The organism is Ruminococcus sp. AF17-12, assembly GCF_003479245.1.
GTDB lineage: Bacteria > Bacillota > Clostridia > Lachnospirales > Lachnospiraceae > Blautia_A > Blautia_A fusiformis.
This window is the reverse complement of the sequence record NZ_QUGY01000010.1, coordinates 57,672-115,342: the sequence shown is the minus strand read 5'-3', so window position 1 is coordinate 115,342 and position 57,671 is coordinate 57,672. Positions and strand designations below refer to the sequence as shown.

The window sequence follows — 57,671 nt, the reverse complement described above, 5'->3', positions numbered from 1 at the left end:
AGGAAAGCTGGATCTCACACTTGTCAGCAAGACCGGCTGCAACAATGTTCTTTGCAACATAACGTGCAGCATAAGCAGCAGAACGGTCAACCTTTGTGCAGTCCTTACCGGAGAAAGCACCGCCGCCGTGACGTCCTGTTCCGCCGTAGGTATCAACGATGATCTTACGACCTGTCAGACCACTGTCACCGTGAGGTCCGCCGATAACAAAACGACCTGTCGGATTGATGAAATACTTCGTATCCGCATCAACCATATCAGCCGGAATGATCGCATCAAAAACATACTTCTTAATATCCTCATGGATCTGCTCCTGAGTAACATCCGGATCATGCTGTGTAGAGCATACAACAGCATCGATTCTCTTCGGCTTGCCGGCCTCATCATACTCAACAGTAACCTGAGTCTTTCCATCTGGTCTTAAATATTTCAGAGTGCCGTCCTTACGAACCTTTGTCAGCTGCTGAGCAAGCTTGTGAGCCATGTTGATGGCATATGGCATATACTCCTCAGTCTCATTGGAAGCATAACCAAACTGAAGACCCTGGTCACCGGCACCGATGGAATCCAGCTCGTCCTCATTCATATCGTCCTCTTTCTGCTCAAGAGCCTTGTCAACACCCATAGCGATATCTGTGGACTGCTTGTCAAGTGATGTGATAACCGCACAGGTATCTGCATCAAAGCCATAATCCGCATTGTCATATCCGATCTCACGGATAGTATCGCGAACGATCTTCTGGATATCAACATTAGCCTTGGTTGTGATCTCGCCCATAACAAGTACAAGACCTGTTGTAGTAGCAGTCTCGCAGGCAACACGGCTCATCGGATCCTGTGCCATCATAGCATCAAGGATCGCATCGGAAATAGAGTCGCAGACCTTGTCAGGATGACCCTCAGTTACAGATTCAGATGTAAATAAAATTTTCTCCATGATCTTCTCCTTTTGTAATAAAACAATGGTTATATACATAAAAAACAGCCCGTACAATCCGGACTGTTTAAATTCTGTAAACAATCCTCTTATTGTTCGATTGCTCGCTCAGGTTGGCACCTTCCTGGGTTATCCGGGGTTGCCGTGGCTTCATAGATCCTTTGTATCTCCACCACTCTGAATAAAAGGCTATCTTTTATGAAATTTGCTGCAACACATACAATATACTTATCATACCAAAATGTCAAGAGCAATTTTCGAGAAAAAATATCACCCGCTGCTTTTTCATCCCCAATACGTAAATATTTCAAAAAAGAACCGGGCGTCCACATCGCCCGGTTCTTCCATCGATCATCCTTCAGAATGATCCGTTATTTATTTTTTCTTCTTTCTCTTAACTCCATAAGCTGCACCACCGCCAACAATGATCGCTGCTGCAAGGATTCCAACCCATACGCCGATCGGTGTATCATCGCCGGTCTTTACAGAACGTCTTGCTGTACCACTGGTATCGTTCGGAGCAGTTCCGCCCGCTGTACCATTATTCGGGATCGGAGTGATCCGATCATTTCCACCATGATTTGTTCCAGGTGTAACAGTCGGAATCGGTGTCGGCTCGGAAGAAAGACTGTTGGTGATCTCTTTTGTTACAGTATATCGGTTATCATTATTCAGTGTAACCTCACCCTGACCGGTAACTGTATACTTAAAGGTATCATCATCAACCGGATTTCCATCCTTATCCGTCTCCAGAACAGTATACGTAACACTGTTGATCTCCTGATCCTTTGGAAGATCCAACATTACCTGAACACTATCATTCTGTTTCAGAGTCACTACCTTCTCAAGCGTCAGCTCACCGTTACTCTCAGTGGAGAACACACCTGCATAGAACGTATCATCCACAGTAGAAGCAACACCATCGATCATCACATTCTTCTTAATGTTGATAAATCCGTTACGGCTGAATATATCGGAAATCTTTGTATAATAGTTATTTACATAAGCCGCTGCCTCAGTAGCACCACTATCTCCACCGATCACAACCTGATTGGACTTCTCTTCACTCTCACCATTCGGCTTCGTTACATTGTAGTAGTAAAGATTCTCCTCATCCACCTCGATCTTCGTATTCTGCTGAAGAAGATTTCCATCCTCATCCAGCTCAAATACATAATAGGTGCCATCCGGAACATCCGTCCATGTAGCTGTACCACTGGAAGCATTCTGGATATGGATATCCTGTAAATAATCATCACGGAACGGGATCGTACCTTCCGGATCCGAAAAAACGCCAACCTTATAAGTTACATCCTCTTTCGTTTCCAGAGGAATCACATTGTCGTTCTCATCAACATTATAGATCCTCTTCGTAACCTGGATCTGTGTATGCTTCTGCGGATTACTTACAGACTTCGGATAAGCCTGTACATCGTACATCCAGCCCTGCTCCTGATCTGCAAAAGGAACGGAGATCAGCATCGGTGAAACCATAACACTGCTATTTCCATCTGTCTGCACCACCAGGTACATACCCTCAGCCAAATCAGCGAAAGTCATATTTCCCTCTGCATCAGAGGACTTGGACATACCCCACACATCCACGCTTCCGCTGACGATCATAGCCGCCAGCTTCTCTGCCGCTTCATACCAGCCATCAGCCGTCGTGATGGAATCAAAATCGATTGCTGCGGCAGCCAGTGCCGCATCCAACACGAAATGCACATTGCCATCAAAATTCACACTGCCAACTTTGTAGATCGTCAGCCCTACATCCTTCAGCGGAGTCTGGGTTCCCTCCTCATCCGCCTGCTGAACCGTCAACGTCAGATTACCCTTTGTTCCAGCTACATAATCCCCGGCGAAAACCGGCTGCAAAACACTCGTGACCAGCATAGCCGTCAGCATCAGAACAGCCAGAAGGCTCCGGAATATTTTCCCTTGCTTTCTTCTATTTTTCATCGCTCTCTGCCTCCTCTTTCCTTTCTGAAAGCTGCTTCTTTTTCCGTTTTTTGTCCCTATGACGGACGATCAGATAAATCAGCAGGATCAGAACAACAAGCACTGCAGCGCCGCCGGCCAGAACCCTCTTCGGATCCACAACAGCAAGCTTCTGCGGTATCGTTTCGTCATTCTTTGTATCTTCCACCACATATTTCGTCCGCACTCCCCGGACAAGAAGCCTGTGGGTGTTAACTCCATAAGGGGTACACGTGATCAGAGTCACATGATCTTCACCCTCGATAATATCCAGGTCACTGGTCTCATCCGGAAGCACTGTCTTGATCTGATCCACCTTGTAGGCCAGATGCTTGCCAAGAATGTGCAGGATAAAAATATCTCCCTTTTCCATCTGATCCAGATCTGTAAAAAGCTTTGCGTTAGGAAGACCTCGATGCGCCGCCAGAACCGCATGGGTGCTCTTGCCTCCGATCGGAAGGCTGGTACCCTCCACATGACCGACACCCTTTTCCAGGACCGTTTTGCTCAGTCCATGATAGATCGCCAGTCTGGCTTTGATCTTCGGGATCTCGATACTCCCCATCAGACCATCACCGTTCGGATCCAGAACCCTGTCATAAGGATGACTCAGCTCATAAGTATCCTCTTCCTCAAAAGCATCTACAATGGCATTCACCGGATGCTCGGCATTATACTCCTTCGCCTCTTTCCACAGCCTGTCATAGTCGTTGTCCGAAAGCTCCGTTACCGCTTCCTCGTACTTACTGACCAGCTGGGCATTTCGATACTGGTTCCACATATCACTGATCGTGGGATAAAGGAACACACCCGCCCCCGCCAGAAACACTAGGGCAATAATGATGTTTAGGACAACATTACTCTTTTTCTTTTTTTTCTTTTTAGCCATAAACTATTTCCTGCGTCGTTTTTTGTTCTGAACAGAATTGATACCGGCAACCAGGATCACCGCGATCACAATTCCGATCACAACACAGAGAGCAAGCATCGGAAGCGTCGGATTGGTGATTCCGGTAACCTTCTTCTCTGTTTTCTGAACCGCCTTCGCAGCCTTCATCGGAACTCTGTGTCCCCTCACCAGAAGTCTGTGCGTATTCACCGCATAAGGCGTACAAGTAACCAGCGTTACATAATCATCCCCATCCGTGATACCCAGAGACTCTGTCTGCTCTGGAAGAACGGTAAGAATCTGATCCACCTCGTAGGCAAGAGTCTTACCCAGCACATGCAGGTAAAAAACATCTCCCTCTTCCACAAGATTCAGATCTGTAAAAAGTTTCGCACTTGGAAGTCCTCTGTGTGCCGACAAAATACAATGGGTACTCTTGCCGCCAACCGGAAGACTGCTGCCGAACAAATGACCGGCGCCCTTCTCCAGAGACTCATCTGTCGTGTAATGATAGATTGGAATGCTCACATCGATCACAGGAATCTCCACATACCCCATCATTCCATCACCATTCAGGTTCAGAAGAGACTCATATGTACTGTCCGTCTGGCCATCCCTCACGGAAAAAGCATCCGGCACACTTTCCTGCTTGATCTGTTCGTTATACTCCTGAGCTGCCTTCCACATACTGTCAATCTTCTCCGAATTATCATCCGAAGAAACACTGCTGCTATAATTACTGATCAGCAGGCTGTCCCTGTACCGGTTCCAGGCATCACTGACCATTGGATACAGCAGTATGGACAACCCTATCAGAAACAGCAAACCAAGTCCAATATAATTTTTCTTCTTATTCTTTCTCATAGGTTTCTCCATACTGTTGTATTTACCACTCCCGGCCCCCGAAAGGGCCGGGCGGTAAAAGATTTACTACTTTATTTTAATACTTGCTTTGTCGTTGCTTATAAATAATTTTTGAATTGAATCGATCCGGCAATCAAACGATTACTCCTCAGATCCTTTTCTGCGGCTGATGAAGAAAGCACCAGCAGCGCCAGCCATAACTACAACACCGATGATAGTGAAGAGGTATGTTCCCATGCCACCTGTGGATGGAAGGGAGGAAAGTTTGGTATTGACAAAGTTACCTGCATCAACAGTTACTTCATCCGTCTCATCTGCTGTAATTGTAAATGCTTTATTCTCAGAATTTACTTTATAACCTGTCGGTGCTTTTGTCTCTTTGAATTCATAGCTGCCTTCATCAAGACCTGTAACTTTTAATGTACCGTTTGTTGCTACTAATGTAGTTGTAGCATTCTGTTCTTCATCCAGAGCAACCTTGTACTCACCATTTGTTACTTTCACAACACTAATTGGTGTTTTTGTTGCCTCAGCACCTTCTTTTTCAGCAGGAGTTACCTTTAATAACTGGAACTCTGCGCCATTCAGTGTAGTTCCTTTTGTATCAACTTTCTTTAAAGTAACATTTCCCATAAAACCATTTACTCTACTCGGAGTATACTCAACAGTCTCTGCACTTGCTGTAGCACGGTTGTTATATGTGTGATCATTTTCTACTATAGCACTATATTTTACTTCAATTGTTGCACCAGCTTCTGTAGTTGAAATAAAATCACTTAAATCTACAGTATATGTTACAGTTCCATCTTCATTAGAAACAGCAGTTGCTTTTGATTTATCTACAGTTACAGGGTTTCCAGCAATTTTAACACTATCAAGAACAAAGGTGTCTGCCTTCAGACCTGTTGAAGTATCTATTACTTTGAAAGTTGTTAAATTCTCATTAGCAGCATTTGTTTTTGGTGCCATCTGTGTAGTTACTGTAAAGTTTACACGCTGTCCTCTGTGAACAAACTTATCCCCTGTCTCTTTTGTAACCTTATATTCTGACATTTTAGCAACTACATCAGCTGATTCACTAGCCATATAAGTATCATTATCTTTGTAAGTATTTGCTACCATAAGACTATAAGTACCTTTGGTATCAAATGCACGAATAACATATGCACCGATTGGAAGTCCAGAAAATACATGACTTGTTCCATGTTCTGTTACTGTAAAATCTACAATTTGCTGTGCATCTGCTGCATTTCTTAATCCATCAGAATCAGTAATCTGGAATGCACCGGTGGCAGCATCTTCTGAGACATAAGGATCAGCCCAATCAACGACCTTCCATGTCTGATTTCCACCCGTCACATCAAGATAAATAATATTATACACTTTCAATGTAGTATCTACATCAGCTGCTAAATTTTTAACGGTAATAGCATTTGTGTATTCATTTTCTACCTTGGCTGCAAATACCGCTGTGCACATAGACAGTACCATAACCGCTGCCACTAATAATGCACCAATCTTTTTAAATAAATTTTTCATAAGGTTTGCTCCTTTCTTTCTCTGCATTTTTCTTTTTCGCCCTTCATCGGCCATTTACAATTAATGTGTTACGATCTCTTTGCTTCTTCCTCCCTTCGTTTATTATTTATAAACAACAGGAGTGCAGTTGCAAGAATCGCTACACCACTGATTGTAAATCCATAGGTTCCCGGACCACCGGATTCTGGTAAGGAATAAAGTTTAGCATTGGTAAGCTGGTAAATCTTTTCATTACCATTTGGACTAACAGTATCCTCACCATGTGTTACCGTTATATTTCTGTCGCTTCCTACTATGATTTTCCATGGTTTTGCAGATAACTGATATCCAGCTGGTGCTTTTCTTTCAACCAATACATAATTTCCAATTGGAAGGTTCTCTATAGAAACCTTTCCATTTCTGCCAGATTCATACTGCTTAATCGGATCACCTGTTTGTTCTCCATCCGTATTAGCTTTATATAAATCAAATTCAGCACCTGACAACTTCTTTGTATTGGTCTCAGCATCAACTTTCTCAAAATCAATATTCACAACTGTTTTTTTATTAGTGAATTCGGCAATTCCAACTCGTCCGTCTGTTGTATTTCCATTCTGTGGAACCTTATTTTGCTTTTTGTCTGTTCCCATAGTGAATGTAATACCATTTGACAAATCTTCAGCAATTGCACTGTCACAATTGGTTCCTTCACCTGTTACAATACTCTGTAATTCATAACTAGTGTTGTCTGAAGACTCTTTAACTACATAATCACCTCGGGACAGTTCACTTAATTTCTTATTATCAAGTTCAAGTTTTGCGTTGGCTTCACCTACAAGCTCAAATACTGCAGTTGCTTCTTTTCCGCCTTTTGCAATCTTTGCAGTTGCAGTTGCAACATCTCCATTTTTGTCTGTAATTGTGAATCTAAATGTTTCTTCCTTCTCAGCTTGTGCATCCAGTTTTTTAACGATCTGCAATTCACCAGCAATCACCTTCACAGTATAAGTGCCTGTTGATGCTACACTTGAATCAACACTAATTCCACCCTTTGGTTGTTCAACTAAATCAGGTTTTGGAGCATTTTCAGCTGTATATACTTCTTCATCCGGCTCCTTAATCTTAGCTAGTTTTTGTTTTCTTACTTCTTTTGAATATGGATGATAAGTAACCGTTAACTGATACTCCTCCACCTTTTCTCCAACTGAATTAGCAAGGTGCTCATCAGCATTTCCCCTAACTATTTTATAAGTATAAGTGAAATATCCTACTGCATCCTTAGAACCAGGATATATATACTGATATCGTCCTTCACTGCCAATGGTTAACTCTTTATCCGTATTTAATTTCTTAATATCAGCATCTTCCAAATCAGGTAATTTAACACTATTCTTACCAGCATCCATAGGCTCCACAGCCGTTAAAGTTTCCTTTTTATTGAGCTGTACAACTTTTATCGTTTCAGCAAGTTCATTTCCAAAATTCTTTGCCGTTATTGGATCACCTTTGAATACTGTTATTTTTTTACTGCCGATATTTAAATTAAGAAGCTTAACATTAACAGATGGTTGCTCAAACTCTTTAATACCACCGCCATTCAGATAAATACCTGAATCTGCACCATTAGTAGGAATCATGTTTCCACCAATGAAGTCGTCTTTCGCCTGAATCCGGAAACTTGCATTCCAACCTTTGTCATTCTCGTTCTCTGTGGCTGCATTTCCAATTCTGGCCGCCTGTTCTTTCCAGGTAATTTTAGTTGTACCGTCACCCCGTTCAACAATCGTAACTTTTCCCACTACCGAACCTGTAGTACTATCTGTCCAGATAATTTCCTTCGATCCGTCGTTATTGGTTTTAATTTTTCCTGTTCCCAGCCTACTGTTAGTTGCCAAATCATTTAACCCATCATCCGTAAGCTTAAATCTTGCATCAATCACATCTACGATTTCTTTAGGCTGCACTGTAAACAAATCACCAATACTACCAGCAATAACATTAAATGTGTTTACTAAGTCGTTTAGACCACTAGTATCATACGCATACTTCTTAGTACCATCGCTAGATTTAGTTGCTATATATTGGCTCAGAAATTCGCTTCCGGTTATTGATTTATGACGGTAGTATTCGTATTTGTATCCGTGTCCGCTGTTACTTGATGTAGAAGAATGTCCTAATTTCCAGTTAAAACTACCCGCATCATTAAGCCCAACACCAACCGTATACAAAGTTGCCTGTTCTTTTATAGAATTCGCATTATTAACTGCATTATTGGCAACCATACAATTCCAGTTATCATTATTATTATGTCCTGGCAAACCATCTGTCATAAACACTACATACTTATTTTTTTCGTGCTTTGCACTTGATAACTGATTTCTAGCAGTCGCCAATGCAACTCCCATTGGTGTTCCACCGGAAGCATCCTTGTTATCAATTGTACGCTTTAAACTTGACACATCTTCATTGTTGTTTAATTGCTTAAATTTCGAATTCGTTATTGAAGTATTACCTCCCTCACTTCCACTATACCAGATTATTGCTATTTCACTCTCCGGTGATTTAGACTTTAAGGTATCTATAAAAGTGTTCGCTGCATTTTGTAATGCTACAAGCTTGCTAGTATTAGTATTAGCTATGCTATCATTCATAGAATCACTAGCATCCAATACCATTACTACACTCGCACCTTGTGCCTCCACATCTCCTTCGCGTCCAGTTGTTTCTGCATTCAGATTAATCTTATAAATTCTATTCTCATAATCAACAACTTTGGCTGTTTTGCTACTGGTAAGATTATTTTCGGCTTCTTCCTTCTCAGTGTAGTTAATGATCTGTTTGTTCTCAATTTCATTCGTACCATCTGCTTTATAAAGCTTAGCAGTTGCCTTATTATTTTCAACTGATACTTTTACTTTATAACTCTCTGTAGATTTAACATAGCCAGACGGTGCCTCTGTTTCTGTCAATGTATAAGTTCCGACTGAAAGATTTTCAAACTTCAAAAGACCATTTTCATCAGATGTTACATTATACGTTTTCGCTGAATCACCATCCAATGTAAGAGTAAATTTTGCTCCAGGTAATGACTGATTGCTTGTATTTACCTTTGTAATTTCGAGACTGGCTACATTGTTGCGTGTATTAGTAACCGTTACCTTCGCATCACTACCTAACTCAATTTTTCCTGATGCTTTATCAGTTGTATTAACATCCTCTGCCGCCTCAATACTGTACTCAGGATTTCCATAATCCGTTGGATTAAGATTGATCTCGTTAACCTCAAAGCTTGTTCCAGCTAAAATTTGTTCAAGAACTACTGTGTATCCTGCAGGAACTGAAGAAACAACACCATTAACTGCACTTCCACACACAGTCTTATTTTTTGCCTTCTTTAATGGTCCATTTTCACTTGTATAATAATTTCCTTCAGAATCTTGCAGATAATAATTTCCTGTATACTTCTGACCATTCAACTTTATCTCAAAATCAAATTTATCATTTACAGGAATATCCCCTTTAATCTTTTTGGTAATACACAGCTTACGACTATTTTTCTCACTACACTTGTTAGTAAAAATTACCCATGGTCTACTGCCAACTGTAGCTTCGTTAGAAATAACATTTCCATCCTGACTTGTTGTCACTTCATCATTGATGAAAACCTTATCATATTCGTTCTTTGATACACCAAGTTCTTTAATCCTATATTTCGTATTTGCCTTAAGTCCAGAAAAAGTTGCGTACTGACCAGGTTTCAATGTAAATACCTTATCCTCACTGAATTCAACTTTTCTACCATCGTCTAAAATACCATTAGGAGTTGATGGAACATAATTTTCTTTTTCATCCTTAACAAGTAACTGAAATTTAAACTTTACATCTGCATACTTCTCTTTATCTGTATTACTCAACTGTTTCTGAACCTTAACAGACCCATCCGGAACTGTTGGAAGATTGAACTTAAGCTTACAGTTGGAATCACCCTTACCTCTTTCGAGATAATAGAAATTAATTGTATGCACTGTGTAATCTTTGAAAATATCCTTTCTGCTAACAAAATCTCCTTCTTTTTCTGCTCCTGCCTCTTTAAATAAATTTTTTAAAGTATAATTGTTACTACCAACTTTAACTGTACCCTCAGCAAAATCAATAGAACCAGACACTGAATTATGAATACCACCAATATCCAACACCAAAACGCCATCGATGTAAACCCATACATCATCATCTCCAGAAAACTCAAATACCATATTATTACCATTAATTTTTCCGTCTTTTGGCTGAATGAATTTAGCTGACATTGTCATACCAAAATGGAAATCTGGAGATTTTTCTGAAATTTGAGGAATACCCCAGTATTTATGATCACCTAATGTATTGAATGGAAAGAAACTTCCATGTTTCGAACCTTGTTGTAGGTCTATTGGATCTTTACTACTTCCTGGTACCTTATATACAGTAAACTCTTTTGTATTTTTATTAAACTGTGCAAAATTTTTAGTACTATCATATTCATAGTAACCATCTGCATCTTGTTTAAATAAGTAATTTGCATCAGAATAAAACTCCTTGCCCGTACCTTCCTTCGTTGAGAATAAATACGAACTACTCTCTTTTTTACCCTTATCTACTATCGGATATGAATCTTCTCCCAATCTCTTTTGCATAATGCCAAGAGAGAGATCAGATGGCCCTCTATACTTATTATAATCCTCGTTTCCTCCATCACTTCCATTACTAAACTTCAAAGAATGACCTTCATTTATTCCAGCAGTATCGTAATTAAACATATTGATAGTAATACCTCTTTTAGCACTATCAACAGTTTCCTCCACACCATAACTACTAGTTGTCTGTACAGAAGTGAAATCATCTGCCAACCATACAACTGAGAAAGTAGAAAAACTCTCTGTTTCAAAGTTTGCACTTTCAATCTCTCCATTGTCGGTTGTACTTACTTCAGCCTGTCCATCGTTGCTCATATTAACAACTTCTGTGACATTACCATTTGCATCCTCCACAAAATGTACCAGAGATACATTCATGTTTTCCTGTGCTGTATCTGTTTCAGCTACATCTTCTGGGATTTCTGCTTCTTTGTAGGCTATAGATACCCTGACACTTCCGTTCTGCGCTTCGATCTTAGTTCCATCGTCATTCAGAAAACTAATATCGTATGCAAGAAAACCTGCTACTGTATAACTCTCATTTTCTGCACCCTCGTGAAGCTGTTTCTCGATATCTGCATACTGGTCAGAACCTTTCTCGATCGGAGTCACAACAAACTGTGCACCTTCCGGAATAACGCCCTTCGCTGCTGTTGCAGTTACAACTACATTACCAACTTCCTGGGAATAAGAAACTTCTTCGCTTTCCAGAACATCCTCAGGCTCTTCTGCCTCATCACTGCTGTCAACAACCTGTGCCATATCACTTCTTATGTAAGCCTCGGTTCCTTCCCAGGAAACCTTGTACCAGGTTGCTCCGTCCTCTGCTGTTACGGTATCCAGAAGTGTGAACTGTGTTCCTGCGTTTACAGTTGCCAGAACCTCTGCCTCGATAGATGGGCTGACGCGAAGATTCGTATCGTCTCCCAGAACCTCGATCAGGCTTGTCTCACCATTCTCATCTGCTGCCGGAACCTCCTCCGGGCTCGCAATATCCTCTGCCGGTTCTTCCACCACATCCGGATCCTCTGCCGGCGCTTCGGTAGGTTCAGCATCCGGATTCTCTGCTGCCGGTGTCTCAGCTGCATCCTGCTCAGGCTCGTCCGAAATATCCATTCCGTCCGTAAGCTCCTCTGATGCGATAGACGCCTCGTCCTCATTACCGGAAACAGCTTCCGCCTCGACATCTGCTGTCTCAGGAGAATCCCACATAACGGCAAAAACAGCTGCGTTGCCAGTCTCAACCTGAAGTGTCTGGATCTGTTTGCCCTCGTTGACATTCAGAACCTTCAGATCCTCGTTGGCCTGTAAGGTGTTAACATCAGTATCACCGGTACTGCTGTTATAATGAAGCTTCTCAACGGTTACACTCGTGCTGGCTGCATCGGTAAGCTCCGGTGCTGCCGGTGTCTTGTACTCAAAAGTTACTCTGACTCTGCCGTTCGGCTCGACTCTGTTTCCGTCGCCATCAGCAAAATACACATCATACGCAAAAAAACCTCTCAGGCTGCTGCCCTTGTCTGTAGCTGCTGCTGAAAGCTTCTGAGAAACTGTATCATAAGATACGGATGAATTCTCGTTTACGCCGTCAGCCTTCAATGCTGTATTCTGCGGAAGAGCTCCGTCCTCCAGTGCCTCTGCTGTTACTTTAACAGAATCATTTTCATATGTAAGCGTCGATTGCTGCGCCTGTTCCGTTTCCTCCTGGTCAGCGCTGCTTACATCCGGTGTCGATTCTTCGGCCGCTGGTTCAGATGTAATTTCGCCATCTGTAAATATATCCTCCGTTCCATCTCCGAACGCCTCACTCGCGGAGATTGTATATGCACTTGGCATACAGGATACCATCAACGCCAAAGCCACCATAAATGCCAGGAGTTTTCTGATCTTATTATTCCTTAATTTTTTCATACCTTTCCCGCTTTCCTATGTGTGCATTAACGTGTACTGTATTTCTTATTACTTTACTTCTGTTTATATTCCTTTCTCTTAAAAAAGCTTCATGTTTTTAGCCGGTGAGTAAACAGGTTACACCTTTTCAATATTTTACCCTTATGTGATTGTAATATCAATATACCAGGCATTTTTGGTAAGGATATTGACATTATCAGATGCTATCGAAAATCAGTCTTCAACTCCTCCTTCTTAACTTACTCGTTTACTGGTTCTTTTCGCCTGATTTCTCCGATAAAATCTGACTATTCGTGATATTTATTATACAACACTACCAGTTGTTTTGTAAGGCCCGTTTTTTCAAAAAAAAGTGCCTCTGTCACTATTTTAACATGAATTTTTTCAGCTCATCCCGCTTCTTGACATTCAGCTTGCAAAAGATATCCGTAAGGTAATGCTTGACAGTATTAATGGAAATCCCCAGATGCTCTCCGATCTCCTTATTGGTCCATCCCCCACTTGCCAGCATGGCAATAGAAAACTCCATCGTCGACAGCTCCCCCGTAACCTTTCTCCGGTTTTCCGGATTATGAAGCGCCATCCAGCCCCTGCTGAAAGAAATCACACCCTCCGTGATCCGCTGATACGCCTCCGGATCCCGGTTCCGGATACAAGCCTCGATCAGCCCCCGCAAAAGCCCATGATGCTCAATAAAAGGCTCCAGAAACCCATCCATCTTCGCCAGCTCCCAGCTCCGGAGCATCTCCTCCTGCGCCTCCTGCTTATGCTTTCGGTTGATCGCACACACCGCCATCATACAATGGATATACGTCATACTGATCGGATACGGCCTCTCCGCCATAAACAAAGCAGCCTTACCCATCCCATAAGCACTCCATATCTCCCCGTTAAGATAAGTATGGTGAGCCATCACATACGTGGCAAAAAGCCTCAGCCCCTCAGGAAGCATCCTGCTGTACTCCCCAAAAGCAGGCATCCCATCCGTAGGCAGATGAAGCAAAACCGCCCCCACATACCCCGCCAGAAGACAGGACGCATAAACATCCTTAGGAACCTTCTTCTTCATAGCAATCTTCACACAGGACTGGATCCCCTCCATCCCCCGCTTAGCCGCCGCCACATTCCCCAGCGTCAGATTAGAATACCCATACAAAATACACGCCGAAAGCTTCAGCTCAATAACCCTGCTGGACAGATACCCCCTCGTGATCTCACAACACTCCTCCGCCTGCCCCGTAAAATAAAAAAGCTCAGCCCGCGCAATATTCCTCAAATCCACATCCACAAACCCCTCAACAACCTCCCGAGCCCTCCCAGGCTCAAAAGACGAATTCAAAAGCGGCAAAACCACATAATCACACATACAACCCACTCTCCTCCAAAATCCAGGCAGCCCCCAAAAGACCACCCTCAAAACCAAACCAACAAACCTCCGAAGCCCTCACACAAGCCACATCAACACACATCCGAAGCCCATCTCTCAAGCCACATCAGCACACATCCGAAGCTCATCTCTCAACCCTCATCAGCACACATCCGAAGCTCTTCTCTCAAGCCACATCAGCATACATCCGAAGCTCATCACACAACCCTCATCATCACACATCCGAAGCTCTTCTCTCAAGTCCCACAAAACAGTCACCAAAACTCCGGATATCAATCAACCAGTCAATCAGTCAACCAATCAGGCCAACCATATTTTTCCATAATTATAATCCAAAATACTCCAAAAATAAATTTAAATATTACACAAAAACACCACACCCTATCCAAAACAGCCTCTATCCCCCAATCCCCTCACGACAAATCGCCAAAAACTCACCCCACCCACATCCAACGCAGCGCCGATGCCCTACCACCTCCCGGCACATCACAAGGAAACTCAGCCCCTGCAGCCATCCAGCGCAGCGCTGATGGCCCACCACCTCCCGGCAAACCACCACACCTCACACCCCCAAAAACCAGAACGGACAGACTGCCAGCGGGACGGCTGCATGGTCGGGACCCGGTGCGTCGGAGTAAGCCGCTGGTCATACTTGGCGCCTGAGGCACCTGGCGGGAAGGTACTCTGCGGCCACAAGCCGCAGAGTAAGCCCCATCTGTCTGAGCCAGGTACGCATCAGCGTACATGGCGAGTTATGGGGCGCCCTGCACGACAGGCGCCTCAGACGCCTAGAATGACCCGGCGAAACGACCGCACCAGGCACGCCCCTGCAGCCGCCCCGCTGGCAGACTGTCCGTTCGTCCCTCCCTCCATTCATCCCACAAAAAAAGAGCCCCCAGGCCCAAACACCCGGGAACTCTCCCAAAACCAAACAACATCATCTCCCACTCCGCAACTTCCTCAGCTCCCTCTCCAACCGATCCGCACGCGCCTTCTCCCTCAACGTATTCACCCTCTCTTCACTCCGCCCCTGTTCAATCCCTTGAGCGATTCCCTGGCTAATTCCCTGGCTGATTCCTTGGCTAATTCCCTGTTCAATCCCTTGGGCGATTCCTTGACTGATCCCCTGTTCAATCCCCTTATTAATCCACATCTGCTCAATTTCAAAACTCTTCATATATGCCACCGTAACCTTTCCATCATCTTTAACAACCCTGACCATCTCCAGCAACTCCCTCAAAACATCATTTACCGCATTCACCTCCCTGGTATCTTCCATAAACCGAAGCAGCGCCACCAGCTCCTCCGGCACACCCGCACCATCCCCCTTCGTATTCAGAAAAACCGTCCTCATCCCATCATCATACTCCATCTCCGGAATCTCCTCACACATATTCCGGATCGTATACACCATCCTACCCCGATCAAACGGATCATACGAACAGACAAAGATCACAAAAACCCTCTTAAGCTTCCCGAAACCCTCACCCTTCTTCAAACACCGGCTGTCAATGATCGCATGGTAAAACCTCACCCGCTTCGGCAGATCCTTCAGACTCACAACATCACCATTATTATCCGGCTCAATATCAAAAACAGAAGGATCCGCCAAAACATCCATCAGCTCCTCCTCAGCCAGAACATCAAGCCGCGCCCCGCGAAAACCCTCATCTCGGCCACCAAAAGCCCTCTGCGCAACAACCCGCAGCCTCCCGATCTCACGCCCCAGCACCACCTGCAACAGCAACCTGCAAAACCTCTCACCAATACCAGGAAACGTCATCACCGCGTTAAACAAAAAATCATCCAGAAGATTCATATCCTCAAGCCGCTTCCTCTGCATAAGCTTCCTCCTTTCACTATGATGGCAAAAGAAAAAACCTCACACAACCAACCGGCTCCTCCCCGCCATATTTATACAACCAACCATATGGGGATCAGATAGCCGAACGGCCCAGAATGTTCCCAGATATGTATCTTCAGTATAACCACCCCACCAGCAAAAGTCAACAAAAACCCTTCGACAAAAACCGCCAAAACCTCATTCCACTGCATCCACCACAGCGCCGATGCCACACTCCCCCCACAACGCATCCACCACAGCGCCGATGCCCATCCCCTCCCGGCACACCACAAGGAAACTCAGCCCCTGCAACCATCCAACGCAGCGCTGATAGCCCACACCCTCCCAGCACACCACAAGGAAACTCAGCCCCTGCAGCCATCCAGCGCAGCGCTGATGGCCCACCACCTCCCGGCAAACCACCACACCTCACACCCCCAAAAACCAGAACGGACAGACTGCCAGCGGGACGGCTGCATGGTCGGGACCCGGTGCGTCGGAGTAAGCCGCTGGTCATACTTGGCGCCTGAGGCACCTGGCGGGAAGGTACTCTGCGGCCACAAGCCGCAGAGTAAGCCCCATCTGTCTGAGCCAGGTACGCATCAGCGTACATGGCGAGTTATGGGGTGCCCTGCACGACAGGCGCCTCAGACGCCTAGTATGACCCGGCGAAACGACCGCACCAGGCACGACCATGCAGCCGTCCCGCTGGCAGTCTGTCCGTTCGTCCCTCCCTCCATTCATCCCTCCCACCCACACAAAAAAAGAGCCCCCAGGCCAAAACACCCGGGAACTCTCCCCAAAACGCAAAACTCAAATATCCAATTATCATCAATCGTTACCAGTTGTCACCAACCATCACCCAACACGCAGCCGAAACTTCTGAATCTCCTTCTCACTGGAAACCCTCTCAATCTCAGCCCCAAGACTCCTGAGCTTCTCCTCAAAATTCTCATACCCACGCTGGATATAAACAATATCATCAACAACCGTAACACCCTCAGCAGCCAGCCCCGCAATAACAAGCGCAGCCCCCGCACGAAGATCCGGCGCACTCACACGCGCCCCCGTAAGCTTCCTCACACCATCAATAATAGCAGAGTTCCCCTCCACCTTAATATTGGCACCCATCCGGGAAAGCTCATCCGCATACTTAAACCGGTTCTCAAAAATACTCTCAGTAACAATACTCGTACCCTCAGCCAAAGCCAAAGTAACCGCGATCTGCGGCTGCATATCCGTAGGATAACCAGGATAAGGCAACGTCTTCACATGCGTACGATGAAGCACATGCGGCGCACGGACACGAACCGCATCATCAAACTCCTCAACCTCACACCCGATCTCCTCAAGCTTAGCAGTAGTAGCCTCAAGATGCTTAGGAATAACATTACGAACAGTAACATCACCACGAGTAGCCGCAGCAGCAAACATAAACGTACCAGCCTCGATCTGGTCCGGAATAATCGAATACTCCGTACGATGAAGCGTCTCAACACCACGGATACGGATCACATCCGTACCGGCACCCTTGATATTCGCCCCCATACTGTTCAGGAAATTCGCCACATCAACAACATGCGGCTCCCTCGCAGCATTCTCAATGATCGTACGGCCAGTCGCCATAGAAGCAGCCATCATAATATTAATAGTAGCACCAACAGAAACCACATCTAGGAAAATATGGCTGCCATGCAGATTCTCCGCCTTGGCAACAATAGCACCATGACAGATATCAACATCCGCACCAAGAGCACGGAAACCCTTCAAATGCTGGTCGATCGGCCTGCTGCCGATATTACATCCACCCGGAAGCGGAACCTCCGCATGCTTATACTTACCAAGCAAAGCACCCAGAAGATAATAAGAAGCACGGATCTTCTTGATAAACTCATAATCCACGCTGAGATTGCCGATAGTAGAACCGTTGATCTTTACAGTAGACTTATCAATACGCTCAACCTGAGCCCCGATCTCGGAGATCGCCTCAAGCAGAACATTGATGTCCCTAACATCTGGCAGATTCTCGATCAATATAGTTTCATCAGTCATAATGGCTGCTGACAATATCGCAAGCGCCGCATTCTTCGCACCCGCAATATCCACTTCTCCAACCAGAGGATTGCCGCCTTTAATCACATACTGTTCCATAACACACCTCTATTATTTTACTCCTCTATGAGCAGAAACTTTCTCTGAATTTACTGCAGGAACAAATGTTCCGCAATACCGTTTTTTAGGTCAGTTGTATATTATAACACATATTTCAGATTTGTAAACAATTTATGACGAAAACCTGTCACAACCCATGACCCGAAACACTCCAGCAAACCGTTTCCACAAGCCAACAGTTACGCCTTATCTCCCCTGTTCTTCAATGCCTCAAGCACAACCTGGAGACTCCCCTCCAGATCCTTATCCTCTTCATCCACCACAATGTCCGCATATTTCTCATACAAAGGAACACGCTCATCATAAAGACTCGCCAGCGTCTGCCCCTCCTTGAGCACAACACCACGCCCCTTAAGATTACCAAGACGCCTGGAAAGAAGCTCCAGCGAGATCTTAAGATACACCACAACACCCTCAGACTTCAGATGCTGCATAGCCTCATCGCAGTAAACCACACTTCCACCGGTAGCGATCACCGTATTCTCCACCTGGATCGAAGCATTCACACGATTCTCGATCGCCTTGAAGCCCTCTGTACCCTCATCCGCAATGATCTCACTCAGAGTCCTTTTCTCCGCCTTCTGGATCAGCAGATCAGAGTCAATAAACTGGTACCCAAGTACCTTCGCAAGAACGACACCGATGCTACTCTTCCCCGCACCAGGCATTCCTATCAGTGTAATATTATTCATACTGTATCCTTTCATTTTAGCATAACAGCTGCCAAACCTCAACAAACGTTACGGCTCCGCAGAACCTACCGTTTCTCTCTCCCTGCCTTTCCCGACGTCTTTAATTTCCTTGACATCCCTGGCTTCCCCGATGTCTTCAACTTCCCTGACATCCCTGGCTTTCCTGACATCTTCAACTTCCCTGACATCCCTGGCTTTCCTGCCATCTCTGATTCCCTGTCTGATTTCTTATCCAACTTCTTCTGCATCTGCTTCTTCTGCTGCTTCTTCTTTACGCTGTAGCCGAAGGTTCCCACCTTCCGGCCACCCGCCAGATACTCCCCATGGGAATAAACCAGAAGCCCCGCATCATTAAGACGAAACCTGTTGTTTTTATCCATATAAGCTTCATCCGCATGGACCGCAAGCACATCCGCAAGAAACATGTCATGAGACCCCAGCTCCTTCACCTCACGCACCCTGCACTCGATCGAAACCGGAGCCTCCCCGATCATCGGTGCAGAAACAAACTGCGCTTTCTCTTTCGTAAGGTTCAGCTTCCGGAACTTGTCCACATCACGTCCCGAACGGACCCCGCAGAAATCCGTTGCATACGCCAGCTTCTCCGTTGTCAGATTGATCACAAATTCACCCGTTTTCCGGATCATATCATAGGAATAACGGGAAGGTCGGACAGAAATATAAGCCATCGCCGGATTGGTACACACCGTACCCGTCCATGCAACCGTTATGATATTATCGTTTCCCTCACCATCGGTAACACTCACCATTACAGCCGGCAGCGGATAGATCATGTTCCCCGGCTTCCATAACTGTTTCGCCATTTTCCGTCACCTCTTACGCATAATCGCTGTTCATCAGCTGAGCAGCCTCCATCATAGCCGGGATCAGCTGCTTCTTTCTGGAAACCACACCCGGCAGACTGAAGGTATCTCCATCCGGTTTCCGCTCAAAAGCGATCTCCGCCATCTGCTGGCTGCCCTCCCCGTAAAACAGAAGCTCTGTAGACTCCTCCAGGATATTCGTCAGCATAAAATAAACTCTCGTGATATCATGACGGCCACACTCACTCACCATAAACGGCATCAGCTTCTCCTTGATCTCCTTAAGCTCCTCGCTGTCCATGGAACTGATCTGACCCACACCAAAGGAAACATTACCCTCACCGATAAACTTCTTGTAATCCTGATAAAAAATCTCCTCCGGAGACTTATCCTTCAGATTACTTCCCGCAGAAAACATCTCTCGGGCAAACTCCTCGATCTTGATCCCCGCGATCAGCGCAAGAGCACTGGCAGCGATCTTATCCGTCTGCGTACAGGTCGGTGAACGGAACATCAATGTATCCGAAATAATAGCCGCACAGAGAAGCCCCGCGATCTTTTCCGGTATCTCCAGTCTCTGCTCTCCGTAGATCTCATAAAGGATCGTACCCGTACATCCCACCGGCTCATTACGAAAAGCAACCGGCGTCATGGTCTGCAAGGTACCCAGCTTATGATGATCGATGATCTCAAGGATCTCCGCCTTCTCGATATTATCAACAGCCTGATCCACCTCATTATGATCCACAAGAACCACTTTCTTTTTATGCATATCCAGAAAATTACGTCTGGAGATCGTACCGATACACTTACCATGAGGATTGATCACCGGAAACGCCCTGTGACGGTTTTTGATCATAACATCCTGGATATCATCCGTAAAATCCTCGGTATTAAACGTAACCATGTTATCCCGCTTCATAACAAAACTGACCGGAATACTCTGATTGATCAGACGCGCAATATTAAACGTATCATACGGAGACCGGATGATCACGATATTCTTCTCATGAGCAAGCTTTATAACCTTCTCGGAAACCACGATATTCAGCCCCACGATGATACAGCTGACATTCTGGCTGATCGCCTGAAGATGATCCTCCTCACGGTCACCCATGATGATCATATCATCCTCCTCAACGTAGCCCTCCAGCATCTTCGGGTTGGCAGTACCGACAAGCACACGCCCCTTCACAAAATATCCGTGTCCGTTACCTTCCACCACTTCACCGCCAACAGTCTCGGCAATTCTCTGATACTGTGTCCTCGCATTGGAAAGAAGATAACTGTCTGTAGTATCCATATAGGTCTTTGCGATATCACCAATCGTCACAAGCCCCTCCAGACACCCATCTTTATCCCGGATTGGAAGAGAAACGATCCCGTTCTCCTGCATCAAATCCCAGGTATTCTTCAGCGACATATTCTTATCCGCCTGCGGACTGGTCCGGATATCCATATCCTTGACCTGCGTACCGATATTTCCCAGATAAGCCGGCGGCTGTACGCCAAAACGGTTCAGCACATACCTGGTCTCCTCATTGATCTGCCCCGCTCTCTTCGGGATATATTTTTTATTCTGCGTAGTTCTGTTCTTAATATCCGCATAAGCAATAGCCGAACAGATGGAATCCGTATCCGGATTCTTATGTCCGATTACAAATATTCTCTCCGGTTTTTTCATACACATCCATCCTTTTTCATCCAAAATAATCATAATTTAATATTTGCAAACAAAGCACCCAGGGAAGTAGTAGCCTCCTCCCCCGACTCCGGAAGCTCAAAAGACTCCTCCTCAACCTCCTTAGCCATCAGATCCGATGCCTCTTTAATACTCAGGCTCAGCTTACCATCCTTGATTGCGATAACCTTCACCTTAACCTTATCCCCAACACTCAAAACCTCAGAAGGCTTCCGAATCCTCTTCTCACATATCTGAGAAATATGCACCAGCCCGGAAACCCCGTTCCCAAGCTCCACAAAAGCACCATACGGCTGCAAACTCTCAACCGTACCCTCCGTCACAAAACCAACCTGGATATTGGAAATCTTATTCCGTCTCTCCACCTCAGCCCTCTCACGAAGAATCTCCCTCGCCGAAAGCACCAGCCTCTTCTTCGCCTTATCAACCTCGATCACCCGCACCTGGATCGGCTTATTCAGAAACACCTCCGTATCCTCAACAAACTCCAAAGCAAGCCTGGATGCCGGAATAAAACCACGGACACCCTCAACATAAGCAATGGCACCCCCGTTAACGATCCCCTTCACAACAACATCCAGCACCTCACCCGAATCCTGAAGCTCCTTCAGCCTGTCCCAGGCAAGCACATCCGCAGCATCCGCTCTGGAAAGAAGAATATTCCCCTGACCATCATCCCTGCGAAGAACCATCGCTTGAACCTCATCCCCCGGCTGAACAGCCTCTTTAATATTAAACCCCGGCACCCGGGAAAACTCCTCCACCGGAATAAAACCCTCAGCATAAAACTTAAGGTCAAGAACACCCCCCGACTCATCCACACTCACAACAGTCCCTGAGATAATATCACCCTCATCGATCCTCTTAAAAGAAGCCTCCAGCTCCCTCTCAAAATCCTTCATAGACTCCGCCATATCCAGACCTCCCATTCAAACAAAAACCCAACCACCGCCGCCCCAAACCAGACGACAGCACTATAATCCTAATCATTATAGCATGCACACCCCACCCGCGCTATATTTTTTGCACTGGAAATTTCTTAACCCCTTTATTTCTCTCCAACGCACAGGACAGACTCAAATCAGCCCATTTATCACACCCTTGATGCTTTCTTTATTTCTCTCTAACACACAGGACGGACTTAGTACGATTCCAGAATTTCTTTGTAGTGGATCCTTTTTATTTCTCTCCAACGCACAGGACGGACTTAGTACGATTCCAGAATTTCTTTGTAGTGCATCCTTTTTGTTTCTCTCCAACGCACAGGACGGACTGCCGGAGGGGCGGCTGCATGGTCGGGACCCGGTGCGTCGGAGTAAGCCGCTGGTCATACTTAGCGCCTGAGGCTTCTGACGGGAAGGTACTCTGCGGCCACAAGCCGCAGAGTAAGCCCCATCTGTCTGAGCCAGGTACGCATCAGCGTACATGGCGAGTTATGGGGCGCCCTGCATGGCAGAAGACTCAGACGCTTAGTATGACCCGGCGAAACGACCGCACCAGGCACGACCATGCAGCCGCCCCTCCGGCAGTCCGTCCGTCCCTCCCTCCATCCCACCCACAAAAAAAAGAGCCCCAAAAAAGGCCCAAAAACGAGGAGTGCCCCGGTAGTGGCTTACCGGGGCGATTATTATGAAAAAAATTGTATGTGTAATGATACAGATACACACCATTACAGCGTCTTTCGTAACGTTCTTTCGAACTATCCCTATACTACCAGACAAATATGAACAAACAATGAACATCTCGTAAACAATTAGCGCATTTGCACAATTTTTTCCAAAATACCCTCCCCCAATTTATAAAAACGCCACATTCACAAACAAAACCAAAGCCCTAAACATTGTACATATTGTACATCTCAACCAAACAAACCAACAACAACCCCAACAAAAGAGCCACAACCCTCACCCTCTAACTCAAACTCCATCTAAAACATCATCAAAAACACCAGCCATCACAAACCATCACCGCCGTGAAAGCATCCCCTTAATAAACTCAATCGCCTTCTCAAAAATATTCTTCACATCAGACTTCGTAACACCCATATCCTTCAAAGTACTATAAGCATCACTCACATACCCCTTGATCTGATCATCACTCATCTCGATCCCACGGAACTTACTGATAATATTAACCAGCGAACTCTTATCATCCTCATTAAGACTCACCCCAAAATGATCCGCAGCCTCATCGATCCCCTGAGAAATCTCATCATCCGTGATCTGGTTAGAATCAAAAAGCCCCTTCACATAAACAATGATATCCCCAACCTTATCCGGATCAGAAGCAAGAGACCCAACCTCATTATCCTTCAGGATCTCCTCCGCCTGACTCATAACAGAACCGGAATCAGACGCCATAACCATCATCGGAGATGTACATGAAATAACACCCGCAATAACCAAAGCTGTAACCTTGTTCAATCTTCTCATAATATTCAACCTCCATACGGGCACCAGCCCTTATTAAAAATTGCCTTTTACTATTTTTAACTATCTTTTACTGCCTTTTTATTACCTCATCATTACCTTTTCGACGCCCCTCAGTATACCACACACCCCCACCCCTCTGTAAACCTCAATTTTCCCCATTCCCACCCACACCATTCAGACTTTATGTATATCATCAAAAATATATTCACAATATTTTCATATTTTAAACAAACTTTCCTAACATCTCATCAGTAAAATAAAAAATGTAAATTTTCATTACTTACTTATGTCTGACACCTCAGACATAACCTCCTTTCTATGACAAATATATAGGTCCGGACAGGAAACCTCTCCAACATTCCCGTCCGGAAACGCAAAAAGAACCCGGAACAGCTGCCCGGGCTCTTTTTGCGTTTATCATATATTAATTTTTCTCATCATAAATACAGTTGGCAAGCATCGCAAACTGCTCCAGTGTCAGCGCCTCACCCCTGATATTCAGCGGAAGATCACACCTGTTGAACACATCCTCGATCTCCTCCTTACTCAGGGAAAAATCTCCGGAATTTCTGATCCCGTTCACAAGCGTCTTTCTCCTCTGGTTAAAAGATGCACGGATCAGACGGAACATAAGCCCCTCATCCTTCACATCCACCGGCGGCTTCTCATAACGCGTCAGCTTGATCACCGCACTTCCAACCTTCGGCCGCGGCATAAAACAGTTCGGCGGTACATTCGCAACGATCTCCGGCTTCGCATAATACTGCACAGCCAGGGAAAGCGCACCGTAATCCTTGGTACCGGGACCAACCTGCATACGGTCTGCAACCTCCTTCTGCACCATGACAGTGATCGAATCCACAGGAACATTCTTCTCAAAAAGCCCCATGATGATCGGAGTCGTAATATAATACGGCAGATTCGCAACCACCTTCACAGGCTTGCCGCCGTTTTTCTCATCTGCGATCTTTTTTATATCCGTTTTCAGGATATCGTTATTGATCACGGAAACATTATCCCAGTCCTTCAACGTATCCTTAAGGATCGGGATCAGCGAACTGTCGATCTCCACAGCAGCCACCTCTCTGGCAGCCTCCGCAAGATACTGGGTCATAGTTCCGATACCCGGACCGATCTCCAGTATAAAATCATCCTTTGTGATACCCGAAGACTCAATGATCTTTTCCAGAACATGCTCGTCGATCAGAAAATTCTGACCAAACCTTTTCTGGAAAACAAAATGATACTTTTGAAGGACTTCAATGGTATATTTCGGGTTACCAAGATAAGGTCTGGCCATATTTTTTACCTCTGCTTTTTCTTATTTTCAGCTGAAATCCTTTTCAAAAAGTACCGTGTAGCCATCACGGTCCACACGCTTCTTGGAACGCTTGAACAATCCGCTCTGAGCTCTCTCCATAGCCTTATCCAGCATGGTCTTCACAGTACCGATACACATCGGCTGATCCTCCTTCTGGTTGATCCCGATCAGATTATACAGAGCAAGCATGCCCATCTGGTCGATACGGAATCCATTCTCCATGGTATAGACCTTGGCGAAATTAACAAGTTCATCGTTTGTAAATACAGGAATGTTGATCATGGATGTAAACTTCTTCGCAAGCTTCGGATATCTTGCGATCAGCTTACGCATACCGATCTTTTCATCCTCCAGGATCACGATCATTCCCTTTGTGTTTCCGGTCATAGCTTCCTCAAGCTCATCTGCTGTTTCCTGGGAAAGCTGGTTTGCATCCTCGATAACAAGGAAACCGCCGGCAAGCTTGGATACGATCTCCGGAATATCCTTTCCGTTGAGATCATCCGCAAATATATAGGCAACCTTGGAAGCCTCGATATTCAGCTCTTTACAGATTGCCGGGATCAGACTTGAGATCAGTCTCGTCTTACCTGTTTCTCTGCCGCCCATAACGATCACATTTCCGGTCTGAGAGGTCTTGTCTGCTGCGCCCATCTGCACATCGCAGAGTACATCAAGCAGCTGTTCCTTCATTCCGGGAACTGTAACAAAATAGGTGAAAAGCTGTTTCTCTTCATCTGTGAGCTCTTTCTTTCTGGAAACGATCTTTGTAGGATCCTTTTCCGGATGGATCGTAGCGATAAATTTCTCAAGCTGCTCTTCCTCGCTGAGCTCCGCTTCCTCATCGTCCTCTTCCATGGCTTCATCAGAATCATCACCGATGAGACTGCTGATAAAATCATCCTCATTCTCGTCATCCTCATCCTGGAAGTCAAAGGCGTCATCACTGTATTCTTCTTCCTCATCAAGAAGATTTTCCTCTTCCGCTGAAGCCACCGGTTCCTCATGATGAAGCTTCGTTGAAGGCTCTGCTGCCGCCTTCTGCACCTGCTCCTCAGATTCCAGTGAAGGAATCTCCGGAAGCACATCCTCTTCTTCCACCGGCTTCTGTACTCCTGACGGACCATTCAGAAACTCTGCTTCTGCAGCCTGAAGATCCTCCTCAGTAACCGGCTCCTCATCTTCATCAAATACGATATCCGGAAGTCTGGTATCGGAAGTCTCCGTTACCTCTTCCTCCTGCTGAGCGGAGATCTGCGCCATGATATCCTCGATATCTGCCGCATCCGGCTCCTCCGGAACAAATTCATCAGCCGCAATATCCAGATCCTCAATACCTGCCGGCTCTTCCGTTACGTCGGACTGCTGGACATCCGGAGATTTCTCTTCCTCCGGGATATCGATTCCCTGCTGTGTAGCTGCTGCCAGAATAGTATCCTCCAGGTTGAAGTCCTTATCTTTATCCTTCCCGGACCTGTCACCTACAGATGCCGCAATATCCTCGATATTTCCGAAAATTCCGGACGCATCCGGGATCTCCGCGGAACTGCTTGCATTCTCCGGGTCCACATTGATCATGGACTTCGGGATCTTCAGCTCCGGCATACGGATCGTTGCGGAAAAATCAGGCTTGCCTTCCTCATTGAGCGGAACCCCTGCAGGCTTCTCCTCACTTTCCTCATTTCCGGCAGCCTTCTCCTTCATGATCTCTGCAACACTCTGGGACAAAGACATCTCTGTAGCTTTCTCAGCCTCAGCTTCTTCCGCTTCCTGATAAGTCTCTTCTTCCTCTTTATCCTGCTGTTCCTGAGCCTGCAGCTTCATACTTCCGGATGACAGGTTCTCAACACCGGATGCCAGCGGGATCTCATCCGCTTCCTGTCCGGAAAACTCTTCCTGCTCTTCAGAAAGCTCATCCGAAGCTTCCTCACTTCCTTCTGCTGCTTCGATCTCCTCAGAATCTGTAAACTCCTCTGACGGTTCTGCTGCCGCAGCAGTCTCAGCCTCCGGCGCTTCCGCCTGTTCCGTCACATCCTCAGAGCCTGTGGAAACCTCATCCTGCTCTTCATCCTGCGCAGCTTCTTTTTCCTCCATATCCTCTTCCGCAGATTTCTTATGTCCGCCAAAGATATCACGGAATCCCTTGGAAAGCTTCTCCTGGAATGTCTCCGCACTGTTCAGATCCCGCTCATCATCTACCTGGATAGTATCTGTGACCGGTTTTGCCTCCTCATACTCGCCGGATGCTTCCTTGCTCTCCCTGATCTCCTGCGCCTTTTCCGGCGGGATCAGCTTCGGGATAAAACGCTGTTCATATTTCTCTTTCTCTTCGCCAGTGAGAACACCCATCCGCTGTTTCAGGTCAAGGGCCTTCATCACATAAGTTCCGTCATTGAACCAAAGGATCATCTCATTGCAGAGATCCAGGCACTTCTGCTTGTCTCCTGCCTTGTAATAGAGCTTGGCCAGCTCATAGGACCAGCGCTCCGTAAATTCCTTCTCCTTATATTCCTCAAGAATACGGATCTGTTCATTCAGAGATGCATTCTTCGCTCTGGCGATCTTATATTTCAGTATATACTGGCTGTTATCATTACCTGCCACTTCTCTGTATTCATCAAAGAATTCTGTGGCTTCACTGATCTGTCCCATTTTCAGGGAAACCTCGATCAGACGGTAAAGTATGTTCTTGCCGATCGGCGCTCTGTGGTAGGCAAGAAGAAAAATTTCCTTGCTCTCTTCATAGCGCTTGTTGGCCGCGTAGATCTCGCCCACTACACAAAGGGTACGGACGTTTTTCACACGACGCCAGTCAATGCTGTCAACAATCTGCATGGCGCCTTTGTAATCCTGGGTCTCGACCAGCTTATTGATCTGTCCCAGCTTAACGCGAAACTCCTCTTTATCCAAAATATTCACCAACTTTCCATAATCAGAATCAGTTTACCATATGCATACGGGCTTGTCAAAACCCTTTAGGCATATAAACATGCCCCTTTACCACCTGAAAAACCCTGTTGATCTTGAACTGATGGCTGACAAAATCATCCAGTCCTGTACAGGTGATCAGAGTCTGTATATCGTGGATGCTTTCCAGCAGATATGTCTGCCTGCTGCTATCCAGCTCCGAAAGAACATCATCCAGCAGAAGAACCGGTGTATCCCGGATCTTTTTCTTCACCAGATAGATCTCCGAAAGCTTCAGGGAAAGGGCCGCAGTCCTCTGCTGCCCCTGGGAACCATACCTCCGGATGTCGATCCCGTTGACCTTTACGCAGAAATCATCTCTGTGCGGTCCCACGGAGGTCAGCTTCATCCGAAGATCCCGCTCCCGGTTCCTGGAAAGCTTATCCTCAAACTCGGCCGCCGTCACACTTGGCTCGTACAGGATCTCCAGCTCCTCGATCCCGCCGGTAAGCCCCTTATGAAGCCCCCTTGCGATCTCGTTAAGCTCCTCCACAAAGGTTTCCCGCTTCCCGATGATCTTCTTTCCGTAATCAACCATCTGCATATCCCAGACATCCAGGGTACCTTTCAGCCCGGGGTTCATATAACAGTCTTTGAGAAGACGGTTTCTCTGGTTCACGATGTGATTGTAGCCGGCCAGCTCCGTGATATAAACACCATCCAGCTGACAAAGCTCCGAATCCAGAAAACGTCTTCTCTCTCCCGGTCCATTCTTGATAATATTAAGATCCTCCGGAGAAAAAAACACCAGATTCACCACCCCCAGCAGCTCCCTTGCCTTGCGGATCGGCAGCCCGTTGATGGCAACTCCCTTTGCTTTGTTTTTCCGGAGGTGCATGTCTATTTTGTATGAAAGATCGCCCTTCTTCACCATCATTCGGATATGGGATTCCTCATTCTCAAAGCGGATCATCTCCCGGTCCTTGCTTCCCTTGTGGGATTTGCTGGTACCTGCCAGATAAACCGCCTCCAGGATATTGGTCTTTCCCTGGGCATTGTCGCCGTAGAGAATATTGGTGCCTTGATCAAAATTCATCTCCAGCGACTCATAATTCCTGAAATTATTCAGTCTGATGGATTCAATGTACATTCCTTCACCCGATCACATAAATATCTTTTCCATCGTAGGAAATGGTATCTCCAGGATGGATCTTGCGGCCACGGCGGTTCTCCACCTCACCGTTCACCAGTACCAGACCATCATTGATGGCATATTTCGCCTCAACGCCGTCCTCCACAACACCGGCCAGCTTCAGCGCCTGACCAAGCTTGATAAATTCGTCTTTAATTCTGATCTCCAATTTTTTCTCCTCTTATCTCCGGGGTATTTTCTCCGTCAGATCGATCTTTTCTGATCTTCTGGCGGTATTTAAAATCCCCCAAAATACAAATTTCACCGGAAGGCGGTAATTTAAATACCCCCTTCCAGCAGTTTACGCATAAAACAATTTTCAGAACACGATCGCATTCCCATGCACAATCGGTCAAAAACGGTCACACATTTTTGGTGTATCCGTTTATATCAATCCTGATATCTGCCGTCAGGCTGTACGTGCCCTACGGACACTTACATATCCTAACTGCCGAGCTCAATTCTGTTCACAGCTTCAAGCATGTGCGTCTTACACGTACACTCACATTCCCGAAACTGCTGCGTACATCTCTTGTCCCTTATTCCTTATATTTCCCAGGTTTTATCTGGCCTGATTCTGGTTGATGTTTACAGGAAGGATCAGGTAAGTATAGTTCTCCTCATCGTCACGGATAAAGCACGGGGCCTTCGGATTTACAAGATAGATCGTCACGGTTTCATCATCAATAACACGAAGCGCATCGATCAGGAATTTCGGATTGAAGCCGATCATGATATCCTTACCCTCTTTTTCAATATCGATCTCTTCATTCATGGAACCCATTGCAGAATCAATGCGCAGCTCCATATCATCGTCTGTGATGTTGATGATGATCGGTTTTTTATCAACCTCACGTACCAGAAGTGTGGCACGGTCGATACAATCCAGGAACTCTTTTTTGTTGATCTTCAGTTTTGTCTCATAATCACTGGAAAGCATCTGGTCAATTCTGAAATATTCTCCCTCGATCAGTCTGGAAACTACCATAGTCTGATCAAATTCAAATAAAATATGGTTTTTTGTAAAGTAAATGCTGACCTGATCATCCACTTCTCCGGAAAGGATCTTGCTGACCTCGCTTAAAGTTTTGCCCGGAACTACCACCTTACGGTCAGAATAATCTTTCTTAAGAGACATTTTTCGGATAGAGATACGATGTCCGTCCAGAGAAACTACCTTCAGACAGTTATTTTTGATCTCAAAAAGCTCACCGGTCATAAGCTTATTGTTTTCATTTACAGCAATCGAAAAAATAGTCTGGCGGATCATTTCTTTCAGTGTGTACTGAGAGATCGTCAGCGGTTCATCCTTCTCGATCATCGGTAAATAAGCAAAATCTTCTCCTGATTTTCCAGGGATATTGAATTTTGCTTTTTCACAGGTAATGGTTGCTGCATATTTATCATCGGTCTTAATGGTAACATCATTATCCGGAAGTCGTCTGATGATTTCATAGAAGATTTTTGCATCAAGAGCAACTTTACCTTTTTCTTCAATAGTACCCTCAACGATGGTTTCAATTCCCAGCTCCATATCGTTGGTGGTAAATTTGATCTGGTTTGTGGTTGCATCCATGAGAATACATTCCAGGATTGGCATTGTGGTTTTTGATGGAACTGCTTTGAGTGCGATACTTACACTTTTTAACAGACTTGATTTGGAGCAGATGATTTTCATAGTGTGTATAACTCCCTTTCTGAACAAATTGTGGTTTTTATAAATATATTTATAGAAAAAATCCGCAGTAACCGCCGTAGGGGGACAGATTTTGTGAAAAACTCCCGCAGGCCTGATGTTTTCAGGGGTTTTCCGTTGGGATAACTTTGTGTAAAAGTGGTATTTTCGCATGTGAATAACCCGGGGATAAAATTACCGCCGCGTTTTGGCAAAAAAGTTGTACACATCTCTCCACATACAATCAACACGTTATACACCAGTAATGTGGAAAACTTCCCTAACCTTGTGGATTAATCTTCTTTTTCAATATATCAATGGTATTTTTTAAGTTATCGTCGTTCTGCAATTCGTTTTCGATCTTTTCGATACCGTGCATAACGGTGGTATGGTCACGGTTTCCGAGCGCTTTTCCGATATTTTTCAAAGGTGTGGATATGATCTCACGGCAGAGATACATGGAAACCTGGCGGGGCATGACGATCTTGGAGTTTCGTTTGTTTCCGCTTAAGTCCGCAGGTGTGACTCCGTAATGCTCTGCAACAACGGAGATGATGTATTCCGGTGTGATCACTTTTTTCTCATCCGGAGAAATAATATCCTTCAGTGCCTGCTCTGCCAGCTCCAGAGTTACTTCCTTTTTCTCAAGCTTGGCTCCGGCCATGACCTTGTTGAAGGCACCTTCCAGCTCACGGATATTGGATTTGATATTGGTAGCGATATATTTGATAACATCTTCACTGATGTTGTAGCCGTTCATTTCTTCATTTTTATGAAGGATCGCCATTCGGGTTTCGTAATCAGGCAGCGTGATATCTGCGATCAGACCCCACTCGAACCGGGAACGGAAGCGCTCTTCCAGGATTTCCATATCCTTCGGTGGTTTATCAGAGGATATGATGATCTGCTTTTTGGCACTGTGAAGACTGTTAAATGTATGGAAAAATTCCTCCTGTGTGGATTCTTTTCCTATAATAAACTGAATATCATCGACAAGAAGAACGTCGATATTTCTGTATTTTTCACGGAATTTGCTCATTGCCGTGTTATTTCCGTTTCGGATGGTTTCGATCAGCTCGTTGGTGAATTCCTCACTGGTTACATACAAAACACGGCTGTTTTCGTCGTGTTCCAGAATGAAATGAGCGATGGAATGCATAAGATGCGTCTTACCAAGACCGGCTCCGCCATAGATAAACAGTGGATTGTAGGTATCTCCCGGTGATTCGGCAACTGCAAGAGCTGCGGCCTGGGCGAATTTGTTATTACTTCCTACAACGAAGGTGTCGAAGGTGTATTTTGGATTTAAATGCGCCTCTTCGTAACGTGTATCCTGAACCTGTTTATCATAAGAAGTGTTTTTTTCTGTTTTTTTGGGGAGATCTTTTTCCAGAACGAAGCGAACCTCGCATTCTTCCATGCCTGTCAGTACACAGATAGTAACCTGGAGGGGTATTTTGTAGCGTTTACTGATGTAATTGACTCCGATCGCTGCCTGTTCAGAGGGAACAACCACTGTTATCAGCTTTCCGTCAACCTCATAAACTTTTAGCGGCTTGAGCCAGGTATTAAAAGGGACATCAGTCACCTCATATTCAGATTTGACAGTTTGCAGGATCTCCTCCCATTTTTCAATAACAGCGTCCATTTTTTCCTCCCATGAGTATTATAATAACCCCAGTCTGCGACTGGAGATAGATATCCTTTTATATATTACAATGAAAATGGGGTTTTCGCAATGGAAAATCCTTGAGATTTTTGGGAAAAGAATGTGGATAATGTGGGGAAATTACTGTGGATTAGGGTGGATTATTGTGGATAAGAGTCCTGGAGGTTTCCATAAGTCGAGAATTGGTGGAAAATGTGGAAGAATTATGTGTATAAAAAAATCCACCTTAAAAATACCGCAAATAAAGGGTTTTTTTGAAAACGATGTGAACAAACTCTCCGAAAAAGTGGATAGATTTCCGGTCAATCCACAAGTTATCCACAAGTTATCCACAAAATGTGGATAATGTTACGTAAACCATAAGCGCTTTCCACATAAGAGAAAAAAATAAATACCGTAAGGTGGGGGTATTTTATAGAACCCTTGATTTTATCGGGTTTTTTGCAATTTTTACTTGACGAAAAGGAGGTTTATTTATATAATTGAAACGATGTTCTGAATGATAAGTTATTTCATAACAATTAAAAATAGATAAAGGAGGTGCTTTACCTATGAAGATGACATTTCAGCCAAAAAAGAGATCCAGAGCTAAAGTTCACGGCTTCAGAGCTCGCATGAGCACAAAGGGCGGACGTAAAGTATTAGCTGCAAGAAGATTAAAAGGAAGAAAACAGTTATCAGCATAAGCTGCAAGACCGCATTTATGTGGTCTTTTCTTCTATCCGGAGAAATATCCGCGCAGGCGGAATCTAATTAAGGAGGATTCGTTTGATCAGATCAGAGTCCTTAAAGAAAAATCAAGATTTTAAAGTTGTATATCAGAACGGAACATCGTACGCAAATCGGCTTCTGGTGATGTACGTGCTGAAGAATCAGCACATGAAGAATCGTCTGGGAATATCAGTAAGCAAAAAAGTAGGGAACAGTGTGGTTCGCCACAGACTCACCAGATTGATCAGAGAAAGCTATCGTCTCAACGAAACAGATTTTGACAGTAACCTTGATATTGTAGTAGTAGCGAGAGCCGCAGCCAAGGGCAAGAGCTTTCACGAGATCGAGAGTGCTTTTCTGCATCTTGCAAGAAAGCATCATATAACAGGGAATGAACATGATAAAGAAATTTCTGATTAAGATGATAAGGCTCTATCAAAAATATATATCGCCGATGAAGAGAACGAAATGTCCTTATATTCCCACATGTTCTCAATATGGTTTGGAAGCAATCGAAAAATATGGCGCATTTAAGGGCAGTCTTCTTGCGGCATGGAGGATATTGCGATGCAATCCTTTTTCCCACGGAGGCTATGACCCTGTGCCATGAATTATTTTGTGACTGTTCAGTACTTCCGCAGTTAGTGGACGAATGAATAGTTACCGGACTTTTACAATTGAATAAGAAGTCTAGGAGGAAATGAATTTGGAACTGTTTTTAGCAACAAAAACCGGAACTCCTATTATCGGACAGATCGCGTCTGTGATGGGATGGATCATGGATGGCATATATAAGATGCTTGACGGCCTGTTCGGAATCCAGAACATTGGTCTTTGTATCATTATCTTCAGTATTCTTATCTTTGCCTTTATGACACCGCTGCAGATCAAGCAGCAGAAATTCTCCAAGTTAAGCGCGATCATGCAGCCTGAGATCCAGAAGATCCAGAAGAAATATCAGGGTAAAAAGGATCAGGCTTCCATGATGAAAATGAACGAAGAAACCCAGGCTGTTTATCAGAAATATGGTGTTTCTCCAACCGGTAGCTGTGTACAGTTAGCCATTCAGATGCCTATTCTGTTTGCTCTGTATCAGGTTATCTACCGGATTCCTGCTTACGTTGGAAGTGTAAAGAACATTTTTACTGGTGTAGTTGACAACCTGCTAGCTGTAAACGGATACACAGATATCCTGCAGCAGTTTATCACAGACCATTCCATGACACGAGTGCGTCTCGTTATGGACAGTGCCGGAAATGCTACAAGTAACTCGATTGTTGATTTTCTGTATGCACTTTCTCCTTCCCAGTGGAAAGAGCTGGCACAGATGAATCAGTTTTCAGGATTTTCTGATGCGATCACAAAAGCATCCGGCAATATTTCCAAGATGCAGGGCTTCTGTGGCCTGAATATCGCAGACCAGCCGCTGTACTATATCATGGAATTCTTCAAAAATCATGGTTCTCTGTTACTTGCGATCGTAGCACTTCTGATCCCGGTTCTTGCATGGGCAACTCAGATGCTGAACCTGAAGCTTATGCCACAGGCTGCAACACAGCCGGCAGACGGAAATGATCAGGCCAGCGCAATGGCAAACTCCATGAAAACCATGAACATGGTCATGCCTCTGATGTCTGCATTCTTCTGTTTTACATTCCCGGTTGGTCTTGGTATCTACTGGATCGCCAGTGCTGTCGTTCGAAGTGCCCAGCAGTTTGCGATCAATCGTCATCTTGATAAGATGAACATTGATGATCTGGTTAATGAGAATATGAAGAAGATCGAAGCGAAGCGTGCGAAGGAAGGACTTCCGCCGCAGAAGATCACCAATCAGGCTCATCAGTCCGCCAAGAATATCAATAAACCTGTGATCAATAAGGGCAACAGCGGAAACAATGGTGCTTCAGACAGAGCACAGAAGGTTGATACTGCCTATGAGAAGGCAAGAAGTGCAAAACCGGGCAGCATCACAGCTAAAGCAAATCTCGTAAGAGACTTTGATGAGAGAAATAAGAAGAAATAATCAGGAACGGAGGGGTTCGTAATGGAGGATTACATTCAGTTTTCAGCAAAAACAAAGAATGAAGCTATCACAAAAGCGTGTCTTGAGCTTGGAACTTCCAGTGACCAGCTTGATATTCAGGTTATCAGTGAAGGCAGCTCCGGATTCTTCGGAATCGGCAGCAAACCTGCCGTGATCAAAGTTCGCAGAATCGAGCCAGTTTCTGATATGCAGGAGATCGATGAACTGGTAGAGTCCGTGAAACTGGACGCTATCAAAGAAGAGAAGAAATTAGAAAAGCCTTTTACTCCGGATGTAAAGAAAGAATCTGCACCGAAAGCAGCTCCTGCAGAGGAGAAGAAGCCGGTGAAGAAAGAAGCTGTACAGGTGGAGAAGGCATCCGAAGAAGCACCTGCAAAGGCAGCAGCACCAAAGGAAAGACCTGCAAGGGATTTCCAGGGCAAAGCAAAGCCTGCACGTGAGAAACAGCCAAGAGCTCCAAAGGAGCGTCAGCCGAAGGAAACACGTGAGAGAGCACCGAAGCAGGGCAGACCGATAGAGATCCTCAGCGATCCGGAGAAGATCAGAGAGGTTGAGGAGAGAGCAGTCGTATTTCTTCGTGACGTATTCGGTTCCATGGATCTTGGAGAAGTGGAGATCACATCGAAATACAACACTGCAGACGGTTCTCTGGATGTGGATTTTGAAGGTGAGGATATGGGTATCCTCATCGGAAAAAGAGGCCAGACACTGGATTCTCTTCAGTATCTGACAAGCCTTGTGGTAAACAAAGGCGAGTCTACCTACATTCGTGTAAAACTCGATACCGAGGACTACAGACGCCGTCGTAAGGAAACTCTGGAGAACCTTGCAAGAGGAATTGCCTTCAAGGTAAAGAAAACCAGAAAACCGGTAGTTCTGGAACCGATGAATCCGTACGAAAGAAGGATCATCCATGCATCTCTGCAGGGCAACCGCTATGTAGAGACAGTCAGTGAGGGAGAAGAACCTTACAGACATGTAGTAGTAAAACTGAAACGCAATAATTGATGATCCACCGGTAAAGCTATAAGCCGTATCCCGGAGCGTAAGCTCCGTGGGTACGGCTTTTTTGTATGGAACTGAAAATTAAAAATTATCATTGCAATCTCCGCAACAATTCTTTATAATCATTGAAGAGCAAATAACAAAAAGATATTTCTGCAGCGGACATCCGGAATGCAGAGATTAGAGCGTATTTGAAAAATCATTCCCGCAATCTGCACGCCCCACTTTGCGGTATATTTTGCCCGAATTCAGTTGCCGTAGCCCGCTACGGCGCCTTCATCCGGACAAAATCTCCCACAAATTGTGACGCACATCTTGCAGAAAGCCTTTTTCAAACACGCTCTAGCATTATAAATATGGAAACTGACAGAAGATGTTATTCTAGGTGAAAGCGTGAATAACACGTGTTTTTTGCGTGTAAAAAGCTTTTCCGGAGTAACATTTTTGCGTTTAACCGGATGCTTTTATCCGAATGCTTTTATCCGTTTGACAAAGGAGAGTGAAAAATGGAAGAGACAACGATTGCTGCGATTTCCACAGCCATGAGCGCATCGGGAATCGGGATCGTCAGGATCAGTGGCCCGGAGGCTTTTGAGATCGCATCCGGAGTATACCGTTCCAAGGGTGGAAAAAAATCTCTGAAAAACGTCCCAAGCCACACCATCCATTATGGATATATTTATGATAACGAAGAAATGGTAGACGAAGTGCTGGTCATGGCCATGCGCGGACCACGGACATACACAGGAGAAGATACCATAGAAATCGACTGCCACGGTGGCGTTTTAGCTATGAAAAAGGTACTGGAAACTGTGCTGAAAAACGGAGCCATTATTGCCGAGCCGGGAGAATTTACCAAGCGTGCATTCCTCAATGGAAGGATCGATCTTTCCCAGGCAGAGGCCGTTATGGATGTGATACAGTCCAAAAATGAGTACTCATTAAAGAATTCTGTAGGACAATTAAAAGGCTCGGTCCGAAAAACTGTACAGCAGATCAGAGAAAAACTACTGTACCATATAGCGTACATTGAATCGGCATTAGACGACCCAGAGCACTATGATCTGACAGGATATTCGGAAGAATTAGAGCAGATCGTAGCAGAAGAAAAAGAAAAAATACAGAACCTGTTAAAAACAGCCGGAGACGGAAAGATCATACAGGAAGGTATCCGGACCGTGATCCTGGGTAAGCCGAACGCAGGGAAATCTTCTCTGCTGAACCTGCTTCTGGGAGAGGACAGAGCCATCGTGACCGATATCGCAGGAACCACCAGAGACGTACTGGAAGAGTATATCAACCTGCATGGGATCACATTAAAGATTGCTGACACAGCCGGAATCCGCCAGACAGAAGACATCGTAGAGAAAATCGGCGTATCCAAAGCCAAAGAAATGGCAGCAGACGCAGACCTGATCCTCTATGTCGTAGATTCCTCCGTACCGTTAGATGAAAACGACGAAGAAATCATAAAAATTTTGCAAGAGAAAAAGACAATTGTCCTCTACAGCAAGACAGACCTTGAATCTGCTATAGATATAGAGGATTTAAAGAGCAGAATAAACCAGCCGGTAATCCCAATCTCCGCAAAAGAAGAAACCGGGATCACAGACCTGGAAGAAAAAATCCGGGAAATGTTCTTCAGTGGGGAGATTGACTTCAATGATGAAGTCTACATCACCAATGAACGCCACAGACAGGAGCTTTTAAAAGCACAGGAAAGTCTTTCTCTGGTAGAAAATAGCATAGAAAGCGGAATGCCGGAGGATTTTTATTCCATAGACCTGACAGATGCATACGAAAGTCTGGGACGGATTCTGGGAGAATCACTTGGGGAAGACCTTGTTAATGAGATATTTTCTAAATTTTGTATGGGGAAATAATAACCGCATGGGCTGCGGAGGCCCCGGCCGAATGGCCGCATAGATTGCGGAACTCCGGCCGTATATGCCGCATGGATTGCGGAACTCCGGTCGTATAACCGCATAGATTGCGGCTACCTGTTGTATGCCACATGGACTGCGGAAGCCCGCAGAGGGTAGATCACATTGGAATGTGAGAAAACCGCAAAGGGGCACAAGGCCGCGCCCCTCTGCACACCCCTGGGCCTTTTTTATATAGTGCAGCGATTGTGGAATGCTGAAAGAAACTAACTTGTGTCTGTATGCTTCTGTATCGGCAATTCGACACTAAGCCGAAATATATCAAACGGAACTTTGTATATTTCTGTAGGATATATTGTTGCATAATATAGATTGCGGAGACCCCGCCGTATATACCGCATAGATTGCGGAACTCCGGCTGTATATGCCGCATGGGTTGTGGAACCTCGGCCGTATATGCCGCATAGGCTGCGGCCTCCGGCTGTATGGCACATAGGCTGCGGCCCCGCAGAGGGTAGATCACATTGAAATGTGAGAAAACCGCAAAGGGGCACAAGGCCGCGCCCCTCTGCACACCCCTGGGCCTTTTTTATATAGTGCGGCGATTGTGGAATGCTGAAAGATGCTAACTTGTACCTGTATGCTTCTGTACTGGCAATTCAACACTGAGCCGAAATATGGCAGACGGAAGCAGGAATAACCCCGCAGACGTGCACCGCACGTCGAGAACCTCGTTACAGTTCCATCACAACAATAGGCACAACGTTTCACATCCAATACCGAAGCATACAGACAAAAGTCAACACCGTATCACACACCACAACCCAAGAACTCCTAAAAAAAAGCCCGAGGGGTGTGCAGAGGGGCCGTGGCTTTACGGCCCCTTTGCGGTTTTCCACAGTTTCCCAAAGCAAAAAAAACAGGCCCTCTGCCAAGAAACCAAAACTAAAACCAAAAACCAACCACACAATAAACAAAGAAAAAGAAAATCACAAAGAAAAATAAAGAAAAAGAATAAGAGAAAAAATAAAGGAGAAAAAGCATGAAAAATCTGGAACAGTTTTTCGACATCATAGTAGTAGGCGCCGGCCACGCAGGCTGCGAAGCATCACTGGCATGCGCCCGCTTAGGGCTCAACACAGTCATGTTCACAGTCAGCGTAGACAGCATCGCCCTTATGCCCTGCAACCCCAATGTAGGCGGCAGCTCCAAAGGGCATCTCGTCCGTGAGCTGGATGCTCTCGGTGGGGAAATGGGTAAAAACATAGACAAAACCTTCATCCAGTCCAAAATGCTCAACCAGTCCAAAGGCCCTGCAGTCCATTCCCTTCGTGCACAGGCCGATAAACAGGCCTACAGTACAGAAATGAGAAAGACACTGGAAAATACAGAGAACTTAACCATCCGCCAGGGTGAAGTGACCGAGCTTCTGGTAGAAGACGGGCACATCACCGGTGTAAAAACCTTCTCAGGAGCCACCTACCACGCAAAAGCTGTAGTCCTCTGTACAGGAACCTACCTCAAGGCCCGCTGCATTTACGGCGACGTCAGCAACTATACAGGACCGAACGGCCTTCAGGCAGCCAATTACCTTACGGATTCCCTGAAAAAGCTGGGGATCGAAATGTTCCGCTTCAAAACAGGAACTCCGGCCAGAATCGCCGGAAACACCATTGATTATTCTAAGATGGAAGAGCAGTTCGGAGATGAAAGAGTCGTACCGTTCTCTTTTTCCACAGACCCGGAAGCTGTACAGATCGAGCAGAAATCCTGCTGGCTGACCTATACAAACGAAAAAACACACGAGATCATCCGTGCAAATCTGGACAGATCCCCCCTTTATTCCGGAATGATCGAAGGAACCGGACCACGTTACTGTCCGTCCATTGAGGATAAAGTAGTTCGTTTTGCAGACAAAAAACGCCATCAGGTATTTATCGAACCGGAAGGTCTTTACACAAATGAAATGTACATCGGCGGAATGTCCAGCTCCCTGCCGGAGGATGTTCAGTACGAGATGTACCATTCCGTACCGGGTCTGGAGAACGCCAGGATTGTAAAAAATGCTTACGCTATTGAGTATGACTGCATTAATCCGCGCCAGCTCTATCCCACACTGGAATTCAAAAAGATCAAGGGCCTTTTCAGCGGCGGACAGTTTAACGGAAGCTCCGGATATGAGGAAGCAGCCGCTCAGGGCCTCATAGCGGGAATTAATGCAGCTATGGAGGTAAAAGGCCGGGAACAGCTGATTTTGGACCGCTCAGAGGCATATATTGGCGTTCTCATCGATGATCTGGTAACAAAGGAGAACCATGAGCCGTACCGAATGATGACAAGCCGTGCTGAGTACCGTCTGCTCCTCCGCCAGGACAACGCAGATCTTCGTCTTCGTAAAAAAGGCTGGGAGGTCGGCCTGATCGATGATGAGACATACCATAAATTACAGGAAAAAGAGCGCCGGATCCAGGAAGAGATCGAGAGAGTGGAACATGCAACCGTAGGTGGTTCTGCAGAGGTACAGAGCCTTCTGGAATCTCTGAACAGTACCCTTCTGAAATCCGGAACCACCATTGCAGAGCTGATCCGTCGGCCGGAGCTTAACTATAAGGTGCTTGCACCCATCGATAAAGAAAGACCGGAGCTTCCGGAAGATGTATGTGAGCAGGTAGAGATCAACATCAAATATGATGGCTACATCCGCCGTCAGATGAAGCAGGTAGAGCAATTTAAGAAACTGGAGCAGAAAAAGCTTCCGGAAGACATTGATTACGAAGATGTAGGAAGCCTCCGCATTGAGGCACGCCAGAAGCTGGAAGCCTACAGACCGGTGTCCATCGGCCAGGCGTCCCGTATCTCCGGTGTATCCCCGGCTGACATTTCCGTGCTTCTTGTATATCTGGAAAGCAGATCCGAACATAAACACAGATAATACAAAGAATAACAATAAAACACAGAAAATAAGAGAGGAAGCTGCATGTACAATTTAGAAATCCTGGAAAAAGGCTGCGAGGAGCTTGGGATCACACTCAGTGACACGCAGAAAAACCAGTTTATTCGGTTCTACGAATATCTTGTAGAAAAAAACAAAGTCATGAACCTCACCGGTATCACAGAATTTGACGAGGTTCTCGTGAAACATTTCCTGGACAGCCTCTGCTGCGTCAAGGCTGTAGATATGGGTAAGATAAAAACCGTTATGGACATCGGAACCGGCGCCGGATTCCCGGGTGTTCCCCTGAAGATTGCCTTCCCGGAGGTGGAAGCCTGCCTTCTGGACTCCCTCAATAAAAGAGTAAAATTCTTGGAAGAAACCTTTGCGCTCCTGGGCCTGGAGGGGATTTCCGCCATTCACGGAAGAGCTGAAGAATATGCAAAAAACAAAGCCTACAGAGAAAAATATGATCTCTGCGTATCCAGAGCAGTATCCGGACTGGCAACCCTGTCTGAATACTGTCTCCCGTATGTAAAAGTCGGAGGGCTTTTTGTCTCCTATAAATCCGGTTCTGTAAAGGAAGAAGCAGAAGCAGCAGAGAAAGCAGTAAAGATCCTTGGTGGAAAGATCAGGGATATTCAGTACTTTGACCTTCCGGGATCTGAGATCGGCCGCTCCCTGGTCATTATCGAGAAGGTAAAGAACACCCCAGGCAAATATCCGAGAAAAGCCGGAACACCGCTCAGAGAGCCACTGGCATAAGATACCTCCTGTCGAACAAAGGCAAAATCTGTCCGACAGGAGATTTTTTTGTCCGGGAGTTTCACAAAATTATCACAAATTTATCCTACTTTTATCACAAATTACTTTTACACTATAATCCGATAGAGATGCCCCTGGATTCCCCCATTCTCTGTTTCATCCAGGGGCATTTTCTATTGGTGTTGAAAAGACGCCAGAGTCAAGGGCTTCAGTTTCAGGACCTTTTGCCTCTGGCATCTTATAAAATGGGAAATCGATAATTAAAAAAAGTATTTCCCTGAGAATAAAAGGAGGAGAGTAAAGTGATCGAAGTAAGTAATCTGGTCAAAAAGTATGGCGATCATACTGCAGTTGACCATCTTTCCTTTCAGATCGAAAAGGGGAAAATTTACGGATTCCTGGGCCCCAACGGTGCAGGAAAATCAACAACTATGAACATGATCACAGGATACATTGCTTCCACAGAAGGAAAAGTGATGATCGATGGTCATGATATTCTGGAGGAACCGGAGGCAGCCAAGAAATGTATCGGCTATCTGCCGGAAATGCCGCCGCTCTATTTTGACATGACTGTTCTTGAGTACATGAAATTTGCGGCTGATCTGAAAAAAATCCCAAGAAACCAAAAAGACAAGCAGATAAAAGAAGTCATGGATATGGTAAAGATCACAGACATGAAAGACCGTCTGATCAAAAACCTTTCCAAAGGTTATCGCCAGAGGGTGGGCCTTGCACAGGCAATCCTGGGATATCCGGAGGTGATCATCCTGGATGAGCCGACAGTAGGACTTGATCCGAAGCAGATCATCGAGATCCGTGACCTGATCAAAGGCCTGAAGCAGAAGCACACGGTTATCCTAAGCTCCCATATCCTTTCCGAGGTAAGAGCAGTGTGTGATTATGTTCTGATCATTTCCCATGGAAAGCTGGTAGCCAGCGATACACCGGATAATCTGGAACGTCTGGCAGCAGGCTCCAACAGCCTCCTTATGAAGATAAAAGGCGAGAAAGACACGATTCGAAAAGCTCTGGAAACGATCGAAGGCGTAACCGGGGTGGAAATGTCCTATGACAGCGATGAGAAATTGTGGAAAACAAAACTTTCCATTCAGGAAAATGTGGATATCCGTGAAAAAGTCTTCTACGCTATGGCAAAAGCGAACTGTCCAATCTACGAGATGCAGGTTAAGAGAGTTTCCCTTGAGGATGTATTCCTTGAGCTTACCGAAGGAGAGAAAAAATCCGCCGGAAAACCGGAAAGCTCACAGTGGAAACCGGTAGAAGACAGATCATCGGAAGAAGAAAAAACTCAGGAAGAAAAAAACGGGGAACCAGAGAAGGCTTCTGATGAGAAAGAGGGGGATCAGTCATGACAGCGATTTTTAAAAGAGAACTGAAAAGCTATCTGACCTCCATGGTTGGATATCTCTTCATATTTTTCGTCCTGGTGCTGACCGGAATTTATTTTTCCGCATATCAGCTTTCAGGCGGCTATTCAAAATTTGAAACTACCTTAAGCGCACTGACCTTTGTGTTCCTGATCGGTGTGCCGATCCTTTCCATGCGTGTACTTGCAGAAGAGCGCAAGCAGAAAACGGATCAGCTTCTTCTGACCGCACCGGTATCTGTATGGGATATCGTATTTGGAAAATATCTTGCACTGGTAGCTGTGTTTGCCATTCCGGTCGTGATCATGTGCGTTTATCCTCTGATCATGAGTAAGTTCGGAACGATTTCCTATGCTTCCGCATACACCGGGATCCTGGGATTTTTCCTTCTGGGATGCGCGAATCTGGCGATCGGTGTATTTATGTCAGCACTTACAGAAAGCCAGGTAATTGCAGCAGTACTTACTTTTGTATTCCTGTTCGCCTTCTATATGATGAACGGAATTTCCTCATTCTTTTCACAGACCTCCATGTCAACCGCAGTGGCATTCGGACTTCTGATCGTGGCGATCGCTATCATCATTTATACCATGATCAAAAATGTCCTGATCTCTGTAGTGATCGGAGCTGTGGGAGAGATTGCTCTTGTGATCGTATACGTTGTAAAATCCAGTATTTTCCAGGGCGGTATCCAGAAGGTACTGAACGTATTTAACCTGAGTGGACATTATGATAATTTTACAAACGGCGTGTTTGACGTGACAGGAATCGTTTATTTTATTTCTGTTATTGCGATCTGCCTGTTCCTTACCATGCAGTCCATTCAGAAGAGACGCTGGAACTAGGGGGTGAATGGAAATGAAATTCAGTGAGAAATTTAAGAAAAATAAAGGCGAGGCAGCCGTACCGGAGACAGCACAGGACTCCGGCAAAAAGAAACATAAACCGGATCCGAAAAAGCTGGTAGGCACCATCAGCAAAAAACATATCAAAAATGGTTCCTACAGCATGGCTATGGCAGCTGTCTTTATCGTGATCGTGGTTGTGATCAATATGATCGTCGGGGCGATCCCATCCAAATATTCACAGCTGGATGTAAGCTCATCCAAGCTTTACACCATCGGTGATGAAACAAAGAAGGTACTGAAGGCACTGGATAAGGATGTTACCATTTATCAGATCGCGGCAAGCGGTTCTGAGGACGACACGATCTCCAATCTGCTTTCACGTTATAAAGATGAGTCCAAGCATATTAAAGTTGAGGTGAAAGACCCTGTTGTAAATCCGAAATTTGCATCGGAATATACAACCGATGATCTTGCGTCAAACAGCTTGATCGTAGTCTGCGGCGACAGAAACAAGGTTATCAATTACAACGATATGTATTCCTCTTCAGTAGACTATAATACCTGGCAGCAGACTACTACCGGATTTGATGGAGAAGGACAGATCACAAGTGCGATCGGCTATGTGACATCCGAGGATCTTCCGATCATGTACACCTTATCCGGACACGGAGAAAAAGATCTGGATTCCAGCTTTAAAGAAGATATCCAGAAAGCAAACATTGATATCAAGGAGCTGAACCTTCTCACAGAGGGAAAGGTTCCGGATGATGCAGACTGCCTGATGATCGTATCTCCGACCAGCGATATTTCCGAGGAAGAAAAAACAGAGCTCCTGGATTATCTGGAGGCAGGCGGAAAAGCTATGATCTTCTCGGATTATACACAGGATGATCTGCCGAACTTTGATGCGGTTCTTGAAAACTATGGTGTAAAGTGTGCCGAGGGAATCGTATTTGAGGGTGATAATCAGCATTATGGAATGCAGATGCCATATTATCTTGTACCAACAGTCAACAGCACAGATGCAAGCTCTGAGACAGCTTCTGCAGGCTCCTATGTACTGGCACCATATGCGCAGGGCATTCAGAAAACAGATGATGTAAGAGATACCGTAACCATCGACAGTATCCTGACAACCTCTGACAAGGCTTACTCCAAAACAAATATGCAGAGCAGCAATATCGAAAAGGAAGACGGAGATGTAGACGGACCGTTTGATCTTGGTGTTGCCATCACTGAGAAACTGGATGATGATAAGGAAACACAGATCGTTTACTACTCCACAGCAAATCTGATGGAGAGCCAGATAAACCAGATGGTATCCGGCGGAAATGAAAAGCTCCTTCTGGAGTCCTTAAACTGGATGACCAGCACAGACGACAGTAATTCCGTTTCTATTCCATCCAAGAGCCTTGAGTCCACAAGCCTGACAGTAACCGATTATGATGCAGCCTTCTGGAAGATCTGTACCATTGGTCTGATCCCGGGAGTATTCCTTGTTGCAGGATTCCTGATCTGGCTTAAGAGGAGAAAAGCATAATGAAAAAATCGACCAAACTTGTTTCAGCAGTTGTTGTTCTGGCAGTTCTCGGCGGCGTTTATGTGGGACTGAACACCTACGTATCCAAAGAAGAAAAGACAGAGAGCAGCGAAGAGGAAAGCAAAACAGAAGTGTTTTCCGTGAAAACGGATGACATTAAATCCCTGGAATTTATCGTAGACAAGAAGGAAGTGACCTTTGAGAAAAAAGATGATTCCTGGGTGAAAAAGGATGAGACTGCTTTTCCTGTAAATCAGACAACTCTGGATTCCGCAGCTTCCGCCATCAAAAAGGTGGAAGCGGACAGAGTCCTGGAGGATGTGGAGGATCTTACGGAATACGGACTGGATTCTCCATCTAACACAGTAACCGTTGATACCGCTGATGGGACAACGAAGCTCAACATCGGAGATGAGAATACGTCTACGAATCAGTATTACATTTCCAAGGATGATGATGACAGCACGGTATATGTAGTGGCAGCAGATACAGTGTCTCCGTTTATGAATTCCCTTTACGATTATGCACAGGGAGAAGATTTCCCGACAATTGATTCTTCCACAGTGAAAAAGGTCCAGGTCAGTGAGAATAAAGATTCCTATGTCCTGGAAGAAAATTCCGACGGAGCTACCTGGGATGTTTCCGGTGACGGAAACAGCGATAAAGAGTCTGCCGATACAACGGCAGCAGGAAATGTAACCTCCGGACTTGGAAACTTTGCATTTGACCAGTTTGTAAACTACAATGCAGAGGATCTTTCCCAGTATGGCCTTGATAAGCCCTATGCGACGATTACAGTGGATTATCAGGAAAAGGTGAAGAATAACAGCACAGACAGTACAGAATCCGGAGAAAACGATTCTACGGCCTCTGAGAGTGATTCTGAGAGCGGCGCCAGCGCTGACACGGATAGCAGCTCAGAAGATGCAGACAGCAAGACAACCACAGTGGATAAACAGCTTGTCATTTACGTTGGCGATGAGGCAGGAGATGGCAGCAGATATGTAACGGTAGATAACAAACAGATCTATACAATGTCAACGGATACACTGAGTGCAGTTATTGACAAGACGCCGTCAGATCTCTGGTCACTGATCGTCAATTATGTGTCTGTAAAAAATCTGGATCAGCTCCAGGTTACTTACGGTGAAACAACAAGTACTGTAAATGTTTCACGTGAAACATCCACAGATGATGACGGAAACGAGAAAGAAACAACAACTTATCAGCTGAATGGTAAGGAAATAGAAAGTACAACCTTTACTACCTTCTACAACAAGTTGATAAACATGGCAGGACAGAAGAGACTGACAGACGCTTATACACCGGCTGCAGATCCGGAGATGACCGCTGTATTCACAGACTCTGACAAGAACCAGACAACCGTTACCTTCTACACATATGACACAAACTATTATGCAGCTGTCGTTGGAGACAAGGTATTTCTTGTAAACAAAATGACAGTAAAAGAAATGTTCAATGCATATGAAACCATGGTAAACGGTGAAACAGAGACAGAAGCCACAGCAACACCAACAGCTGAGACGGAAAAATAAAATATTAAGAAAATAAATAAAAACACCTCGGAGATCCGCAAACAATAAGGTGCTCTCCGAATATCCGCTTGATGATCAGATATTCGGAGACACCACATAGATCAGGATTTTCCGGGGTGTTTTTATGTTGCTATTATTTTACGGTCCTTACAGATGAATAAGGTCCGTATATTTTTTTACCGTTTGTGATGCGGTATGCACGGATACGGTAGTTGGTTGCGGTGCCTGGCTTTTTATCGGTGTAGGTTGTATTTTTTGTATTGCCGATAGCTTTCCAGGTTTTACCCTGAAGACGGTAAATGGTGTAGCATAGGTGATGATTCCGTCTGTTTTTGCGGTCAGTGGATTAGATGCATACCAGGTTGCTTTTCCATTGAAAACCGCAGGCTTGCAGTCAGAAAGAGCTCCGATTTGTGAGTAGATCTGAGAAGTCATATTGCCGCTTCTTCTGAATCTGACAGGAATGTTTCTGAACTGAAATCTGCGGCATAGGTCAGGCACGGTGTACTGGCGAGCTTGATTTTCTATAACTGCTATAATTATAGCGTGGAGAATTGACGAGGACAACATAAAAAAACTGTACAGAAGCTCATCTGAACAACTGTACAGTTTTAATTTTTCTATATCTAACAGAAGGTTCGGGGGAGCTTCTGTCAGTAACTAAGTATTATGCAAGACCTCTTTCTTCCAGCCAGTCGAAGAGAACAACTTTTCCTGCTTTCTTTCTCTTGGTCATGTGATTGAACTGAAGGATCGTCAGGATTGTGAAGATCACTAACAGTGCAACCATTACAATAATGGAAGTGGTAATGCTCCGGCCACCGCTGATCGTTGCACGGAATGCGTCGACCGTATAAGTAAACGGAACGTATGCATGGATCTTTGCAACGAATGAAGGTGAAACCTCAACCGGATAAGTTCCGGCAGATCCTGCAAGCTGAACGACCATGAATACCAGCATCAGGAAGCTTCCTACTTTACCAAGAGTAATGTTGAAGAAGTACATGATAGAGGTAAAGGTCATTGATGTCAGGCAGGCGAAGAGTACGGTTTTGCCCATCTCTGCAGGTGTGAATCCGTTAAATGCACGTAACAGCAGGATCAGGCAGATTCCCTGAAGGATCGCTACCGGATAAAGGACGGAAGCTTTGCTTGCCCACCATGCGAAACCGGATTTCAGTTTGCCTTTATACTGAGCCAGAGGATACATCAGGCAGAATGCCAGTGCGCCGACCCAGAGGCCTACAGACATCATGTAAGGTGCCATTGCGTGTCCGTTATTCGGGACATCGGTAAGTTTTGTTTCATCGTTTACAACAGGAGTTGCGAACATTTTGATCGTTTCATCACTTGCTGAATTGTCTTTTACAGTGGTAGCTCCATCGCTGAGGCTTGTGGTCAGTGTCTTGGAACCGTCTTTCAGTTCTTTCATACCGCTTCCAAGCTTCTTGGAGCCATCATACAGCTGAGAGGAACCGCTCTGGATCTGGGCAGCGCCATCTGCAAGCTGTTTTGCACCATTGTTAAGTGTGCTGTTGTTGCTTACAAGCTTCTCGGTACCGCTGAGAAGTGTTGAGGTACCGTTTGCTAATGTCTTAGTACCGTTTGCAAGAGTAGTAGCACCGCTGGAAAGGGTTTTGGCTCCTGTTGAGAGCTTTTTGGTACCGTCTGTAAGAGCGGAGCTGTTTTCGGAAAGCTTAGCAACACCATCGGTGTAGGTTGTGATTCCGGTTGTCAGTGTTCCGGAACCATCGGCTAATGCTTTTGTTCCATCTGCAAGAGTAGTAGCACCGCTGGAAAGAGCATTGGCTCCTGTTGCCAGTTTCTTGGTGCCGTCTGTAAGAGCAGCACTGTTTTCGGAAAGCTTAGCAATACCATCGGTGTAAGTTGTGATTCCATCTGTCAGTGCCTTAGAACCATCTGCCAGCTGACCTGCACCGGATTTGATATCCGGAAGTGCGCCAGTGATCTGTTTGCCGGCTGTTTTCAGATTCTTTGCACCATCGTTGAGCTGCTTATCATAAGATGTCAGTTGGTCAAATCCATCGTTCAGAGCTTTGATTCCTGCTGCTGCAGCCGGGAAGGCTTCGACTGTGCCGTCTTCCAGAGACTGAAGTCCTGCGGAAACGTTCTTGGTTCCTGTGTTTACAGCCTGTGCACCCTGATACAGCTGGGTAACACCTGCAGAAAGCTGAGCGATCAGATCTGTAGGAAGCTGACTTGTAGCTGCAGATAACTGCTCTGCACCTGCGCTCATGGTTGTTGCACCTGCACTCATCTGGTTTGCACCATCTGTCATGGTTGTTGCACCCTCAGAAAGTGTGCCGGCACCCTGAGTCAGTCCTCCGGAGATCTGAGTCAGTCCGGAAGCTGCTTCGTTAAGCTTGGAAGCAACAGCATTCAGATTTTCCTGAGTAGAAGAGAGCTGACCGGATACACCAGCTGCAAGCTGTGAAACCTGATCAGAATAGCTGCTCATGTAAGAACCGTCCACGCCAGTCATTCCACCGGCTACGCTGTTTAAAGCGTTGATCACATCATTCAGAGCTGCTGCGGAAATGGTTCCGTCCTCAGAAGCGGTTGCCTGAATCGCCTGAAGCTGTGCTGCTAAATAGGTCATTGTCTGTCCGGCAGTACCGATCTTGGTATTTGCATCAGTAAGTGCCTCCGTTGTCTGCTGTCCGTATCCTGTAAGGATGTTGCTGACCTGATCACCTACCTGTGAGAACTGTGTGCCTGCATTCTGGAGAGCAGGGATCAGACTGTCTGTGATACTGCTGCTGGTCTGACTTGTGATACCTGCGGCCTGAGTGATATATCCGGCTGCGTTGTTGATTCCGTCTGCCGCATTGTTCATACCAGCTGCAGCACTGTTCATACCAGCTGCGGCTGTGTCCATACCATCCTTTGCGGAAGTAAGGCCGGCTGCAAGCTTGTTGATGGATTCCTGTGTTGTTCCCTCTTTCAGAGCAGAAACCTTATCGTTCAGGGCTTTCAGTCCGTTTTCCAGCTGCTGTGTTCCGGATATCAGTGACTGTGAGTCATCGGTTCCTTTGGTAACACCGGTATTCAGCTGAGAGATACCATTGGAAACTGTTGTGAGTCCGTCTTCAAGTTTTGCAAGCTCTTTGGCACCGGCTGCGAGTTTGCCAGCACCAGCCACATAGGTGGTAGTTCCATCTGCAAGAGTGTCAGCACCAGCTACATACTGTGTTGCTCCGTCGGAAAGAGTATCAATACCTGCACTTAATGCATTTGCACCGGATTCCAGGCTGCTTGCGCCGGATTTCAGCGTATCAGAATTTTTATTAAGCTCATCCACACCAGCGGTGTACTGCTGAACACCTTCATCCAGAGTATCTACACCGGTTGTCAGCTCAGGAACCTTTTCTGTCAGAGCTGCAACGCCGCTGTTCAGCTGGTTTGCACCGGATTCCAGGCTGCTTGCACCGGATTTCAGTGCATCAGAATTTTTATTAAGCTCATCCACACCAGCGGTGTACTGCTGAACACCTTTATCCAGAGTATCCACACCGGTTGTCAGCTCAGGAACCTTTTCTGTGAGGGTTGCAACGCCGCTGTTCAGCTGATCTGCACCATCGTCCAGGCTCTTTGCACCATCGTTAACCTTTGCAACACCATCGGTGTAGGTCTTAAGACCTTCGGTGAGACTGTCAGCACCGCTTACGAAAGTAAGAGTACTGGTGGAAAGCTTCTTAAGGTTTTTGGTAATTGTTTTGTTACCATCAGCTGCTGTATTCAGTCCGTCTTCGATCTTTCCGGATCCGTCTGCAGCTTCCTGCATTCCGTCACCTGCTTCTGAGATAGAATCAAAAACGGTTTCTGTATAGGTTTCCGTAACCTTGGAAGCAATGTTATCACGAAGCTTCAGCATTGCTGTTTCACTGAGCTTGGAGGCGATATAGTTGGTTCCAGGGTTTGTCTCATAGGATAGCTCCATTTGCTTTGGCTCGTTGTCCATTACAGTGGCTGCGTTTGCGGAGAAATTTTCCGGAATTTTGATAACCATGTAATAGGTTCCATTGGCCAGACCGTCCTCTGCTGTCTTGCTGTCTACAATGTTAAATGCCATTGAGTCGTTGTCTTTCAGCTCATCCGTCATGTCCTTACCTATGCTTAAGGTCTTGCCATTATACTCGACAGGTTTGTCTTCGTTTACCACGGCCACTGGCAGGCTGTCTACGTTTCCGTAAGGATCCCACATGGATTTCAGAAACAGACCTGCATAGATGATCGGGATTACGATAATGGCGATTACGACGATAAGCATGAGCTTGTTACGAAGTAAGCTTTTCCATTCGTTTTTGATCATATTACCTATCCCTTTCTTATTAAATTGTATTATCAAACATAGTTGATTAATCAAACTTTATTCCAGTAATGGCGACGAGATCTATTAATCATATTAAAATCTATTAATAGCTTTATATTCCATTATCAAACAAAGTGTTGATTTTCTTTACGTGATGTATTATACTAAACACATACCACAGATACAACCATTAAATCTTTACTGAATGTATATTAATAGACGGAAATAATGGAAGTGTCTATTACAAATAAAAAACTGCATAATAGACAAAAAGTACGTTATTTCCTTTGAATTTATGTGCAGTTGGTAATATTAAATGCAGACAGGATTCCTATGTTTCAACACAAATATGCAGCAGATATCTGGTATCGTGTAGGTCGGCGTCGTTAACAATTTTGATCTTGTCAATTCTTAACAACAGCAGATATCTGGTATCATACAGATCGGCGTAGAGAAAGCGAATGCTTTTATTCGTTTGAAGGATGCATTATCATTGTATGACAGTTGCAGAGTATCGTAAGTGACAGGTGATTGAGGCGGAGGAAACGTGCTTGCTTTTTTGAATTGCAGGGGGAATTAAGATGGCGGAAAAAGTTGACAGAAGAGTACGTAAGACCAAGGCACAGTTGCGGGCGGGGCTTGCCCGTCTTATGCAGAAGAAGAGCATTAAGGAGATTACGGTAAAGGAACTGGTGGAAGAAGTTGATATCAACCGCTCCACATTTTATCTTCACTATACAGATATCTATCAGATGCTGGAATCCATTGAGGCTGAATTGATGGAGGAAATCACGCATCTGGTGGCAGACTATCCTCTGGATCCTCTTAATAATAAGGAGAGCTCGTATCCTTTTATTGAGCAGATATTTACGATCCTGGATCATAATAAGGATATTTGTATCGCACTTCTTGGAAAGAATGGAGATATGGCTTTTGTGAATCGTATAGAAAAACTGATCGCAGATACAGTGCTGCATCGCTTGTCAATTCGTCTGCCGAAAGACAACCGTGATATTGAGTATGCGTATGCGTTTTGTCTGAATGGATGCGTGGGAATGATCAAGACATGGCTGTCTTCTGAGAATCAGGAGAGTACACAGCATATGGCAGAGCTGACACATAAGCTGATCGATAATACAACACACATGTATCTGGAGCAGGCACTTAGATAAGAGAAATGTCCGGATGCATGCTGTGAGTCTGGTAAAAAATAAAGAGTATTGTTTCACGTTTGTTTGAGGGAAAACTTATGTTTCACGTGAAACAGTACTCTTTTTTTATTGGCTTTTTGTTGGTTTATAGCATTTCCACAAATTACTGCATGAAGATCAACGGCTCCGAACATGAACAATGTTCTTTTGATACGTTGATTTCCAAAATTACTATAGATAAATTTTGTTTTTGGTGCCGGATCATAAGCTGTTTTTACAGGAAAATAGCTACCTGTTCCAGGAAATGTTCCGGATCTTCCAGATGAGGAAGATGTCTGGTTTCCGGGATCACAGCGGTTTCAATGGAAGAATTCAGCTTTTGATATTCCTCTGCGATAAGAGAAGCGGAAGCTTCTTTTTCTCCGGAAATAATATAGATGCATGCATCGGAAGATTCTACGGCATTATTAATGCTGATATTCAGGTATTTGCCAATGTAGCTGGAATACAGATATTTGGCGTTGGAACCGCCCTTGTGAGCGGATTCATAATAGGTGTCTACCAGTGTATCTGTTACATGGAAGGGATTGTAGAACAGCTTTTCCATAAACAGACTGCTGATGGATTCGCGGGAAGCTACCATATGATAGATCAGAGTTCCGAAAATCGGAAGCTCGATAAAATACTTAAAGAGCTTGTTGTCTTTACAAGGTGCCTGCTTCAGGGAACTGAAGCTTGGTGGATTGACCAGCATGATCTTGCGGAAATGGTCGGAATTGTTACGGTAAGCCATGATCGCAAAAGAACCTGAGAAACCACTGGCAATAACATCGGTTTCCTCACGAATCACATTCTTGGCAAAATCACAGAGTAACTGAGCAAATACAAAATTGGTATAAGTAATATCCGGTTTTTCGGAACGTCCACATCCAAGAAGATCAATGGTGTAAACGGTATGTTCGGTTGCGAGCTGCTTCTCTATGGCATTCCATTCATAACCGGAAGCACCTGGCATGATATCATGAATAAGAAGAATAGGGGTGCCATGTCCCTGTTTTGTATAAAAAATCTTTCCAAAACGCCAGTCATAGGTTCTGCTGTGTGGCTGTTCCAGCATATCTTTAAGCTGAGATGTGGCATCTATGAAACGGTTAGCAATATGAATAACACCTGCGGCAGTTCCGACTAAAGCTGCAAGAGTAAGTAGTCTGTGTCCATTTTTCTTCATTAAAAAGCCTCCTGGAATTCGTAAAAATAATCAGGACAGATGTAACGTAATTCAGGTATCTGATCTGATTTTTTCTGAATATTTCTTTGCTTTATTATACGACAGGAACGAAAAATTTACAATGCTTTTGTGGGAACCCTAACCTTGTTATTGTATGCTGACGCTACTGTCCATTCTGTTCTTGGCGATGATCGCTAAGTTGCTGTTCGTTCTGCTTTTAGTAACGCGCTTCGCAATGCAAAGAATTTATGTTGATCGCATAAATTGGTGCGGTATGGTCTCGGGCTTTCGGCGACCTTCGTTCACAAAAAAACTTACGGAATTTAACGTTGAACAGTAACGCTCGCTAAGTTGCTGTTCGTTCTGCTTTCAGTAACGCACTTCGTAATGCAAAGAATTTATGTTGATCGCATAAATTGGTGCGGTATGGCTTCGGACTTTCTGCGGCCTTCGTTCACAAAAAAACTTACGGAATATTATCAGTGAACAGTAGCATCGCCAATATGCTTCATGATACATAGAAATCAGATTTTGAACCGAATCAAGTAAATCCCCTGCTTTAATTGCGAAGAGCAATAAGCAGAGGGTGGGGACTTACTTGTATCAGGAGGAGGAAAAGCTCCTTCTGATAAACTGCGAAGCAGTTATTTGGTTATGAGCAAGTAGCGAAGCGGATGCTGTTATCCGCTGGAATGCTTTTATACTTCAGTAAAATACCAAGTGTTTCACGTGAAACATTGGACTTGTTATCCGACAGAGCTGATGCTATACAGGATTACCGAGGATGATGTTGATAAGGGTTTTGTTCAGCATCAGTGTGCGGTTCCATGGATTGAGAATTACTCCCTCAACAGACGGCTCTTGCAATGCAGAAGCAAAAATCTTATCAATATCTGCGGTAAATGAGGACATGATCTTATCACTGCCTTTTAACTCTTCGTCAAAGCTGGTAAATGCAGCCCACCATTGCTTTCCATCGTTGGTTTTGATCGCATGAAGAGAAATTTTTCCATCACCTTTTGGAGGTTCTACAGCAATGATCAGCTGTGCCTGCTCCTGCATTCTGTGACGGATCACGGTGAGAGTATGAGCAAGCATTTCTTCGGTTGCTTCTTTTTGGAGTGCTGCAATGGCAGTTTCGATCTTTTCATTGCCATTTAAAGTCTTGTCTAATTGTTCTTTATAGAAATCGTTGCGATTATTTGTGGTGTTCATGTATAAAATATTCCTTTCGATCAGATGATAAATGACTAGTACATTGTTTTCGAAATAACTATACCAATTACTTGTTGGTGAATCCGACTGCACAGATCTAAAAGTCTCAGCATAGCCAGCTACGCCTGCATTTTTATACCTGCACACTCGAATCCACATCCCACGCGATTAGTATAGTTATTTACGAAACAATGTATTAGCCGCAAACTGCAAGGAGTTTGCGGATGCTTTCTTTATGGATTATAGCATTTCAGGGGAAAATGAGGCAAGAGAAGAAGTGTTTTTAACTGAATCAAATAAGTCCCCTGGTTCGATTTCGAAAAGCAATAATCAGGGGAACTTGCTTGCATCAGGAGAAGTGCAGGCTCCTTCGGATAAACTGCGAAGCACTTATTCGGTTATGAGCAAGTAGTGAAGCGGATGCTTTTATCTGCTTGAATTTTAAATCAAGAAGTTTCCTGATTACTGATCACTCCGTTCTTGGTAATACACTTCGCGATGCACAGAAATTATGCTAATCACATAAATTTGCATGGTATGTCCAGGGCTTTCAGTGGTCTTTGCGCACAAAAAAACTCGGAGGATAATATTACCAGTTAACAGTAAGTCCCCTGCTTCAATTACGAAAAAGTAATAAGTAATAAGCAGTGGGTGGCGTGTATTAGGAAGAATGCAACGGCGTTTAGAAGCAGGGAAAAGAATAGTGGGCATGTCTAAAAACAAGGTACTGCACTAATTCATGTGGCCACTGTTATGGGTACATTGTAAGCAGGTCCTGATAAATTGCAAAGTAGCTATTGGGTGTAGAACTGCGTAGCGAATACGGGTATTTTTATTCGTTTGATCCCAAATTGGATAGATATGTTTGCACACTTGAAGGTGAGTTGCCAGATACTGTCATCAGTATTCCCCATGATTTCGGTCAGATGCTTTTGTGAACTGGATGGGGAATTAACAAGTTAAGTGAATGTAGTAAAAATGTGTATTTATATGAAAAAATGGAGGGGAAGGCGGAAAATATGGGGGATTTTATAGAAGAACGATATAAGAGTAAGGATGAAATAAAGAGAAATGAGAGATTATTTCTGCGAAGAGAACACTATGATAATGATAATAAAACAAACGTTAAGTACGATAAAAAGGACTTTATAAAAGAAAATACTGGCAAATAAAGAGAAATAATAGGATATTTACGAATAAAAAAGTATTAAAGTACAAATTATAGTACTTTAAATAAAAAAGTACGATAAAACGTACTTTGCACGCATGTACATATAAAAAAGCCTTAAAATATAAAATGTGCACCTGCACACATACGGCAAAAAGATAAAATATAGATCCGTTCCTACTTTAAACATGTGAAATTTTGATTGATCGAATAAAAGAAAGCAGCTGCTTCGATTACAAAAAAACAATAAGCTGTGGGTGGGAAAATACTTGTACTCTTCCTGATAAACTGTAAAACAGCTATTTTGTGTAAAACTGTGATCGAATGCAAAAATTTTTGTCCGCATGACTGGGATAAAGGGAAGACAGGGAAGTCTTTTACGGCTTGATTTAGAAGAAAAAAGCCTATTAAGTGAAATTTATTTTATGCCAGTTCTATGCCGGAACCTTATTCAGATACATTTTATATTGGATATTACAAAATGAAACTATGCTTGAAAAAGCCTTTAGTTAACATGTACATAACGAATATATAACAGGATTGGAAGAAAAATGAAATAAATACGCAAATCTTTCGTAAACATAATAAAATAAACAAAAATCGAAAATTTCAGTTTCATAATATTATATTTTTTTCGCGAGAGATACATGTATTTCACACTATAAAAACACTCCGGGAAAAGAAGTTTCCATTTACTATATATAGATGCTTTTGGGGAATATAAAGATAACAGCCACATTATTTTGTGGATGGAGTTTCTTGTATTTTTTATATGCTTTCGTGATATAGATAATGCCAGAGAGAATATATCGGAGTATTTTTTTGATATTTCTCATTGATTTTATAATGTGTTCGTAACTGTTCAGTACCCTTGCAGTTACAAGTCAAACCGTGTCCTGGATCGATTTCGTTGATGGCATTTTTAACCGGATCGAGGAAGTCACTTGATTCAATTATGAATATTGGTTTGATAATCCATCTTCGGATGTTTCACGTGAAACATCCGAAGACAGATTAAGAATAAAGAGTTATAACCCCATCTTTGACAATTGCAGAAATAAAAAACAGCTGTAGTTCGTGCTTATGTGTTTTATGGTAGGTTTAATATAGATTTTAATCGAATCAAGTAATTCACCTGCTTCAATTGTGAACTACAATAAGCAGCGGTTGGGGACTTGCTTGTATCAGGAGAAGTACAGTCTCCTTCTGATAAACTGCGAAGCATTTATTAAGCTATGAGCAGTAGTGAAGAGGATGTTTTTATCCGCTTGACTTAAAAAATGTTTCGCAACAACGACAACTCATATGCGCTTTACGGT

General features: G+C 44.7%; 41 protein-coding genes, 2 pseudogenes and 1 riboswitch (1 of these 44 only partly in view). Of the genes and pseudogenes, 18 read left to right on the top strand and 25 right to left on the bottom strand.

The annotated features are described in order from the left end of the window. The 20 genes from metK to dnaA form a co-directional block, all read right to left on the bottom strand. Positions 1-937, bottom strand: partial view of a methionine adenosyltransferase gene (gene metK / locus DWW77_RS12095; protein ID WP_015526574.1) — the 5' portion only. The gene continues 251 nt to the left of window position 1, outside the view; 937 of the gene's 1,188 nt are visible here — the first part of the coding sequence; the start codon lies at positions 935-937; the stop codon falls past the left edge of the window. An 86-nt stretch (positions 938-1,023) separates the two neighbouring features. Then, positions 1,024-1,125, bottom strand: a riboswitch (SAM riboswitch). A gap of 187 nt (positions 1,126-1,312) precedes the next feature. After that, positions 1,313-2,899: a pilin N-terminal domain-containing protein gene (locus tag DWW77_RS12090; protein ID WP_118608771.1), complete on the bottom strand. Its 1,587-nt coding sequence runs from the start codon at positions 2,897-2,899 to the stop codon at positions 1,313-1,315. Continuing rightward, complete coding sequence (locus tag DWW77_RS12085; RefSeq protein WP_118608770.1) at positions 2,889-3,806, bottom strand: class C sortase; 918 nt, start codon at positions 3,804-3,806, stop codon at positions 2,889-2,891. The genes DWW77_RS12090 and DWW77_RS12085 overlap by 11 nt, the downstream gene beginning before the upstream one ends. Before the next feature lie 3 nt (positions 3,807-3,809). Beyond that, positions 3,810-4,670 carry a class C sortase gene (locus DWW77_RS12080; RefSeq protein WP_227752307.1) on the bottom strand — a complete coding sequence of 287 codons (861 nt, stop codon included), beginning with the start codon at positions 4,668-4,670 and terminating at the stop codon, positions 3,810-3,812. 141 nt (positions 4,671-4,811) lie between these two features. Then, positions 4,812-6,209 carry a SpaA isopeptide-forming pilin-related protein gene (locus tag DWW77_RS12075; RefSeq protein ID WP_182431222.1) on the bottom strand — a complete coding sequence of 466 codons (1,398 nt, stop codon included), beginning with the start codon at positions 6,207-6,209 and terminating at the stop codon, positions 4,812-4,814. Between the two features lie 68 nt (positions 6,210-6,277). After that, positions 6,278-12,769, bottom strand: a complete 6,492-nt coding sequence (locus tag DWW77_RS12070) for a SpaA isopeptide-forming pilin-related protein (protein ID WP_118608767.1) — start codon at positions 12,767-12,769, stop codon at positions 6,278-6,280. A 364-nt stretch (positions 12,770-13,133) separates the two neighbouring features. Further along, positions 13,134-14,135 (bottom strand): helix-turn-helix transcriptional regulator, encoded by a 1,002-nt coding sequence (locus tag DWW77_RS12065; protein ID WP_118608766.1) that lies wholly within the window; start codon positions 14,133-14,135, stop codon positions 13,134-13,136. A gap of 958 nt (positions 14,136-15,093) precedes the next feature. Further along, entirely contained in the window at positions 15,094-15,999 is a 906-nt protein-coding gene (locus tag DWW77_RS12060) for an Rpn family recombination-promoting nuclease/putative transposase (protein ID WP_118368781.1), read from the bottom strand. An 858-nt stretch (positions 16,000-16,857) separates the two neighbouring features. Next, positions 16,858-18,150 carry a UDP-N-acetylglucosamine 1-carboxyvinyltransferase gene (gene murA / locus DWW77_RS12050; RefSeq protein WP_092073580.1) on the bottom strand — a complete coding sequence of 431 codons (1,293 nt, stop codon included), beginning with the start codon at positions 18,148-18,150 and terminating at the stop codon, positions 16,858-16,860. A 200-nt stretch (positions 18,151-18,350) separates the two neighbouring features. Continuing rightward, entirely contained in the window at positions 18,351-18,863 is a 513-nt protein-coding gene (locus tag DWW77_RS12045; RefSeq protein ID WP_044961515.1) for a shikimate kinase, read from the bottom strand. A 65-nt stretch (positions 18,864-18,928) separates the two neighbouring features. Beyond that, complete coding sequence (locus DWW77_RS12040) at positions 18,929-19,687, bottom strand: flavin reductase family protein (protein ID WP_118368780.1); 759 nt, start codon at positions 19,685-19,687, stop codon at positions 18,929-18,931. 13 nt (positions 19,688-19,700) lie between these two features. Further along, positions 19,701-21,371 (bottom strand): putative manganese-dependent inorganic diphosphatase, encoded by a 1,671-nt coding sequence (locus DWW77_RS12035; protein ID WP_044961512.1) that lies wholly within the window; start codon positions 21,369-21,371, stop codon positions 19,701-19,703. Positions 21,372-21,400: 29 nt separating this feature from the next. Then, on the bottom strand, positions 21,401-22,303 hold the full coding sequence (locus tag DWW77_RS12030; RefSeq protein WP_118368779.1) for a 30S ribosomal protein S1: 903 nt from the start codon (positions 22,301-22,303) through the stop codon (positions 21,401-21,403). 1,050 nt (positions 22,304-23,353) lie between these two features. Then, complete coding sequence (locus DWW77_RS12020; protein WP_015526559.1) at positions 23,354-23,821, bottom strand: DUF1002 domain-containing protein; 468 nt, start codon at positions 23,819-23,821, stop codon at positions 23,354-23,356. 424 nt (positions 23,822-24,245) lie between these two features. Next, positions 24,246-25,121, bottom strand: coding sequence for a 16S rRNA (adenine(1518)-N(6)/adenine(1519)-N(6))-dimethyltransferase RsmA (rsmA, locus tag DWW77_RS12015; RefSeq protein ID WP_015526558.1), 876 nt, complete (start codon positions 25,119-25,121; stop codon positions 24,246-24,248). Positions 25,122-25,148: 27 nt separating this feature from the next. After that, positions 25,149-28,052 carry a hypothetical protein gene (locus tag DWW77_RS12010; protein ID WP_118368777.1) on the bottom strand — a complete coding sequence of 968 codons (2,904 nt, stop codon included), beginning with the start codon at positions 28,050-28,052 and terminating at the stop codon, positions 25,149-25,151. Positions 28,053-28,107: 55 nt separating this feature from the next. Continuing rightward, a complete protein-coding gene (recF, locus tag DWW77_RS12005; RefSeq protein WP_118368776.1) occupies positions 28,108-29,199 on the bottom strand; it encodes a DNA replication/repair protein RecF in 1,092 nt (363 codons plus the stop codon). Between the two features lie 4 nt (positions 29,200-29,203). Further along, positions 29,204-29,410 (bottom strand): RNA-binding S4 domain-containing protein, encoded by a 207-nt coding sequence (locus DWW77_RS12000; protein WP_021650164.1) that lies wholly within the window; start codon positions 29,408-29,410, stop codon positions 29,204-29,206. Between the two features lie 393 nt (positions 29,411-29,803). Then, the gene (gene dnaN, locus DWW77_RS11995) at positions 29,804-30,919 is read right to left on the bottom strand and encodes a DNA polymerase III subunit beta (protein ID WP_015526556.1); all 1,116 of its coding nucleotides are present in this window, start codon (positions 30,917-30,919) and stop codon (positions 29,804-29,806) included. Between the two features lie 277 nt (positions 30,920-31,196). Further along, positions 31,197-32,564 carry a chromosomal replication initiator protein DnaA gene (gene dnaA / locus DWW77_RS11990; protein ID WP_015526555.1) on the bottom strand — a complete coding sequence of 456 codons (1,368 nt, stop codon included), beginning with the start codon at positions 32,562-32,564 and terminating at the stop codon, positions 31,197-31,199. Positions 32,565-32,694: 130 nt separating this feature from the next. Here dnaA and DWW77_RS11985 point away from each other — a divergent pair, with 130 nt between their 5' ends. The 6 genes from DWW77_RS11985 (at position 32,695) to jag (ending at position 36,348) form a co-directional block, all read left to right on the top strand. Then, positions 32,695-32,931 (top strand): hypothetical protein, encoded by a 237-nt coding sequence (locus DWW77_RS11985; RefSeq protein ID WP_147417230.1) that lies wholly within the window; start codon positions 32,695-32,697, stop codon positions 32,929-32,931. A gap of 205 nt (positions 32,932-33,136) precedes the next feature. Beyond that, positions 33,137-33,271, top strand: coding sequence for a 50S ribosomal protein L34 (gene rpmH, locus DWW77_RS11980; protein WP_005423866.1), 135 nt, complete (start codon positions 33,137-33,139; stop codon positions 33,269-33,271). An 82-nt stretch (positions 33,272-33,353) separates the two neighbouring features. Continuing rightward, the gene (rnpA, locus tag DWW77_RS11975) at positions 33,354-33,716 is read left to right on the top strand and encodes a ribonuclease P protein component (protein ID WP_021650160.1); all 363 of its coding nucleotides are present in this window, start codon (positions 33,354-33,356) and stop codon (positions 33,714-33,716) included. Further along, positions 33,697-33,906 carry a membrane protein insertion efficiency factor YidD gene (gene yidD / locus DWW77_RS11970; RefSeq protein ID WP_353611248.1) on the top strand — a complete coding sequence of 70 codons (210 nt, stop codon included), beginning with the start codon at positions 33,697-33,699 and terminating at the stop codon, positions 33,904-33,906. Before rnpA ends, yidD begins: the two co-directional genes overlap by 20 nt. Before the next feature lie 96 nt (positions 33,907-34,002). Then, positions 34,003-35,319 carry a membrane protein insertase YidC gene (locus DWW77_RS11965; protein ID WP_227588498.1) on the top strand — a complete coding sequence of 439 codons (1,317 nt, stop codon included), beginning with the start codon at positions 34,003-34,005 and terminating at the stop codon, positions 35,317-35,319. 21 nt (positions 35,320-35,340) lie between these two features. After that, complete coding sequence (jag, locus tag DWW77_RS11960) at positions 35,341-36,348, top strand: RNA-binding cell elongation regulator Jag/EloR (protein ID WP_015526551.1); 1,008 nt, start codon at positions 35,341-35,343, stop codon at positions 36,346-36,348. Between the two features lie 119 nt (positions 36,349-36,467). On the opposite strand, the pseudogene DWW77_RS18550 reads toward jag, so the two are convergent. Next, a pseudogene (locus tag DWW77_RS18550) lies at positions 36,468-36,659 on the bottom strand (DUF6783 domain-containing protein). Between DWW77_RS18550 and DWW77_RS18545 the strand changes: the two are divergent. The 9 genes and pseudogenes from DWW77_RS18545 to DWW77_RS11915 all read left to right on the top strand — a co-directional run. Beyond that, a pseudogene (locus tag DWW77_RS18545) lies at positions 36,597-36,734 on the top strand (DUF6783 domain-containing protein); the annotation flags it as partial. The pseudogenes DWW77_RS18550 and DWW77_RS18545 sit on opposite strands and share 63 nt — an antisense overlap. 117 nt (positions 36,735-36,851) lie before the next feature. Beyond that, positions 36,852-38,228, top strand: coding sequence for a tRNA uridine-5-carboxymethylaminomethyl(34) synthesis GTPase MnmE (gene mnmE, locus DWW77_RS11950; protein WP_022427294.1), 1,377 nt, complete (start codon positions 36,852-36,854; stop codon positions 38,226-38,228). Positions 38,229-38,905: 677 nt separating this feature from the next. After that, entirely contained in the window at positions 38,906-39,274 is a 369-nt protein-coding gene (locus tag DWW77_RS11945) for a hypothetical protein (protein ID WP_118608762.1), read from the top strand. Then, entirely contained in the window at positions 39,271-41,160 is a 1,890-nt protein-coding gene (gene mnmG / locus DWW77_RS11940) for a tRNA uridine-5-carboxymethylaminomethyl(34) synthesis enzyme MnmG (protein WP_021651030.1), read from the top strand. The genes DWW77_RS11945 and mnmG overlap by 4 nt, the downstream gene beginning before the upstream one ends. Before the next feature lie 45 nt (positions 41,161-41,205). Then, positions 41,206-41,925, top strand: a complete 720-nt coding sequence (rsmG, locus tag DWW77_RS11935; protein WP_059086520.1) for a 16S rRNA (guanine(527)-N(7))-methyltransferase RsmG — start codon at positions 41,206-41,208, stop codon at positions 41,923-41,925. 302 nt (positions 41,926-42,227) lie between these two features. Then, on the top strand, positions 42,228-43,298 hold the full coding sequence (locus DWW77_RS11930; protein WP_118368774.1) for an ABC transporter ATP-binding protein: 1,071 nt from the start codon (positions 42,228-42,230) through the stop codon (positions 43,296-43,298). After that, positions 43,295-44,158: an ABC transporter permease gene (locus DWW77_RS11925; protein WP_022426692.1), complete on the top strand. Its 864-nt coding sequence runs from the start codon at positions 43,295-43,297 to the stop codon at positions 44,156-44,158. Before DWW77_RS11930 ends, DWW77_RS11925 begins: the two co-directional genes overlap by 4 nt. A gap of 13 nt (positions 44,159-44,171) precedes the next feature. Then, entirely contained in the window at positions 44,172-45,701 is a 1,530-nt protein-coding gene (locus DWW77_RS11920) for a GldG family protein (RefSeq protein WP_044961237.1), read from the top strand. Further along, positions 45,701-47,257, top strand: coding sequence for a DUF4340 domain-containing protein (locus DWW77_RS11915; RefSeq protein ID WP_118368773.1), 1,557 nt, complete (start codon positions 45,701-45,703; stop codon positions 47,255-47,257). The genes DWW77_RS11920 and DWW77_RS11915 overlap by 1 nt, the downstream gene beginning before the upstream one ends. 147 nt (positions 47,258-47,404) lie before the next feature. Here the strand turns inward: DWW77_RS11915 and DWW77_RS11910 are convergent, their stop codons facing one another. Continuing rightward, the gene (locus DWW77_RS11910) at positions 47,405-47,692 is read right to left on the bottom strand and encodes a hypothetical protein (protein WP_118368772.1); all 288 of its coding nucleotides are present in this window, start codon (positions 47,690-47,692) and stop codon (positions 47,405-47,407) included. Between the two features lie 232 nt (positions 47,693-47,924). Then, complete coding sequence (locus DWW77_RS11905; RefSeq protein ID WP_118608761.1) at positions 47,925-51,590, bottom strand: YhgE/Pip domain-containing protein; 3,666 nt, start codon at positions 51,588-51,590, stop codon at positions 47,925-47,927. 581 nt (positions 51,591-52,171) lie between these two features. Between DWW77_RS11905 and DWW77_RS11900 the strand changes: the two genes are divergently transcribed. Next, positions 52,172-52,762 (top strand): TetR-like C-terminal domain-containing protein, encoded by a 591-nt coding sequence (locus DWW77_RS11900; protein ID WP_015526541.1) that lies wholly within the window; start codon positions 52,172-52,174, stop codon positions 52,760-52,762. A 253-nt stretch (positions 52,763-53,015) separates the two neighbouring features. Here DWW77_RS11900 and DWW77_RS11895 read toward each other — a convergent pair whose 3' ends face one another. Both DWW77_RS11895 and DWW77_RS11890 read right to left on the bottom strand, forming a co-directional pair. Continuing rightward, positions 53,016-53,969, bottom strand: coding sequence for an alpha/beta fold hydrolase (locus DWW77_RS11895; protein ID WP_015526540.1), 954 nt, complete (start codon positions 53,967-53,969; stop codon positions 53,016-53,018). 765 nt (positions 53,970-54,734) lie between these two features. Continuing rightward, a complete protein-coding gene (locus DWW77_RS11890; RefSeq protein ID WP_015526539.1) occupies positions 54,735-55,184 on the bottom strand; it encodes an SseB family protein in 450 nt (149 codons plus the stop codon). A 235-nt stretch (positions 55,185-55,419) separates the two neighbouring features. On the opposite strand from DWW77_RS11890, the gene DWW77_RS18110 reads away from it, so the two are divergent. Next, positions 55,420-55,596, top strand: coding sequence for a hypothetical protein (locus DWW77_RS18110; RefSeq protein WP_015526538.1), 177 nt, complete (start codon positions 55,420-55,422; stop codon positions 55,594-55,596). 607 nt (positions 55,597-56,203) lie between these two features. Next, positions 56,204-56,356 carry a hypothetical protein gene (locus tag DWW77_RS18105; protein WP_161209205.1) on the top strand — a complete coding sequence of 51 codons (153 nt, stop codon included), beginning with the start codon at positions 56,204-56,206 and terminating at the stop codon, positions 56,354-56,356. The last annotated feature ends 1,315 nt before the right edge of the window (positions 56,357-57,671 follow it).

Coding starts and splice junctions, on each gene's coding strand:
- murA (WP_092073580.1), bottom strand. CDS start 18,150: ATGGAACAGTATGTGATTAAAGGCGGCAATCCTCTGGTTGGAGAAGTG.
- rsmG (WP_059086520.1), top strand. CDS start 41,206: ATGTACAATTTAGAAATCCTGGAAAAAGGCTGCGAGGAGCTTGGGATC.
- DWW77_RS11925 (WP_022426692.1), top strand. CDS start 43,295: ATGACAGCGATTTTTAAAAGAGAACTGAAAAGCTATCTGACCTCCATG.
- rsmA (WP_015526558.1), bottom strand. CDS start 25,121: ATGGCCAGACCTTATCTTGGTAACCCGAAATATACCATTGAAGTCCTT.
- DWW77_RS12090 (WP_118608771.1), bottom strand. CDS start 2,899: ATGAAAAATAGAAGAAAGCAAGGGAAAATATTCCGGAGCCTTCTGGCT.
- DWW77_RS11985 (WP_147417230.1), top strand. CDS start 32,695: ATGTGGGGAAATTACTGTGGATTAGGGTGGATTATTGTGGATAAGAGT.
- DWW77_RS11945 (WP_118608762.1), top strand. CDS start 38,906: ATGGCAGACGGAAGCAGGAATAACCCCGCAGACGTGCACCGCACGTCG.
- DWW77_RS11915 (WP_118368773.1), top strand. CDS start 45,701: ATGAAAAAATCGACCAAACTTGTTTCAGCAGTTGTTGTTCTGGCAGTT.
- DWW77_RS12035 (WP_044961512.1), bottom strand. CDS start 21,371: ATGAAAAAACCGGAGAGAATATTTGTAATCGGACATAAGAATCCGGAT.
- DWW77_RS12030 (WP_118368779.1), bottom strand. CDS start 22,303: ATGGCGGAGTCTATGAAGGATTTTGAGAGGGAGCTGGAGGCTTCTTTT.
- DWW77_RS11895 (WP_015526540.1), bottom strand. CDS start 53,969: ATGAAGAAAAATGGACACAGACTACTTACTCTTGCAGCTTTAGTCGGA.
- DWW77_RS18105 (WP_161209205.1), top strand. CDS start 56,204: ATGGGGGATTTTATAGAAGAACGATATAAGAGTAAGGATGAAATAAAG.
- DWW77_RS11920 (WP_044961237.1), top strand. CDS start 44,172: ATGAAATTCAGTGAGAAATTTAAGAAAAATAAAGGCGAGGCAGCCGTA.
- DWW77_RS12085 (WP_118608770.1), bottom strand. CDS start 3,806: ATGGCTAAAAAGAAAAAAAAGAAAAAGAGTAATGTTGTCCTAAACATC.
- recF (WP_118368776.1), bottom strand. CDS start 29,199: ATGTACATTGAATCCATCAGACTGAATAATTTCAGGAATTATGAGTCG.
- dnaA (WP_015526555.1), bottom strand. CDS start 32,564: ATGGACGCTGTTATTGAAAAATGGGAGGAGATCCTGCAAACTGTCAAA.
- jag (WP_015526551.1), top strand. CDS start 35,341: ATGGAGGATTACATTCAGTTTTCAGCAAAAACAAAGAATGAAGCTATC.
- DWW77_RS18110 (WP_015526538.1), top strand. CDS start 55,420: ATGGATTATAGCATTTCAGGGGAAAATGAGGCAAGAGAAGAAGTGTTT.
- DWW77_RS12080 (WP_227752307.1), bottom strand. CDS start 4,670: ATGAGAAAGAATAAGAAGAAAAATTATATTGGACTTGGTTTGCTGTTT.
- dnaN (WP_015526556.1), bottom strand. CDS start 30,919: ATGAAAATCATCTGCTCCAAATCAAGTCTGTTAAAAAGTGTAAGTATC.
- DWW77_RS11900 (WP_015526541.1), top strand. CDS start 52,172: ATGGCGGAAAAAGTTGACAGAAGAGTACGTAAGACCAAGGCACAGTTG.
- DWW77_RS12020 (WP_015526559.1), bottom strand. CDS start 23,821: ATGAGAAGATTGAACAAGGTTACAGCTTTGGTTATTGCGGGTGTTATT.
- DWW77_RS12075 (WP_182431222.1), bottom strand. CDS start 6,209: ATGAAAAATTTATTTAAAAAGATTGGTGCATTATTAGTGGCAGCGGTT.
- DWW77_RS12060 (WP_118368781.1), bottom strand. CDS start 15,999: ATGCAGAGGAAGCGGCTTGAGGATATGAATCTTCTGGATGATTTTTTG.
- DWW77_RS11890 (WP_015526539.1), bottom strand. CDS start 55,184: ATGAACACCACAAATAATCGCAACGATTTCTATAAAGAACAATTAGAC.
- DWW77_RS12070 (WP_118608767.1), bottom strand. CDS start 12,769: ATGAAAAAATTAAGGAATAATAAGATCAGAAAACTCCTGGCATTTATG.
- DWW77_RS12040 (WP_118368780.1), bottom strand. CDS start 19,687: ATGGCGAAACAGTTATGGAAGCCGGGGAACATGATCTATCCGCTGCCG.
- DWW77_RS12065 (WP_118608766.1), bottom strand. CDS start 14,135: ATGTGTGATTATGTGGTTTTGCCGCTTTTGAATTCGTCTTTTGAGCCT.
- rpmH (WP_005423866.1), top strand. CDS start 33,137: ATGAAGATGACATTTCAGCCAAAAAAGAGATCCAGAGCTAAAGTTCAC.
- DWW77_RS11910 (WP_118368772.1), bottom strand. CDS start 47,692: ATGACTTCTCAGATCTACTCACAAATCGGAGCTCTTTCTGACTGCAAG.
- DWW77_RS12045 (WP_044961515.1), bottom strand. CDS start 18,863: ATGAATAATATTACACTGATAGGAATGCCTGGTGCGGGGAAGAGTAGC.
- mnmG (WP_021651030.1), top strand. CDS start 39,271: ATGAAAAATCTGGAACAGTTTTTCGACATCATAGTAGTAGGCGCCGGC.
- DWW77_RS11905 (WP_118608761.1), bottom strand. CDS start 51,590: ATGATCAAAAACGAATGGAAAAGCTTACTTCGTAACAAGCTCATGCTT.
- mnmE (WP_022427294.1), top strand. CDS start 36,852: ATGGAAGAGACAACGATTGCTGCGATTTCCACAGCCATGAGCGCATCG.